Source organism: Streptomyces sp. NBC_00663 (assembly GCF_036226885.1).
GTDB lineage: Bacteria > Actinomycetota > Actinomycetes > Streptomycetales > Streptomycetaceae > Streptomyces.
Genome location: NZ_CP109027.1, coordinates 1 through 57,671 on the forward strand (window position 1 = coordinate 1; position 57,671 = coordinate 57,671).

47 protein-coding genes and 1 pseudogene (1 of these 48 running past the window's edge) are annotated in these 57,671 nt (G+C 68.5%); 34 read left to right on the top strand and 14 right to left on the bottom strand.

Annotated features, from left to right (window positions below):
• Window positions 1–424 precede the first annotated feature (424 nt).
• The 3 genes from OG866_RS00005 (at window position 425) to OG866_RS00015 (ending at window position 4,509) form a co-directional block, all read left to right on the top strand.
• Window positions 425–616: a hypothetical protein gene (locus OG866_RS00005; RefSeq protein ID WP_329331164.1), complete on the top strand. Its 192-nt coding sequence runs from the start codon at window positions 425–427 to the stop codon at window positions 614–616.
• A 120-nt stretch (window positions 617–736) separates the two neighbouring features.
• A complete protein-coding gene (locus tag OG866_RS00010; RefSeq protein WP_329331165.1) occupies window positions 737–3,232 on the top strand; it encodes a DEAD/DEAH box helicase in 2,496 nt (831 codons plus the stop codon).
• Window positions 3,233–3,396: 164 nt separating this feature from the next.
• Complete coding sequence (locus OG866_RS00015; RefSeq protein ID WP_329331166.1) at window positions 3,397–4,509, top strand: YaaC family protein; 1,113 nt, start codon at window positions 3,397–3,399, stop codon at window positions 4,507–4,509.
• Window positions 4,510–4,544: 35 nt separating this feature from the next.
• Here the strand turns inward: OG866_RS00015 and OG866_RS00020 are convergent, their stop codons facing one another.
• Together OG866_RS00020 and OG866_RS00025 are read right to left on the bottom strand one after the other, a co-directional pair.
• Window positions 4,545–5,363 (bottom strand): hypothetical protein, encoded by an 819-nt coding sequence (locus tag OG866_RS00020; protein WP_329331167.1) that lies wholly within the window; start codon window positions 5,361–5,363, stop codon window positions 4,545–4,547.
• A gap of 191 nt (window positions 5,364–5,554) precedes the next feature.
• A complete protein-coding gene (locus OG866_RS00025; protein WP_329331168.1) occupies window positions 5,555–5,866 on the bottom strand; it encodes a hypothetical protein in 312 nt (103 codons plus the stop codon).
• Between the two features lie 340 nt (window positions 5,867–6,206).
• Here OG866_RS00025 and OG866_RS00030 point away from each other — a divergent pair, with 340 nt between their 5' ends.
• From OG866_RS00030 to OG866_RS00065, 8 genes are all read left to right on the top strand, one after another.
• Window positions 6,207–7,241 carry a hypothetical protein gene (locus OG866_RS00030; RefSeq protein WP_329331169.1) on the top strand — a complete coding sequence of 345 codons (1,035 nt, stop codon included), beginning with the start codon at window positions 6,207–6,209 and terminating at the stop codon, window positions 7,239–7,241.
• Between the two features lie 421 nt (window positions 7,242–7,662).
• A complete protein-coding gene (locus tag OG866_RS00035) occupies window positions 7,663–8,400 on the top strand; it encodes a TnsA-like heteromeric transposase endonuclease subunit (protein ID WP_329343856.1) in 738 nt (245 codons plus the stop codon).
• Window positions 8,397–10,637: a transposase gene (locus tag OG866_RS00040; protein ID WP_329331170.1), complete on the top strand. Its 2,241-nt coding sequence runs from the start codon at window positions 8,397–8,399 to the stop codon at window positions 10,635–10,637. The genes OG866_RS00035 and OG866_RS00040 overlap by 4 nt, the downstream gene beginning before the upstream one ends.
• Window positions 10,631–11,665: a TniB family NTP-binding protein gene (locus OG866_RS00045; RefSeq protein ID WP_329331171.1), complete on the top strand. Its 1,035-nt coding sequence runs from the start codon at window positions 10,631–10,633 to the stop codon at window positions 11,663–11,665. The genes OG866_RS00040 and OG866_RS00045 overlap by 7 nt, the downstream gene beginning before the upstream one ends.
• 92 nt (window positions 11,666–11,757) lie before the next feature.
• The gene (locus tag OG866_RS00050) at window positions 11,758–14,991 is read left to right on the top strand and encodes a helicase associated domain-containing protein (RefSeq protein WP_329331172.1); all 3,234 of its coding nucleotides are present in this window, start codon (window positions 11,758–11,760) and stop codon (window positions 14,989–14,991) included.
• A gap of 52 nt (window positions 14,992–15,043) precedes the next feature.
• Window positions 15,044–17,251: a KAP family P-loop NTPase fold protein gene (locus OG866_RS00055; RefSeq protein WP_329331173.1), complete on the top strand. Its 2,208-nt coding sequence runs from the start codon at window positions 15,044–15,046 to the stop codon at window positions 17,249–17,251.
• A 636-nt stretch (window positions 17,252–17,887) separates the two neighbouring features.
• A complete protein-coding gene (locus OG866_RS00060; RefSeq protein ID WP_329331174.1) occupies window positions 17,888–18,556 on the top strand; it encodes an HNH endonuclease family protein in 669 nt (222 codons plus the stop codon).
• Window positions 18,557–18,873: 317 nt separating this feature from the next.
• Window positions 18,874–19,080, top strand: a complete 207-nt coding sequence (locus OG866_RS00065) for a DUF6207 family protein (protein ID WP_329331175.1) — start codon at window positions 18,874–18,876, stop codon at window positions 19,078–19,080.
• 268 nt (window positions 19,081–19,348) lie between these two features.
• Here the strand turns inward: OG866_RS00065 and OG866_RS00070 are convergent, their stop codons facing one another.
• The 5 genes from OG866_RS00070 to OG866_RS00090 form a co-directional block, all read right to left on the bottom strand.
• The gene (locus OG866_RS00070; protein WP_329331176.1) at window positions 19,349–20,428 is read right to left on the bottom strand and encodes a hypothetical protein; all 1,080 of its coding nucleotides are present in this window, start codon (window positions 20,426–20,428) and stop codon (window positions 19,349–19,351) included.
• A gap of 10 nt (window positions 20,429–20,438) precedes the next feature.
• A complete protein-coding gene (locus OG866_RS00075) occupies window positions 20,439–21,329 on the bottom strand; it encodes a sigma factor-like helix-turn-helix DNA-binding protein (protein WP_329331177.1) in 891 nt (296 codons plus the stop codon).
• Window positions 21,326–21,589, bottom strand: coding sequence for a hypothetical protein (locus tag OG866_RS00080; protein WP_329331179.1), 264 nt, complete (start codon window positions 21,587–21,589; stop codon window positions 21,326–21,328). Before OG866_RS00080 ends, OG866_RS00075 begins: the two co-directional genes overlap by 4 nt.
• Before the next feature lie 927 nt (window positions 21,590–22,516).
• Complete coding sequence (locus tag OG866_RS00085) at window positions 22,517–23,140, bottom strand: 2'-5' RNA ligase family protein (RefSeq protein WP_329331180.1); 624 nt, start codon at window positions 23,138–23,140, stop codon at window positions 22,517–22,519.
• 13 nt (window positions 23,141–23,153) lie between these two features.
• Window positions 23,154–24,332: an XRE family transcriptional regulator gene (locus tag OG866_RS00090; RefSeq protein ID WP_329331182.1), complete on the bottom strand. Its 1,179-nt coding sequence runs from the start codon at window positions 24,330–24,332 to the stop codon at window positions 23,154–23,156.
• Between the two features lie 621 nt (window positions 24,333–24,953).
• Here OG866_RS00090 and OG866_RS00095 point away from each other — a divergent pair.
• The 16 genes from OG866_RS00095 (at window position 24,954) to OG866_RS00170 (ending at window position 42,415) form a co-directional block, all read left to right on the top strand.
• Window positions 24,954–25,529, top strand: a complete 576-nt coding sequence (locus OG866_RS00095; protein WP_329331183.1) for a hypothetical protein — start codon at window positions 24,954–24,956, stop codon at window positions 25,527–25,529.
• A 245-nt stretch (window positions 25,530–25,774) separates the two neighbouring features.
• Window positions 25,775–26,092, top strand: coding sequence for a hypothetical protein (locus tag OG866_RS00100; RefSeq protein ID WP_329331184.1), 318 nt, complete (start codon window positions 25,775–25,777; stop codon window positions 26,090–26,092).
• 176 nt (window positions 26,093–26,268) lie between these two features.
• Window positions 26,269–27,669: an ATP-binding protein gene (locus tag OG866_RS00105; protein ID WP_329331185.1), complete on the top strand. Its 1,401-nt coding sequence runs from the start codon at window positions 26,269–26,271 to the stop codon at window positions 27,667–27,669.
• 63 nt (window positions 27,670–27,732) lie between these two features.
• Complete coding sequence (locus OG866_RS00110; protein WP_329331186.1) at window positions 27,733–28,218, top strand: roadblock/LC7 domain-containing protein; 486 nt, start codon at window positions 27,733–27,735, stop codon at window positions 28,216–28,218.
• Window positions 28,218–28,655 (top strand): DUF742 domain-containing protein, encoded by a 438-nt coding sequence (locus OG866_RS00115; RefSeq protein WP_329331187.1) that lies wholly within the window; start codon window positions 28,218–28,220, stop codon window positions 28,653–28,655. The genes OG866_RS00110 and OG866_RS00115 overlap by 1 nt, the downstream gene beginning before the upstream one ends.
• Window positions 28,633–29,274, top strand: coding sequence for a GTP-binding protein (locus tag OG866_RS00120; protein WP_329331188.1), 642 nt, complete (start codon window positions 28,633–28,635; stop codon window positions 29,272–29,274). The genes OG866_RS00115 and OG866_RS00120 overlap by 23 nt, the downstream gene beginning before the upstream one ends.
• Window positions 29,271–29,915: a GAF domain-containing protein gene (locus tag OG866_RS00125; RefSeq protein WP_329331189.1), complete on the top strand. Its 645-nt coding sequence runs from the start codon at window positions 29,271–29,273 to the stop codon at window positions 29,913–29,915. The genes OG866_RS00120 and OG866_RS00125 overlap by 4 nt, the downstream gene beginning before the upstream one ends.
• 87 nt (window positions 29,916–30,002) lie before the next feature.
• Window positions 30,003–31,250, top strand: coding sequence for an acyl-CoA dehydrogenase family protein (locus OG866_RS00130; RefSeq protein ID WP_329331190.1), 1,248 nt, complete (start codon window positions 30,003–30,005; stop codon window positions 31,248–31,250).
• 62 nt (window positions 31,251–31,312) lie between these two features.
• On the top strand, window positions 31,313–32,161 hold the full coding sequence (locus tag OG866_RS00135) for a hypothetical protein (RefSeq protein WP_329331191.1): 849 nt from the start codon (window positions 31,313–31,315) through the stop codon (window positions 32,159–32,161).
• Window positions 32,158–33,303 (top strand): hypothetical protein, encoded by a 1,146-nt coding sequence (locus OG866_RS00140; protein ID WP_329331192.1) that lies wholly within the window; start codon window positions 32,158–32,160, stop codon window positions 33,301–33,303. Before OG866_RS00135 ends, OG866_RS00140 begins: the two co-directional genes overlap by 4 nt.
• 356 nt (window positions 33,304–33,659) lie before the next feature.
• Window positions 33,660–33,833: an FxLD family lanthipeptide gene (locus OG866_RS00145; RefSeq protein ID WP_329331193.1), complete on the top strand. Its 174-nt coding sequence runs from the start codon at window positions 33,660–33,662 to the stop codon at window positions 33,831–33,833.
• Window positions 33,834–33,918: 85 nt separating this feature from the next.
• Window positions 33,919–36,990 carry a lantibiotic dehydratase gene (locus tag OG866_RS00150; protein WP_329331194.1) on the top strand — a complete coding sequence of 1,024 codons (3,072 nt, stop codon included), beginning with the start codon at window positions 33,919–33,921 and terminating at the stop codon, window positions 36,988–36,990.
• Between the two features lie 11 nt (window positions 36,991–37,001).
• Window positions 37,002–38,258 carry a lanthionine synthetase C family protein gene (locus OG866_RS00155; protein ID WP_443063628.1) on the top strand — a complete coding sequence of 419 codons (1,257 nt, stop codon included), beginning with the start codon at window positions 37,002–37,004 and terminating at the stop codon, window positions 38,256–38,258.
• Window positions 38,259–38,278: 20 nt separating this feature from the next.
• On the top strand, window positions 38,279–40,360 hold the full coding sequence (gene fxlM, locus OG866_RS00160; protein WP_329331196.1) for a methyltransferase, FxLD system: 2,082 nt from the start codon (window positions 38,279–38,281) through the stop codon (window positions 40,358–40,360).
• Between the two features lie 112 nt (window positions 40,361–40,472).
• A complete protein-coding gene (locus OG866_RS00165) occupies window positions 40,473–41,594 on the top strand; it encodes a hypothetical protein (RefSeq protein WP_329343857.1) in 1,122 nt (373 codons plus the stop codon).
• 485 nt (window positions 41,595–42,079) lie between these two features.
• On the top strand, window positions 42,080–42,415 hold the full coding sequence (locus OG866_RS00170; protein WP_329331197.1) for a hypothetical protein: 336 nt from the start codon (window positions 42,080–42,082) through the stop codon (window positions 42,413–42,415).
• A 652-nt stretch (window positions 42,416–43,067) separates the two neighbouring features.
• Here the strand turns inward: OG866_RS00170 and OG866_RS00175 are convergent.
• A complete protein-coding gene (locus OG866_RS00175; RefSeq protein WP_329331198.1) occupies window positions 43,068–43,349 on the bottom strand; it encodes a hypothetical protein in 282 nt (93 codons plus the stop codon).
• Between the two features lie 497 nt (window positions 43,350–43,846).
• On the opposite strand from OG866_RS00175, the pseudogene OG866_RS00180 reads away from it, so the two are divergent.
• Window positions 43,847–44,569 (top strand): annotated as a pseudogene (locus OG866_RS00180) (phosphatase PAP2 family protein); the annotation flags it as partial.
• Here the strand turns inward: OG866_RS00180 and OG866_RS00185 are convergent.
• The 3 genes from OG866_RS00185 to OG866_RS00195 all read right to left on the bottom strand — a co-directional run bounded on the left by OG866_RS00185 (window position 44,528) and on the right by OG866_RS00195 (window position 47,492).
• Window positions 44,528–45,208: a response regulator transcription factor gene (locus OG866_RS00185; protein WP_329331199.1), complete on the bottom strand. Its 681-nt coding sequence runs from the start codon at window positions 45,206–45,208 to the stop codon at window positions 44,528–44,530. The pseudogene OG866_RS00180 and the gene OG866_RS00185 sit on opposite strands and share 42 nt — an antisense overlap.
• A gap of 7 nt (window positions 45,209–45,215) precedes the next feature.
• Entirely contained in the window at window positions 45,216–46,652 is a 1,437-nt protein-coding gene (locus OG866_RS00190) for a sensor histidine kinase (RefSeq protein WP_443063629.1), read from the bottom strand.
• A gap of 378 nt (window positions 46,653–47,030) precedes the next feature.
• A complete protein-coding gene (locus tag OG866_RS00195; RefSeq protein WP_329331200.1) occupies window positions 47,031–47,492 on the bottom strand; it encodes a hypothetical protein in 462 nt (153 codons plus the stop codon).
• A gap of 101 nt (window positions 47,493–47,593) precedes the next feature.
• Here OG866_RS00195 and OG866_RS00200 point away from each other — a divergent pair, with 101 nt between their 5' ends.
• Window positions 47,594–47,716 carry a hypothetical protein gene (locus tag OG866_RS00200; protein ID WP_329331201.1) on the top strand — a complete coding sequence of 41 codons (123 nt, stop codon included), beginning with the start codon at window positions 47,594–47,596 and terminating at the stop codon, window positions 47,714–47,716.
• A gap of 192 nt (window positions 47,717–47,908) precedes the next feature.
• Here OG866_RS00200 and OG866_RS00205 read toward each other — a convergent pair whose 3' ends face one another.
• Entirely contained in the window at window positions 47,909–48,517 is a 609-nt protein-coding gene (locus tag OG866_RS00205; RefSeq protein ID WP_329331202.1) for a DUF6417 family protein, read from the bottom strand.
• 496 nt (window positions 48,518–49,013) lie between these two features.
• Here OG866_RS00205 and OG866_RS00210 point away from each other — a divergent pair, with 496 nt between their 5' ends.
• The 3 genes from OG866_RS00210 to OG866_RS00220 are packed head-to-tail and all read left to right on the top strand — an operon-like array spanning window position 49,014 to window position 52,677.
• Entirely contained in the window at window positions 49,014–49,874 is an 861-nt protein-coding gene (locus OG866_RS00210) for a hypothetical protein (protein WP_329331203.1), read from the top strand.
• A 50-nt stretch (window positions 49,875–49,924) separates the two neighbouring features.
• Window positions 49,925–51,412 carry an NUDIX domain-containing protein gene (locus OG866_RS00215; protein ID WP_329331204.1) on the top strand — a complete coding sequence of 496 codons (1,488 nt, stop codon included), beginning with the start codon at window positions 49,925–49,927 and terminating at the stop codon, window positions 51,410–51,412.
• Window positions 51,409–52,677 (top strand): M15 family metallopeptidase, encoded by a 1,269-nt coding sequence (locus OG866_RS00220; RefSeq protein ID WP_329331205.1) that lies wholly within the window; start codon window positions 51,409–51,411, stop codon window positions 52,675–52,677. The genes OG866_RS00215 and OG866_RS00220 overlap by 4 nt, the downstream gene beginning before the upstream one ends.
• Window positions 52,678–53,407: 730 nt before the next feature.
• On the opposite strand, the gene OG866_RS00225 is transcribed toward OG866_RS00220, so the two are convergent.
• Both OG866_RS00225 and OG866_RS00230 read right to left on the bottom strand, forming a co-directional pair.
• Entirely contained in the window at window positions 53,408–53,944 is a 537-nt protein-coding gene (locus OG866_RS00225; RefSeq protein ID WP_329331206.1) for a hypothetical protein, read from the bottom strand.
• A 155-nt stretch (window positions 53,945–54,099) separates the two neighbouring features.
• The gene (locus OG866_RS00230; RefSeq protein ID WP_329331207.1) at window positions 54,100–55,509 is read right to left on the bottom strand and encodes a hypothetical protein; all 1,410 of its coding nucleotides are present in this window, start codon (window positions 55,507–55,509) and stop codon (window positions 54,100–54,102) included.
• Between the two features lie 1,117 nt (window positions 55,510–56,626).
• Between OG866_RS00230 and OG866_RS00235 the strand changes: the two genes are divergently transcribed.
• Both OG866_RS00235 and OG866_RS00240 read left to right on the top strand, forming a co-directional pair.
• Complete coding sequence (locus tag OG866_RS00235; RefSeq protein ID WP_329331208.1) at window positions 56,627–57,520, top strand: conjugal transfer protein; 894 nt, start codon at window positions 56,627–56,629, stop codon at window positions 57,518–57,520.
• A 5-nt stretch (window positions 57,521–57,525) separates the two neighbouring features.
• On the top strand, window positions 57,526–57,671 hold the start of the coding sequence (locus OG866_RS00240; protein ID WP_443063630.1) for a hypothetical protein. The gene runs 187 nt beyond the window's last position; only the first 146 of its 333 coding nucleotides appear in the window; its start codon is at window positions 57,526–57,528; the stop codon falls past the right edge of the window.

Here is a 57,671-nt window from a genome sequence, read left to right on the forward strand (position 1 = left end):
GACGCGGCGTCGCTACGCGACGCTTCCCCGCGCTGCGCGCGGGAGGGGCGGAACTCCGTTCTGCCTACCGGATCACTCCGTGATCTGGGGTCCCGGCCTGCGGCCGGGACTGTTCCGTACCGGCCTGCTCCGCAGTCCCGTACGGAACCTGACATGCCCTCCGGGCCTGTCAGAAAAGCGGCATCTACAGGGGGCGGGGCCGCTTGTGGTGCAGCGTCAGCCACCCTTGCGGGACACCAGCCTGACGCACCTTCAAACCCTCATTCCTGAACCGGAATCGGCCACCCCGACCACTTTCGGTCCTTCCCCGAGAGATCTGGTGTGTCAGTCTTATGACCGGCTTGAGTCTGGGATGATGACAGAGTACCTCATCGCGCGGGCTGCGTGATGGCTTTGTTTGCCCTATAGGTAATCCACGGGAGACATGATGAACGCCGAGCTGGGCGAGCCGAAGCGCGAGTACGTCGGCCTTATTGAGATCGCTGGCCAGCCGGAAATTCAATTGCGGCTGATGGCTTCGTCGTTGAGTGAAGCCCGAGCAATCGTCATCGAGCAGTATGGTGAGGGGCACGTGATCTCGATATGGAACGAAGAAGACGCCAATCGTCCCAGGTAGAGCCGCATCGACTTATAACCGCTCACGCGAGTGAGGTGTCATTTTGGAACTCGGATGGGATCTGGGCTGAGACGGGATTCCCTCTGAATAGACCCGGGAATGTGAGGCATTGTGGCTCAAATGGAATTGCGTCCGCATCAGGCTGAGGCCGTCGATAGCGTCGTTCGCATTCTCGGGACTCCGGCCGGTGGCCATATGCCGCCCGAGGGTCTGCGCACGCAGGTAATCGCCGCTACCGGTTCCGGAAAGAGCCTGATCGGTGCGGAGTCTGCGCGTCGTCTTTCTGCTCGCCGGGTGCTGGTGGTGGTGCCGACGCTGGACCTGCTGACGCAGATGGCCGGCGCCTGGCGGCGGGCGGGCCGGACGGGCGCGATGATCGGCGTCTGTTCACTGCGGGCCGAGGAGAGCCAGGGCCTGCCCTGCACGACTGATCCTGACGAGCTGGTGGCGTGGGTGGAGGGGCTGGAGACCGTGACGGTCTTCGCGACCTACGCATCGGTGGGCCTGCGCATCCTGCAACGCGCGCACACGGCCGGGCTGGGGGTGTGGAGCCTGATGGTGGTGGATGAGGCGCACCGGACCAGTGGTGACGGCATGAAGCCGTGGGCGGCCGTGCACGATCAGGCGCAGCTCCCTGCCGAGCGGCGCCTGTACATGACGGCGACGCCGCGGGTGTGGGAGGCGGAGGGTGAGCGGCCTCGCCTGGTGGCGTCGATGGAGGACGGGTCGCCGGTGTTCGGACCGGTGGCGTACAAGCTCACCTTGTCGGAGGCGATCGGGCGGGGCATCGTCGCCCCGTACCAGGTGCTGTGCCTCGACATCCGCGACCCGGACCTGTACGCCGCGATGACCAGCGAGGAAACCGGATCAGACGCCGTACGCGGAGCGCGCCTGGCCGCCGTGCAGACCGGGCTGATGCGGGCCGCGGTCGAGGAACGCTTCCGGCGCGTGCTGTCCTTCCACAGCAGGGTGAACGAGGCGGAGGCGATGGCGGCCGCGGTACCGGTGACTGCGGGCCGGCTCACTGAGGACGACCCCGACACCTACCCGCCAGCAGATCAGGTCTGGGCAGACTGGCTGTACGGCGAGCACGCCCCCGGACACCGCCGTACGGTGCTGGATGAATTCGCCTCAGATTTCCTCGGAGGACCGGCCTTTGAGGGCCGGGATGTGCGGGCCGAATTGCGGGTGCTTTCATCCGTTCGCGTTTTGGGTGAAGGCGTCGATACAGCCGAGTGTGACGCAGTCCTATTTGCGGATGCGCGCGGCTCAATGGTCGACATCGTACAGATGGTTGGGCGTGCCCTGCGGCTGCATCCCGGGCGCGGAAAACTTGCCACGCTGATCGTTCCGGTATTCCTCGGACCGGACGAGGATGCGGATGAGCTGCTGACTTCGAATGCTTATGGCACCCTCAGTAAGCTCCTCGGAGCCCTGCGGGCGCACGATGCGGAGACGATCGAGGCACTTGCTGATCCCCGCCTGCGGAACGGGAGTTGGCGCTCCGAGGACGAGGACGTCGAGGGCGAGGGCTTGGCGCAGGACGCTGACGGGGAGGACGGCCAGGAGGCGGATCTCGTTCCGCCGGTGGGTGCCGCGGCGGCGGGAGTGCTGCGGTTCACCGAGGAACGAGACCCGGCCGCCCTCGCCCAGTTCGTGCGGCTGCGGGTCATCGACCCCGAAAAGGCGTACTGGCGACGCGGCATCCAGGCCGCCACCCGCTGGCTGCGCGAGACCGGCAACATCGAGCTGCGCGTGCCCTACACGTACGTCACCCCGGACGACTGGCCCGATGGTGTCGGCGGGCATCCGCTGGGGGTCTTTGTCGCTGATCAACGCCGGTACTACAGCGCGGGAACCCTGGAAGCGTCGCGCGTGACGGAGCTGGAGAACCTCGGCATGGTCTGGTCCGTGCACGCCTCCGCGTGGGAGGCCGGCCTCGCCGTCGCCCGCGACTACGCCAACGTGCACAGGCACTGCCTGCCCGGCAACTCCGTGGTGTGGGATGGCCATGCACTAGGCACCTGGCTCAAGAATCAGCGGGCCGGGGCCAAGAAGGCGCGTGAGAACGCCGCACGCCGCGCGAACGGGGAAACCGGCCTGTCGTACGCCGGGGAGCTGTCACAGGCCCGTATGGAGGCGCTGGAGGACATCGATCCCGGATGGTGCCCGGAGTGGGACATCAGCTGGGCACGCTGTCATCGGCTGCTCCTCCAACACTTCCAGGCCGGAGGCGCACTGCCCACCAAGGCGGGCGAACTGGTCGTCCAGGGCGAGGACCTGGCCGTGTGGATCGCCGGGCAGACCGCCGCGTGGGACAAGCTGACCCCTGCGCAGCAGTACCTCCTGGAAAGCCTCGGCATCGACCCCGACACCACAGAACAGGGCGTGCGGCCGGTACGGCGATCCCAGGATGAACTGTGGGAGCGCAACATGGCCGCAGCCCGCCAGTTCCACGCCCGGGAGGGGCACCTTCGGGTGCCTCGCCAGCACCGCGAAGACGTCGACGGCGAGCTGCTCGGCTTGGGGTCGTTCATCTCCAACACACGACGACGCGCCAACAAACTCAGCCCCGAACGACACGACGCCCTCACCGCCTTGGGCATGCGCTGGTAGGAGTGCGGGAGCATCTGGTGGGGGATCTCCCCCTACCTCGGAGCTCTCCTGCTTCTCTCGGAACGACTCCAGCTATCGCGCTGCTCTATAGGTGCGCTTGTGATCCTTTCCCAACGCCCCTTGCCGATGCGTCAGTCGGGCGTGTCCGGCGGGGTGCCAAGGAGGTGAAGACCTGGTCAGTCGTTGTCCGTGTGCTGATCTCGATGGTGAGCCACAATGAGCCGATGGTGCGTAGGCCTTATCCGACCTGGAATGATCTGACTTACCCGGATCTTGAGGACGTCTGGCAGGCGCTTCGAGAGACACGCTCGGACCCGCCCGGCTGGGCAGGCAGTGGCAACGCGGCTCGACGCAAGACGTACAACTCGGCGCTTGAGCAAGCAGAGCAGCTCTTGAAGGCGGCCGCGGATGTGGGGCCAGCTTCCCGGCCCCTCCTTCTGTTTTATGGCCTGAGTCAGGCTGGCCGTGCAATCGCAGCCGCGGGGCAGCAGCCGGACTACCGGCTGAACGGTCACGGCATCGCTATCAAGCAAGCCGACCAGCCCCACGTGGGACGTGTGCTGGTCGCGGACAAGGGGGCCGGAGCGTTCACGCAAGTGGCCTCGCTCCTAGGCTCACGTTCTCTGCCTCAGGAAGTCGAGCTCGCCGATTTGTGGAACATTATTGAGGAGAACGACGGCTGGCCGCTTACCTCCGCTCCATCCTCAGTACGGTGCCTTCGGGTCACACGGAAACCTGTGGGTCCGGACAGCTTCAGCCAGGTGGCTCTCGACCTGGATGGCCTCTCTGACGAAGTCGCGCCCCATAGAGATGATCAAGACCAGCTCGCGGCAGCAATCCGTCAGAAACTGAGCGCGTTCCCAACGGTCGCCGGCTACGAATTCCTGCACGGACCGGCGAGCTTCTCCGGGCGGGACGAGAAACGGGGGACAGTAACGGTGAGCCTAGCCTGGCCGTTGGGCAGACCGGAGCAGGCATCTGACCAGGACGTCGAGTCAGTAATGAACACGCTGACACCCTGGATCGGCCGCGACCCCTTGCAACGACGTGTGCACTCCGTCCTCGGAGGTGACGGGGCCCAGCTGCATCCCTTTCTTGCGTGGTGGTCGGTGCTGTACAGCCTCTCGATGCTTGCCCGCTACCAGCCTGGCCAGTGGACCACACAGATCGATGTGAACCACAGCGTCGACGCTGCGGCTGTCGAGCGGCTGTTGCGTAAAGCCCTCATCGCCGTACCTGAACTCACACTGGCAACCATCGACGAGGTCTCCCGCTGAGGTTGAACTGCCCGCCAGGCCGTGTCGCGCAGGCGTCACTCTTCTGCTTGCTGCAGCACAGCGTTACCGGACAGCGGGGTCCATCCCTCTCCAACGGGTGTCAGGGCATCGACGGGAGCAGGCGTACCAACGGGCGCGCTGTACACCCGTCCGGTGTGTTCCCAAGACGTCGACTGCAGCACCACTTCCTGGTCGAACACCTCCGGCTGGAGCTCAAGTGCTCCGTATTCCTGAAGGGCTCGAACGTAGTTGAGGAGTTCGATCGCTCTGACCATGACCCAGGCGACCAGGGGGGCTGCGGCACGAAATCGTTCGGACAGACCGAATGGGTCAGTTTCCTTTAGTCGTTCGGTGTCGTGGTGAACGACATCCCCGTAGATCCAGGCCATCGCCAGGCGTTGGTCATCCAGATCGGCAGCCTGTCCTGTGAGGGGGTTGCCGATCATGACTTGATATCCGGTCTCCCGCGTAGGTGCTGCGGATCCTGTTCTGTCTCGCCACTCAGTGCGTGCGCCCTTGACCCACGTCTTGTCGTCCGGCATCGCCCGGCAGAAGAACCCCACCCCAGCGAGCGCCTTCAGGTAGGAGCAGGCATCTGTTTCCAGGAGGAGTGGTCTGATTCTCGCGGCAGCAGATTCCACCACCTCTTCGGCGGGAAGCTCCTGGCGAAAATGCGCTTCACCTGTTTCAAGGACAGTCACTGTGTATGTGGCTCCGGCCAAAGCCACCAGCTCGTCCCAGTCGGCCGCCAGTGAGTGTGCTTCTACCCGGCGTGCTCGCAGCACGAACGCCTCAAGGTTGGCCCGGTGCCGCGCCACCACTTCTGCCTGCGACCGCGCCCCCGTCGTTGCCACGTGTCTCCCCCACATCTCGACCCCGGCAGTTCTTAGCCGCACGACGAAAGAAGCATGACGTGACAAGCAGATGGCATCAACGCGTTTCAGCCGCGGGTCCTGTATCTGTGACGCGGTGTCGAGCCGGCACAAGGCCGGGATTGTCCTCAGGCTGCGGCCCGCGCTGGCCCCAACTGTTGAGTCGCCGTGGGTCAGGGACGGGTGGTGTTCTTCGCCGTGCGGCACTCGGGGCAGCGGCAACGGCCGTGCCGGTAGGCCATCGCGGTGCCGTGGTCAAGGTCGGGATCGCGTCCTGCGGTCAGGGCCAGGTCCAGGGCGCGTCCCCAGGCCGGGGCATACGCGGCGTAGCTGCGGGCCCGGTGGACGGAGATTCCCAGGTCGGCGCAGACGTCGCTGATGTGCTCGCCGCTGGCAATACGTCCCAGCAGGGCGGCGCGTGCGGCGGGCGGGAAGAGAGCGTCAGCGATCTCGCGTCGGTAGGCCCGGTCCGGTGTACGCCGCAAGCTCCGGCAACTCGCACAACGGCTTGCCGTCCCGGCGACCGGGCGGTGGCAGTGGTGGCAGCGGTGCGAAGCAGAGGGGGCGGTATCAGGCATGCAGGGCACTCCTCACCGAGAGAACGGGAACCGTCCTCCCCCGGCGGGCGGCACTTCCCTCGCATGCGGGCAAGCCGTTGGCCGGGTGCTGTGGAGGAGCGGGTACCCCCGCGTCGGCGGGGAGCAGCACGGTTTCACCGTAGCGCAGCAGGGGCGGGCCGGGCCGGTTGAGCTCATCGATGTTGCGGGCGGGTGGAGTTGGGCCCAATTGCCCGTCCGGGCCAGCTGGAGAGGGCACGCTGAGGTCGTGGGTGTGCTGAGGGTGGCTCCGCTGGATGGGGAGACGACGTGGTCGTACCTGTGTCGGCTCGCCGCCGGATACTGGATGGGCAGCGGATCCCTGCTGGGCTGGTGGCAGCAGACCAATCCTCGTCCTCGGCTGTGCAAAGGCAGCCCCGGGACGGTGTTGGAGGTGCTCTTTGACCCCGCGGGGCAGGAGTTGCTGGCCCGTCTGAGCGGGATCCCTCAGAGCGTGCTGGCGCGGTCCCTGCCGTCGTGGTCGCAGGGGCCGGGCGCATTCGGCCCGGACATTCGTGTTCGGTGCGGGCCCGGCAGGCGAGGACCAGGCGGGCTCGGAGAGGGGCGGATGCGCTGGCAGCATGCCCGCGCGCTCGGGCCCGTAGCTATCGCGTGCCAGCTGTGTACAGCGCGCCGCAGCGGTCGTCCCGTGCTCGCGGTGCGCTACCTGCCAATGTGGCGACGGGTCTGCCTGCGGCATCAGCGCTGGCAGACCGACGCCGACGGTCCGGGTGGGCCCGAGTGGCTGGACGTGGCCTTCTGCCCCGAGATCGGCAGGGCCCAGCAGCGGTGGTCGGCGCTGGCCCGGCAGGCCTCCGCCCGCGGGCACGATCCGCGGCAGGCGTTCGCTCTTGCCCGTGCCGTCGTGCTGGGATGGTGGCGGCAGGCTGCCGCCTGGCAGGACGAGCAGATCTGGCCCCGGCGCCTGGACCGCCTCGCGCAAGCATCGGCGGCCCGTGGCCCGGAAGCCGTGCGGTCGGCGTCACTGCGTGATGCAGTCGTCCTGCCCGAAGTCATCGCCGTGACTGCGGCGTTGACCGACCCGGTCTGCATCCTGATGGCGCACGCCGACCGCAGCCGGACGCGGCCGGCTGGGTGGGGTGCAGGAGGACGCTTCGTTCACCACCTCGGCCATCGCCTGGATCGACCCTGGCTCGGCCCGATCCTCGAGGTCGACTACACCAGCCCGCTGCAGACCTGGATCGGTACAGCTGTTCCCTTGACGGAAGGCGCCGTGCCGATTGGACCAGCGCCGGTGGACTGACGCACATTCAACTGGCGCTCTTGTGCGGCGGAACGACGCCCACCCTCGCACTACGCGCACCGGCGGGGCATCAACGAGTCCGGCGTTTTCGGCTTGATCGCCGACATCCATGGCATGCCATCTGGTCATCACTCGAATGATCCATAAATAGACTGCCCGGCCCGCCTGTTTGGGCAGGCGATGCGGCGGTGCCAGGGAGCCGACCAGCGCCGGAGATTCTTCCTGCTGCTCGGCACTGCAGCTGATGTCACGGACGGAGTAACCCTGATGGTTTTCCTGCGCGGTCGGGCTCGTATGGCGTTGTGTGTCGTGAGTGATCGTCGACAGCAGCCAGCAGGCCGCGTCGTCCCCCTCTTCCGGGGCCGGGGGCAGCGTTTCTGAGCCGGGCGGCAGCGGTGGTGTTGTGGGGTGCGAAGGCGATATGGCCGTGGAGGCGGGCCGGATCGACGTGCGTTTTCGAGACCCCGTGGGGCGTGTGCGCCAGGTGCCGTGGCTTGAGGCTGCGCAGGACGTCGCCTTCGAGGCCGCTCCTGTCATACGCCCTTTCCCAGTCCGGCATGGGGGGCGTGTTGCTCCGGGTTGGTGGTGGTCGTCGACGACCCGGCGGCTGGTGGCGTACGGATCGGGTGTAATAAGGACCCAGCTCATGCTGCTGGACCGGGATCCGGCGGTGGTGGGGCTGGCCTGCCGGCCGGTGGAGCTGGTGTGGTGTGAGGACGGCCGATCCAGCGGGCATGCACCGCAGTTGATGGCCCGTTTGCAGGACGGCTCGGGGCTGTTGGTCGACTGCGTGGGGCGCGGCGGTGCGTCGGTCCGGTTGACGGAGCGGGCGCGGATTGTGGCGGCTGCTGCGCAGACCGCGGGCTGGGGTTACCGGATCGCCGGGCTTCCGGATCCGGTTGTGGTGGCCAATGTGCGGTGGCTGGCGGGCTACCGGCATCCCCGGTATGCGGCGGGAGTGCGGACGCCCGCTCTGCTGGAGGCCTTCGCTAGTCCGCGGCCGGCGGTGGAGGCGGTACCAGGGCTGGGGGATCCGATCGCCGTGTGGCCTGCAGTGTTTCACTCGCTGTGGAGCGGTGTGCTGTGGGTGCGGCTGGACGAACCGCTGCACGAGCGTGCGGTCGTCTGCCTCGCTCAGCAGGGGCTGGAGGCGGCGTGAGGCAGACGGTCGTCGAGGTCGGGGCACGCCTTCGCTATGACGGGCGCGTGTGGACGGTGGGGGTGCTGGAGGGCGCCCGGGCCACGCTGGTGAGCGACGAGGGTGCTTCGGCGGCGGTGCTGCTGCCGTTTTTGTGCTCTGATCCGTCCTTCGAGGTGGACAGCGGGCCGGCGCCGGGGAGGGTGCCGCCGTTCGCTCTGCTGGAGGCGCTGACGGAGCCGGTGCGGGAGCGAGCGCTGGCGTGGCAGCGGCATGTGCGGGAGGTGGAGACGGGTTTTCCTGAGGCGGTGGCCCAGGGATCCCCGCGTGAGCAGTTCGATCCGGCGACGCGGAGCCTGGCGCAGCGGGAGCAGGCCAAGGCCGAGGAGTTGAGGGCGGCGGGCTGGACGGTCAGCGTAGCGACGGTGCGCCGGATGCGGGCGCGCTATCGCAGTGAGGGCTTGTGGGGGCTGGTAGACGGACGGGCGGTGCGGCAGCGGTCGGCGGTGGGACGGGCCGATGAGCGGGTGGTAGCGGCGGTGAGGAAGGTGCTGGAGGGGCGGCGGGAGAGGTCGACGGGCACGCTAGTGGGGCTGCGCCGCCGGGTGGGGTGGCTGCTGGAGGAGGAGCACGGCGCCGGGGTGGTGGCTTTGCCGCCGGCGTCGACGTTCAACCGTCTGGTGCACGCCGTTGGCGATGGGCAGGGCCTTTTGGGCACGGCGGCGCAGCGGCGGTGGCACGCGTCGCGGCCGGCGCCGCCGTTCACGCCGACGGTGGCATTGCGGCCGGGTGAGCTGGTGATGCTGGACAGCACGCCGTTAGATGTCCTGGCGGTGCTGGATGACGGCGTGACCGGCCGTCTGGAGCTGAGCATCGCGCTGGATGTGGCCACCCGCAGTATCTGTGCCGCTCTGCTGCGCCCGGTGGGCACGCGGTCGGTGGACGCGGCGATGCTGCTCGCGCAGATGCTGGTGCCGACCGTGATGCGGCCGGGCTGGGACAAAGCACTGTCCATGCAGCGATCTGTCATCCCCTACGAGCAGTTGATCGCGTTGGATCCGCGGCTGGAGCAGGCTGCAGCCCGGCCGGTAATCATGCCGGAGACGGTGGTGATGGACCAGGGACGGGTGTATGTGTCGGCGTCGTTCGTCTCTGCGTGCGAGAGCCTAGGGATCTCGGTGCAGCCGGTGCCGCCGGCGAACGGCCCGGCGAAGGGGAACGTGGAGAGGACCTTCCGCGCGATTGCCGACGGGTTCAGCCAGTACCTGCCGGGCCACACCGGCTCGGACGTCTCCCAGCGCGGCGCGGCCGCACAGCAGGACGCCTGTTGGAGTTTGGCGCAGCTTCAGGAACTGCTGGAAGAGTGGGTCATCTGCGGGTGGCAGGAGCGCCGACATGAGGCGCTGCGGCATCCGATGATGCCGCAGGTCGCCGTCTGTCCGAACGAGATGTGGGCGGCTTTGGTGGCGTTCACCGGGCATGTGCCGGTGCCGTTGTCGGCAGACGACTACATCGAGCTGCTGCCTGTCCGGTGGCAGGCCATCAACGACTACGGCATCCGTTTCGGCTACCGCACCTATGACCATCCTGGTCTCACCCCCTACCGGCGGCGCCGCTCGCCGCGGGCGGAGAAGAACGGACGGTGGGAGGTCCACCACAACCCTCATGACCCCGGCCGGGTGTGGATCCGCCTGTCCGAGGGGTGGCTGGAAGTGCCGTGGATCCACGCGGAGGCCGTGAGGCGCCCGTTCACCGCGTTCACCTTCGACCACGTCCGGCGCACCGTGCAACGCCGCGCGGGCCGTGAGGAACACGAGGCGGAGATCGCCCGGGCGCTGGATCGGCTGCTGCGCCGGGCCAGCCAGGGACTGGGCAGCAGGCGGGAGCGGACGGTGGCTGCCCGGGCCCAGGCAGCCGCACGGATGACGGACCCTCCTCCCGCCACACGGCCGCAGCAGCCGTCGGTGCCTACTGCGCCGACGGCCTCATACGGGCTGCCCGGCATCTTCGCCGTTGTGCTGCAAGATGCCGACGACTGGGACCTCGACGACGTCGAGGACGACCCGGACGGCGAGGACTACCTTCTCGCCGCCCTCGCCGACGGACAGGACACCGCGGCAGGCCCCGCAGAGGAGGCGCAAGGAGCCAAGGCGAGGGCTGGAACGGCCCGGGAGAAGGCAACCGGGCAGACGGCGGGTGCCGCTGGGCCGGGCGGCTTGCGCATCTACGACCCGCACCAGGAGGCCCAGGCATGGTGACGACAGATCAGCCCGCCGCCACGCAGCACACCATCTTCAATCCGCTGACCACGTGGGACGGGTGGCAGCAGTTCGTCGACACACCCCACACAGCTGCACGCGACGCCGGCGACCAGGAATGGACGCTGGAGCAACGGGAGGACTACCACGCGCGGTTCGTGGTGCTGAAAACCCCCGCCATGGACACCATCGCCACCGCGGTCCGCCGCCTGTTGCTGCTCAACCGCGGCCAGCAAGGCGGCGCCCGGCGCGGCCTGATCATCTCCGGGCCGGCCACCACCGGGAAGACCACCGCCATGCAGCAGCTCGGGCGCACCGTCGAACTCGCCGACCGGCGCCGCCACCCGAATCAGAACGGGCGGGTGCCGGTCCTGTTCATCACCGTGCCACCCTCCTCCACCCCGAAGATGCTCATCAGCGAGTTCGCCCGCTTCCTCGGCCTGCCCACCCCGGAGAGGATGAACCAGATCCAGATCACCAACGCCGTGTGCGGGCTGCTGTGCGAGATGCGCACCCAGCTGGTCCTGGTCGACGACGTGCACCTGATGGACACCCGCAGCCGGGCCGGTGCCGAGACCTCCGATCAGCTGAAATACCTCGGCGAGCGGATCCCGGCGACCTTCGTCTACTCCGGCATCGACGTCGAATCCTCACCCCTGCTGACCGGCGTGCGCGGCTCCCAGCTCGCCGGCCGCTTCAAAATCGTGCGCAACCAGCCGCTGCGCTACGGCAGCGCCCCGGACCAACAGCTCTGGCACGACCTCGTGCACGGCATGGACAGTGCCCTGCGGCTGCGCCGGCACACGCCCGGCACCCTGGTGACGCACGCCGCCTACCTCCACGCCCGCACCGGCGGCCGTATGGGCAGTCTCTCCCACCTCATCCGCGAAGCCGCCCTCGTGTCACTGCTGGACGGCACGGAAAGGATCACCAAGAGGCTCCTCGAGCAGATCGAGCTCGACACCGCCGCCGAACAACGCACCCGTGCCCCACGCCGCCAGCAAGTGCGGTCGCAACGCCAGCCTTGACCGGCGGACTCTGCCGCAACCGTGCTGCCGGTCTGCCCGTTGTGTCCACTGCTCGGATGCCGGTGCATCCAAGCCCGTCCGGAACGCCCCCGATGCCCATCACGCTTCCACCACAGCCGCAGCCGCCGCGTACGGCTGCGGCCCGCCCGGGGCCAGTACGGCTTGCCCCGCTTCAGGGCGAGACGAACCTGTCCTACCTGGACCGCCTCGCCGACCGCTACCGCCTCGGCGTCAGAGACCTCGTCCCGGCACTCATCCAGGTCCGCGGAGGCCTGTTCAAGGGCTACCGCACGGACGGCGAGGTGTACCTCAACGCCGAAGCCAGAGCACGCATTGCTGTGTTCTGCCGCGTGCCAGAGGAAATCCTGAGCAGGGCGCTGCCTGCCTGGACCGCACAGGAGCCCCTCGCACCGGACGGGACAGGCGCGGCTGGGCGGTTCCGTTTCGGACGGGTCGTGCCCGCCGCGGGAGAAGGCTGCCGATCGTGGACGGCCGCATGCACCGGACGGGCCAAGCCCGTCCGGATCTATCTGCAGCCACACACCCGCATTTGCCCGCGCCACCGGCGCTGGATGCTCGGCACCCACTGGATCGACGGTGCATCGGCCGACACCGAGCAGGTCGACCTGACGGGCTTGCCGGAGATGGTCAAGGCGCACCGGCGGCATCTGGCTCTACTGCGCCATCGCCCGGACGCCGCGCGCGCGTTCGAGGTCTCGCATGCTGTGACCGTCTCCTGGTGGGCACAGCAGTGGCCCGAAGAGCAGCAGTGGCCGCGCCGGACACTGCTGCTGACCCCGCCGGGTACCGATCCCGGCTGGTGGCGGCTGCTGGTCAGAGACGCGGTCACCTACCCGGAGACCGTCGCCCTCACCTCCATCCTCACTGCCCCCCGCACCCGTCAGCGGCTGCTCGCCGACACCGGCGGACATCTGCCCCACGCGCTTGCCCACACCCCTGAACTAGTGGCCCAGTTGACGCGGGCCACGAACCAGCCGTCGCTTGCCGGGCGCATCGCCTCGATCTCGGCCGGCCCCTTGCTGCTCTGGGCCCAGCAATCTGTCCAGACCGGCGCAGATCCCGCCGCCGCAGAACGGCTGTGGGCGCTGCACATGGCGCACCAGCCCCGCCCCATCGCCCGCGAACTCGCCGCCCACCGCAACGCCGCACAGCAGCCGGCGAAAACGGCGGACAGCAGGCCGCTGGACCTGGGGCTGCGGCACATGTCGGATCAGGCATTCACGACGGGGCTGGCCCACGCCCGTGCCTACGCCGCCGTCCACGGGCACCTCGCCGTACCGATCCACAGCCGCTTCAATGACTTTGGCCTGGGCCGGTGGCTGTCGAATCAACGGAAGCACGCCGCGATACCACCGGAACACGTCGCAGCACTCGAGGCACTGGATCCGTGGTGGCGGCCGCCGTGGACAGTGATGTGGCAACGCACCTACTACCAAGCCCGCGACCACGCACGCAGCCGCGGGCCCCTGCGCCCGGAACACGGCTTCCCCACCACCAGCTTCGGCCTGGGCGAATGGCTGTACAACCAGTGCACCCGCTACGGTCAGTTGCACCCTGCACAACAGCGCCTCCTGGTAGGCATCGGTCTCACCCCCGAGACCGCACAGGCGGCCCGGCCCCGCCGTAAGCACATGGCCACCCACTTCCAGCGCGCTATCGCCTGCGCACGCGCCTTCACCGAGACCCACAGGACGCTGGTGAATGTCACCCAAGGCACCGTCCAGGACGGACTGAATCTGGGGCAGTGGCTGGGAAACCAGCGCAGCAAAGACCGCGCCTATCAACGACGCCACGGTGCCCCATCACCTCGCGCCCTGGCCCTGTCGGCGATCGATCCCTGGTGGAACCCACCCTGGGCACTGGACTGGCAACGCTCCTGGCACCAGGCACACACGCAGGTCCAAGGCGGCCAAGTCCTGGACGTCGCAGCCGGATTCCCAGGCACCAGCAGCGCGCTCACCACCTGGCTGACGACCCAGTACGCCCAATATGACGTCCTCCAACCCGGCCAGCAGAAGCTGCTCGTACAGCTCGGGCTGACTGAGGAGATTGCGCGCGGTACCGCCGCCCGGCCCTCCGAGCACGAGGTCGAATTCTTTGTCGGTCTCAGATACGCGCGTTCCTATCACGCGACGCACCACACCCTCGCTACCGCGACCGACGTCGTCCACGACGGATTCCAGCTCGGACGATGGCTGCGCCGGCAACGCCAGCAGGCGCGCGAGCACACCCGCCGCGGCACACCACCATCCACCCAGACAAAGGCTCTGGACGCAGTCGATCCCTGGTGGTGCCCGCCTTGGCCTCTGGCTTGGCAGGGCACCTGGCAGAACATCCGCCTGCAGGTCGAAGGCGGCCACCAACTCGATGCCGACCATCACTTCCGCAGCTTCGCCCCCATCCGGCGCGCCTGGCTGCGTCAGCAGCGCCTCCGCTACGACGACCTGCACCCGGGCCAGCAGCACCTCCTGGCCAGCGTCGGCCTCACCGGCGAGACGGCCCGCATCCGCCCCCTCACCCGCTACGCCGAAACCGCCCTCACCCACGCCCGTGCCTACGCCGCCACCCATCACACACTGGCCATGGCCTACTCCACCGTCCACGACGGCTTCCCCCTGGGCCGCTGGCTGAGCGGCCAACGCCGGAGAGCCCTCGACGACACCGCCCCCACCGCCCGCCACCAGGCCCTCTGCGCGATCGACCGGTGGTGGAACCCGCCCTGGGATCTGGCCTGGCAGCGCGCCTACACCCGTGCCCGCACCGCACACGCTCGGCCAGGGCGCCCTCCGACCGACGTACGGCTGTGGACCGCCGCACAACAGACTGCCTGGCCCCGCCTACGCCCCGAACAACACCAACTTCTGACCGATATCGGCATCACCCCCCGCACCGAAGACATCGCCGGCTCAGCGAAGAGCAGCCGCGTGTTCCTTCTTGGCCCCGGCTTAACCCACGCCCGCACCTACGCCGCGACTCACGGCCACCTCGCCTGCAGCCAAACCACCCTTCACGACGGCTTCCCCCTGGGCGCCTGGCTGGTACAAAAGCGCAGCGCCGCCCGACAAGGACGCCTCTCCCCCACCACCACCACCCACGCGCTCGACACCATTGACCCCTGGTGGAACCCACCCTGGTCCCGCACCTGGCAACACGCCTACCGACAAGCCCAGTTCCACCAGCGCACCGGCCAGTCCCCCTCCCCCGCCCTCCAACAATGGACCGGCAGACAACGCACCCTCTGGACCACCCTGCACCCCGCCCAGCAGCACCTCCTCACCACCATCGGCATCCACCCACACACCTGACCTCCTTCACCAACTCGCGGCGGTGCAGCGCGTGGTCAGGCACGATGTGCCGGTGAGTGACGCCCGCTTCTTCAACGACGAGCCCATCGATGGCAGCACGAACGCTCCCGACCTGCTGGGACGCCGACAGTACGCTGAGCACGCCGTCACTCTGCTGCACCGCGTACGCGAGCAGAGCGAAACCGGAGTCCTCGCGCTCATCGGCCCCTGGGGATCCGGCAAGTCCTCCGTCCTCCAGATGGTCATTAGGCAACTGCAGGGAGCAACATTAGGAGGCTCCGACGGCCAGGCGCAGCGCTTCCGGTGGAAGCCGAGACGCCGACCGGCCGCTCAGGACACGTCCAACACGCCGTGGTCAGTGGCTGAGCTCAACCCATGGATGTACTCGGACGTCGAGTCGTTGGCCCTTGCCCTGTTCAGCGAGATCCGCAACGCGCTGCCCAAAAGCGCTCATGGATCAGAGGTCCGCAGGAAGCTCGGCGAGTTCGCGCAGTCCATCAGCCCGCTCGGCAAGCTCACCGGTCTGATCGGGCTGGACTCCTCAGACCTGATCAAGCACGTCGGCGACCGCATCAGCGGAGACACCAGCGCTTCAGCCGCCAAACGCGCCGCAGAATCAGCCCTGCGCCAGGCAGGCCGACCCGTGCTAGTGGTCATGGACGACCTTGACCGGCTCACACCCGAAGAACTGCTGGTCATCTTCAAACTCGTCCGCTTGGTCGGACATCTGCCCAACATCTACTACATGATCAGCTTCGACGAGCAGACACTGCTGGACGTCCTGCAACGCAGCGACCTCGTCCGCGACAGCGACCACCGGGCCCGCGAGTTCCTGGAAAAAATCATCCAGGTCCGCTTGGACCTTCCGGCGTTCCGTGACCGCGACGCGGCCGCCATGAGCAACCGCTCTCTGAACGCCCTCCTGGACGGCCACGGCATGTCGATGACGCCAGGTGAGCAACGGCGCTTCTCCGAAGCCTACTTCCGACATCTGCAGGACAGGCTGCAGACGCCCCGGGCCATCAAGAGGTACTTCGGGCAAGCCGACGCGACTCTCGGTGCCCTCGCTGGCAACGTGGACCTGGTCGACTTCCTCGCCGTCACATTCCTGCGCACCAACGAACCAGGCGTCTACCGGCTCCTGAAACGGCACCACGCCGAACTGACTGGAACCAGCGCCTCTGCAGCTGTACGGCGCGGAACGCAGCCTGGCGAACGAGCCGAACTCTGGCATACCCGTCTACGCACGTCAGGTGTCGCCGAAGAACACATCGACGGCATGCTGAACCTGCTGGCCCTGCTGTTCCCAGCGCTCCAAAGGGACCTTGGCAACGGCGGAGACCAGCAATCCGCTGCCCAGCGCCGCGGGATCGGCAGCGCGGACTACTTCGACCGCTACATGGTCTTCGGCGTCCCCGACGACGACCTCTCCGAAGCGGCTTTCGACCAAGCCCTGGCGCAACTGGCCGCCGACGCCGCGGAAGAAGAAGCTGCCGAACTGCTGCTCCGTCTTCGTGACGACACCCACCGCATCGCACGCCGGATCCAACACCGCCGTGGCAGCGGAAGCCCCGTCCCTGCTGCTGTCCTTCTCCAAGCCATGGCCGACAACTACGGACAGCTCACCGCCGAGCCAGAGACGATGGGCCTCGTCAGCAGTGACATGAGCCTGCGCTTCCTGGCCCGCGACCTTCTCACCGACCTCCCACCGGAACAACGACCCGAGGTACTGGCGGCCATGGCCGCCACCCCCGAAGGGGCAGTCCTGGCTGCTCGGACGCTGCACCGCGCCACCAACCCTGACAACAACGACTCCGAGCAAGTGCAGACCACCGAAGCCTGGGCACTCCAGGCCCGCAACGCTGTCGCCGAGAAGATCACCCAGCAGCTCGCGCCCGTCATGGGCAGACCAGCCGAGGAACTCACCGAGTCCGACACCGACCTGATTTGGATGTGGCGCCACACCCACCCCGACAGCCTGCGCATCTGGCTACACCAACGCCTCGACAACGGATGGGTGCTCCTCCCCCTCCTAGGCAAGCTCATCCCGCCCGCTACACACCCGTTCCGCCTCATCGACGAAAACGCCCTCGCTGGCCTCGACGCGATGTTCGGCCTCGACGACATCTACACGCGCCTGGGCCCTCTCCTCGACGCTCCCAGCAGCAGCCCCGTCGACGAACACCAGAACAACATCCTGCAAGAACTCCGCAATCGCCGCCCCACAAGCCAGACCCCGGACCCCACCGCTACCCTCTGAGCCCCCCAGCCCAGCGCTGGCGTCCCAAGTAGCAACCCAACCGAACTGCATACCACTCAGCCAAGCTGCGTAATACCAGGTCAAGCACCTGCAGCCCCCGGCCCAGGCACCCCCAGCAGCCACACCGTAAACCACTAAAACTGAGAACTCGCCAGCTCAGAGCTAGCCCGCTGCGCACATAAATCGAGCCGCGACATCTGCTCCCCGCGCATGCGGGGATGCTCCCCGAGTCGAGGTACACGCCCGCGTACAGCGCTCGGCCGCCGGGCCACCGCGGCAGGTCGGCGGTCAGGGCAACACGGTCTTCGACTTCCTCGGTCTGCGACCCGTGAATGTCCAGCAGCAGGCCATTCAGCGGCCGCCGACCAGTTCGAAGTGTCGTTGTGGCATGCCACACTGCCGTGCACGGCTGGTTCAGGTCAGCGTGAGGATGCGGGTCCGCGAGAGCGTGAAGGACGCTCGGCCGTGCATGCTTCTCGGATCGCGAACACGCCCTCCGACGATCCTGATCCGCGGGCACCGACGTCAACCGTGTGGTGGGATAAAACGGTTCGGCGGTGAAAGCGTTCAGCCGACCGGTCCACAAAAGGGCCTGCCCACTCACCGGCCCGGTCGCGCACCGCTATTCCTGCTGTTGTGATCAAGAACATCCTGCGCGCCCTGCCCGCGCTCTTCATCGTCCTCGCCCCGCTCGCCGTCCCCACGCCGGCGAATGCTGTAGCGGCGCAGACTTTCCCACTCTCTTACGCGATCGGACAGATCCCGGTCGCCGACGAGTCCCGCACCGGCTACACACGCGACAAGTTCAAGCACTGGAACCGCGGCCTGGACCCGGCCGACGGCTGCAACACCCGCGCCGAAGTACTCCTGGCCGAAGCTTCCGAGGCGCCGACCGTATCCGCGGGCTGCAAGCTGAGCGGCGGCGAGTGGCTGTCCTACTATGACGAACAGGAAGTCACTGCCCCGGCCAAGCTCGACATCGACCACATGGTCCCCCTCGCCGAGGCCTGGGACTCCGGTGCCTCCACCTGGAGTGCCGCACGCCGTGAGGCCTATGCCAACGACCAGGACGCCGCCGCCAGTCTGGTCGCCGTCACCGCACGGACGAACCGCCAGAAGGCCGACCAGGACCCGAGCACTTGGATGCCGCCAGCCCCGAACGCCACGTGCCGCTACCTCGCCGAGTGGACCGCGACCAAGCTGCGCTGGGGCCTGAGCGCTGACCAAGCCGAAATCGACACCCTCAACGTCTACGCCGGCGGACCGTGCGAGCTGACCGTCGTCCACTACGCCCCGGCCCCCTAACGCCGACCCCGGCCTTCAGACGCGGTTCCGGCCGCGGCTGAAGGCCCGGAACAGCTGTGGTCTGCCGAGTGGACAAGCATGCACCCCCTGGCCCATCTCCACAGCCGCCACCGGCGCGGATACCCGCAGCAGCCACCCCGGCTGCGGCACCAGCGCCGTGAGGCTCCCCCGTCCGCGTGATCGCAGCTCTCAGCCAGCCCCGTCAGCTGAGCTCGCGATCAGCCTCCAGATCATGAGCCCTCACTGGGCGTGTCCTCGGACGGGTGAAGACGCCGCTGCGGGAGAACCTCGCCAGGCGTCTGCGCGTAGTGCTGTGTATGAGACCGATCAACGAAGCACACATGACTGAGCCCGGACTTGCCGTGGTGGACATCACGGCCCTGGACGAAAAGACCGCTTTCGCCGTCCAGAACCTGCTCGCCGCACAGTGCGCCCTCGCACCCGCCGCCCACACGACCCGAGAAGCGGGACAGCCCGGCGTACGACTGCGCTGCTTCCTCGACCTCCGCCAAGCCCCCGACTAGCCCCTTCGCCCCGCCTGCCATTGGAGATACTTGGGCCTCAAGGTTCTGTTCCTGCAATCAGCTCAAGTCCAGGTGGGGACACCGAGGGTGGTGCGAGTCCGCACCCAGCCCGGACCCTTGCGGGACATCAGCATCTCGGGGCGTGCAGTCCCACCGCCACGCCTCATCTCCACCGGCGGCGACAGGCCGACACACTCCGCTGCCCGGGCGGCAACGCTCACCCTCAATTCTGCAGACTCTGTAGCGGCCGCGCAGTGTCTGCCGGTGCTCATAGTCGGTGGAAGGGGGATGGTGCGCTGCCGGAGGGTGTGGCTGTTCTGAGCCGGTCGAAGCCGGACGGGGCCGGGGCCAGGCGTTGGGCGAAGCGGCGCAGGCGGTAGGCCATGGCGTTGCCGCGGGTGTCCTGTTCTGTGGCGGTGGCGGTCTTCCAGCAGACGGCTGCGGCGTTCTTGAAGAAGGTGTGCGCGGTGGTGGGTTCGTGGTCGGGGGCGGTGACTTGGACCAGGAGGTGTTCGGGGCCGCGGGGGGCGGCTTTGGTGGGGATGTGTTTGCGGTTCTCATCGGGGGCGAGCCGGTTTGGCAGGTCCTCGGCGGCGGACGCTTTCGAGGGGGGCGTGGCGGGCGCGGGGTGGGGTTTGAGGAGCTGGCGGGTGCTGGTGGTGGCGGCGACGACGATTTCGAGTTGTTCGGCGAAGTAGGTGCCGGGCAGGGGGATCTCGAGGTCGGGGTGGCGGGCGTAGCCGCCGGTGACGGCGGAGGCGACGAATTCGATGACGGCGCGTGCGGCGGGGGTGTGCCGGTGGGTGGGCAGGGTGCGGGTGAGCTGGGCGAGGACGCGTAGGACGGTGGCGAGGCTGCTGTCGGCGCTCATGGAGTGCAGGGCCGGGGCGTATTCGGCGCTGTGGGGGGTGTCGTCTTCGGTCTGGGGCAGGCCGGTCTGCGCATGCCAGAGGGCGGCGGCGTGGGTTTCGCCGTGGGCGAGGTGCTGGAGGTAGAGGCAGTAGGAGGCGGGGGCGTCTTCGGCGCCGGCGGCGTACTGCCACCAAAAGCGTGCGCCGAGGTCGACGCCGGCCAGGTGGAGGGCGCAGCCCAGGATGCGGGCGGTGGCCGGCTGGGGGATCTGGTCGGTGAGGAAGTCGGCTAGTTGTTCGGGAGTGCAGTGGCTGACGACGGTTTCGCACAGGGCGGTCAGGCTGTGGGCGGCGCTGGTGTCGGTGGTTTCGTCTGCCCGGTGCTGCCACAGCAGCAGGTCGTCGTCGAGCGGTTCGTCGTGGGGGACGATGTCGGCGGGGACGTGGGGCTCACGCAGCAGCAGCGACTGGGTGAGGAGGTCGTCGATGGTGCTCATGGTGGGCGGATCACTCCTGGGGGTCGATGTCGGGGAAGAGCTGCTTCAGTGCCCAGCGGGCGTGGTGGTCCAGGGTGTGGACCAGGGCCGGGGGCAGACCGACAACGGCGGCGATGGCGTCGGGGTCGAGACCGCACAGGTAGCGCAGGACGGTGACGTCCATCTGGTCATCGGGCAACTGGGCGATCGCGTCGAAGAAGCGGGCCAGGACGTCGATGCGGGCCAGACGCTCGATCAGATTCGGCGCCTGGGCCTGGTGGACGGTTAAGAAGGCGGCGGCGCGCAGGTCGTAGTGGCCGGCCGGCCTGCGGGCGGCGCGGGCCAGGACGGTGGCGCGCAGCTGCTGCCAGGCGTGGCGGGGCATGTCGGGGCTGGAGGTGGCCTCGTCCCAGGTCAGCCAGAGGATGTCGAAGACCTCGGCGATCGCCTGCCGGGCGCGGGGCAGGGACTGCAGGAAGGCCTGGGCGTAGGCGCTATAGGGCTCGGCCATGGCCTGGTAGAGGGCCATGTGTGCCACCGGCTGGACATCGGGGTCCGCCGACGGGACGGCCTGGAGACGGTCAGTGATCCAGGAGGGCTTCTTGTCCGCCTCGACCGCGGCGATGCGCCACAGCCGGCGCAGCGGCCCCACAGGTATGTCCAGGGCGCGGACCACACTGTAGGTGATCTCCCAGGTGGGGTAGAGGCCTTTGCCGCGCATGAGTTCGGACAGGCGGGTCTTGGAGAAGCCGGATCGGCCGACCAGCTCGTCCAGGGTCAGGCCGCTGGCGGCGAAGCGGGTTCGGACCGGCTCCAGCCACGTGCGGTGCGCGGTGCTGGCCTCCTTGCAGATGGGCTCCGGTGGGCGGCCGCGGCGGTGGGGCGGGTCAGCTGGCCACTGTGGAACGGGAGGTGTGGTCACCGGGGCGGCTCCTGACGCTCCTCCGGCTCGGCAGCCGGCCGGGGAGCCGCGGCGGCTTCCGGCCCGCCAGCCGCTGCAGCAGGCGCCGTAGCGGCCCGCGCGTCGGTGCCGCCCAGGGCGGAGACGATCTGCTGGACGAGGAGCCCCAGCGTGGGCAACAGCGCTATCAGCGCTGTGAGTTGGCCCAGCACGGTCATCACCGTGCTCCACGTGAGGACCGCCGCCAGGACGATGACGGTCATCACCTGCTTGCTTGTCATGGCACCTTCCCTGAAACGACATACAGGTGTCTGGATAGGCCCCTCCAAGGCGGTGCTCAAGCGCCCCGGAGGAGTTGCACGACAGCATGGTGCGTGAGGCAGCAACCACTCAACGTGATCATGGGATTGCGGAACAATGCCGCCCGGTGAACACATCGTCACCAGACGACCGCACAGCGCTGACAACACCCCACCAATCCCGTGTTCAAGGGCGCGTTACTGCAAAATCGCTTCCGCCACCGCCAAATCATGACGGAATGAACCCTTTTGATGGCGACCCCGTACTTCCCCTTGCGACACCAGCCCGGAGGCGCACCATGGAACAGGCGCCTCCCCCGGCGTCGCACCTTCCAAGTCTGGAAGGCCGCGCGGCCCCCTCGTGCTCAAGAACCACCGGAGGGGACAACCGCCCCGCTTCCGTCCAGCCGCCCACGCGCTGGGCGGAAGCGGAGAGCACCACACCACCAGACACCCCGGGCAGAGCAACAATGCGCCCGCCCCTCACGGCAATCCGCCGCCCTCAGTTCTCACGGCGACCTGAACAAATGAACATGGTCAGGGCTTGTACTCGGAGTGGGGGTGGAGGCATCCCACAGGCGATCCCGTAGCCGTACGCGCCTGATCTCTCCAGCCGCACGCCGTCCTTCGTGAGGTGCTGGAACAGGTCCCCTCCCCTGGACCGCGAATACCGCCGTGTCTGGTGCTCGTGCTTCGCGGGTACCAGACAGAGGGCGGTGACGGCGAGCGGGAACTTCACCCGCAGCAGATGCGCTCCGTGCTCTCGGGTGAACTCTGCAAAGGGCTGGAAGCCGCAGGCGTACGCGCATTGCGTGTTCGCGCTGCGCTGAGCAGTTCGTCGGGGGCCCTCTCCTCTCGCGCCCAGCCTCCGCTAGGCATGCGCTGACGGTCCGACTCCTTGTTCTCTTCTCAGGCGAGAGGCACTTTCGCAAAGGGTTGCCACTCGTACATCTGGTTGTCCCTGTGGATCACGATGAGTTCCACGGTGGAGATATGTGCCTGCGCAGGCGTGAGGCTGAGATTGTCGAGGGCCTGCGCGATCGGCTCTGCGGGGCCGTCTTTGGCGCTGTAAGCCACTGATACGTGCGGAGTGAAGCCCTCGGCCTTCTCCGGAATTTCTCCAAGAACGTCCCCAATGGCTTCCCGGATGGCGCTCCGCACGGCTCGGACAGGGTTGTCGGGGTGGACATGAAGCAACACTGCCTCGGGATCCAGCACCTCCGGGCCAATGCGCAGGTCAAAGGGTGGCACGGCGGCCAAGCGAGTGTGCGCTGCCTCCACGATCGCGTTGACATCCTGCTCTTCGGCTTCACCCACGAAGCCGATGCCCTGCATGGTCAAATGCAGCCACTGGTCGGGGATCGGGGTGAGGATGTCTTCGAGAGGCGCGAGCGCAGAGCGGTACTCGGCGGCGAGTCGGTGCACATCGTCCTGGCCCTCGAACGTCAGGTGCCAGGTGTAGAAGCGGCGGCCCACACTCCAGCCAGGCCGCCACCACCAGTGGTTCCGCATGGTCTCGGGTTGCGTCGTCATAGTCCGGATGTAATCAGGCGGGACCCTGCGCTGGCGAGAGGGCAATGTGACGTGGGACGGAGTCCAAGCAGAACTCTTCGATGGCTTGTCGCAGCCCAACGGCTGCGATGCCGCTGGTGGACGGTCGCCCGATGCCAGTACACAGTTCGCCCAGGCGGCGGGTGACGGGCGCCAAGCGGTGGTCCGGTGGGAGAGCGAGCACGGGGGCTAAGGCTTCAAGGGCTCCGTCTGCTTCACCGGTTGCCAGATGGGCGGAGGCCTGGCTGATGTGAATCTGCGCTTCGGTGCCGTAGGCCCTGACCGGTTGTATGTGCAGGAGTCCAAGCGCGCTGTCTGCCGACCGAAGGGCGTCGGCGGGGCGCCCGATACGTAGCTGGACGGCCGCTGCATAGTTTTCCTGGCGAGCGGGCTGGCAAGTGAAGATGCCACCGATCTCATCGCCACCGGTCATTGCCGCGCGCGCATCTTGAGCCCGGGTAAGCGCCATCAAAGCCTCGTCGTGCGCCCCGAGTTCGGACCATGCGTCAGCCTCTTGGCACGCCAGCAGCACTGCCACTGTGCCTGTCGTTTGGTACGAGGCGCCGCGTCGAGCGAAACTGATCGCCTCACGCAGACGGCCGTCCCAGAAAGCCACCTTGGACCTAGTCGACAGTACCCAGGCACGCAAGTCGTTGTGGCCCGCCAGTTCGGCGCATAGCCATGCTGTCCGGCCCTGGGTATCCGCGTCGTGCAGCTGGCCCAAGTCGGAGGACATCCAGGCCAGGAGCCCGCACAGATAGCCAGCCGCGACGTAGAGGTCGACCGACTGACGAGGGTACTGGTTGCCTTCGAGCAGAGCGAAGACGCGATCACGTAGGGCTCTGGTCCGGACGAAGAGTACGACCGGATCTGACGTGAGGTAGTCCGCCGCGAGCGTCCTTGTCTCGGCCATGAGTTGCTCAAGGGCGATATCGCCGACATTGGAAGCTTCGGCCCATTGCGCCCATGTGGCGGACTCATTGGCGGCGAGGTGCACCAGATCCGTTCCGGCCGGCTCCGTCGGAGCGACCGGGAATGACTGGGCGATCGGCTGTGCTGCTGACTCGGCAGCGGGCTGAGACTGGGTCAGCAGGTGCAGGTCGGCCTCGGGAAGTGCACGCCGGTCTTCCAAATCCAGCAAGTCCTGTACTCGGCAGGACATGGTGTTCGCCATGGCGAACAGGACAGCGAGGCTGGGGCGGCGCGAGGAGGGGCCCGGCCATTTCTCCCACTTGCCGACAAGGGATGCGTCCGCGGCAATGCACTCGCCGAGTCCGGTAGTGCTTGCTTGAGTGATTCGGTCGGCTGCCTCTTGAAGTGTCCAGCCGTGGGCGTGTCGCCAAGCCTCCCTCGGGCGCATCCGAAAGCGAGTACGCATCTCAATGGCTATGTCTGCCACCGAGAACCCGGCGGCGGCCATGTCGTTGCGGAGGGCGTCGCGGTCTGCCTTGCAGCCAGGCTTTGAAAGGGCATTCATAGGCGCGCTCCCCGTGCGGTGTCGTGGATTCAAAGTAACTGCGTTCTAGCTCTCCTGAGTGGGCATGACTTGGGATTGCGAGATGGCAGGGTCCAACGAGGCCTCGACGACGCTCAATCGCCCCTGGTCAACGCACTGCTGCCCGTCCACAAAAGTTGGTCACGGTCGCCCGTGACTCAGAGTGCCCCGCTTGGAACGGTAGTAACTCCGCAACTACCCCTCGAGGACAGAGATGTCAGCAGGCCAGAGATCACGCGGCCGGACCGACGCTGGGGCACAGGCAACGCCCGGTGGGCTGTCGAGCCAAGGAGTTTCCACATGACGCATCTGGTGAGCGCAGCCCTCGCCTTTTCCCTCGCAGCCGGGCTCACAACTGAGGATCAGGAAACCGGCACGCCACAAGAAGGAGAGCCGAAGTCTCCATCCGGCCACGGCCTTCCTCGACGTCCTCTGCTCTTCGAGCGCTGTTGGCCTGTTGGACCCACGGCAAGCAGGTTGGCTCAGATTCATGCTCGCACCTGGCTCACGACGTGGCGTTGGGCCGGGGACCATGACGAGGCCCAGCTCGCCGTAGCGCTGCTGATGGACAACGCTGTCCGGCACCCAACTACGTCTGCACAGAGCGAAGTCGGCCTCGCCCTCGAGATCACCAAGGAAGAAGAACTGATCATCGACGTATCTGATCCGGACCCGAAGTTCGAGGGGTTCGCTGAAGTCGTAGCGGCGGCGAGAACACGTGCCGAAACCGGGGGGCCACTGACAGGGATTGCTCTCTTGCTTGGGCTAGGCGGCGAAATCACCTGGGGGATCCCAGACATAGGAGCCGCAAGGAAGATCGTTCGGGTGCGGATGAGGCCAAGCGCCCCCGCGCCTTGCACGCGCCTGGTCCGGTGATCCGTCACCACTCGTTTGGCTCCGTTTCACCACAAGGAGAACCCCCTCTCATGTCCTCGTCTGCCCACTCAAGGCCTGAGAGCGTGAACCTGGCCGGCGCCGCTGAACGTGTCCTACGTCCACTGCGAACCAAGGCAGCGCCTGCGTTTCAGTGGAGCGTGGCCATCCTGGCTGGTGCGGGGGGCGGCTCCCTCGCGCGTGAGCGGGTGCGGTCAGCTCTCACGAAGGCAGGCTGGGAGGGCAATGTGGACATCGCTGCCCGCGTCGCCGACCACCTCGTGGACAACGCCACCGTCCACGGCCGCTCCTTCGACAACGGCACGATCACCCTGCGTCTGATCATCGACGTCACAACCCGTGAGCTGCTCATCGAAGTCGACGACGCTCTCCCCGCTTTCCCTGGCTTCGGCGAGGCCGCGGATCAGAGCCGCGCCGTCCGGGGCAGGCCCCACGGCCTGTGGTGGGTGGCCCACTACGGGGGCCGCCTGTCGTGGGACGTGACGAAAGACGAGCAGGGCGAGCACACCGGTAAGACCGTCCAGGCGGTCCTCCCCGTCGCCTGATCACGCATTCCCCGTCCAAGCACCTCCTTGCCACGACTGACTTTGAGGAACCCATGGCTTCCCCCCAGCCCCAAACTCGCCCATCCCTGCATGGGCGGCGCCGGAGAAAGCGCCGCACTGCGGTGGACCGCTTAGCACGCGAACTTCTTCGAGCGGCCCTCGTCGCGCCGTTGGTCATGGTTCTGTCCGTGCTGGGCGGTGTCGTCATCGTCTGGCGCACCGTTCCGGTCTCCGCGGGCCCGCTGCTGGCCGCGCTGGCCGCGGGGTGCCTGGCCGCCTTCGGTGTGGGGGCCGCACGGGTACGAATGGCAGCCATGGCAGTGGAGCGGGCGCAAGCAACTCAGATACGGCGGGTGGTTGAGGCAGCGGCTGCAACGGACAAGCTCATTGCCTGGTCGGCGGAGGAGTTGCTGCGGGGCGGGACAGTGTCGCTGCCGGAGAGTTCCCCGCTGTTCGACGAGGCCGGCTCCGCGGATGAGGCGGTGGCCGAGTTGGCTGAGCTGCAGGTGCAGGCGGTTACTGCCCTGATACGGGTGCACGATGAGTCGCAGTCGGCGGTGCTGCTGTCGATGCTGCACCAGTTCGCACGGCGAGAACACGCCCTGGTAGCACGGGCGTTGGAGAAGCTGGACTTCTTGCAGGCGGGGACTGAAGACCCGGCCCAGTTGGAGGTGCTGTTCGTCCTGGACCATCTCGTGACGCGGTTGCGGCGCTGGGTGGAGAGCAAGGCCGTGGTTGCCGGGGAGTCGCTGCGCAGCGCACGTGAACCGGTGAGCGTGATGCAGGTACTGCGGGGCGCGAACCAAGAGATCATGCACTACGCCCGGGTGACCGTCGCGGCCGGCACGGTCGGCACCACACTGGGCCTGCCCCGGCATGTGGGACCCGACCTGACGCATCTGCTGGCCGAGCTCATCGAGAACGCCACCCAGTTTTCCGATCCCGCCACGAAGGTGCAGGTGCGCGCCCAGCGGGTGGCCCGGGGCCTGGCTATCGAGGTCGAGGACCGCGTAGCCATCCCGATGCGCGCCGACGACCGGGTGCAGTGGAACCGTCTGCTGGCCGACCCCGCTCAGGTCGATGTGAGTGCCTTGGTCCGCGGAGGACGGATCGGCCTGCTCACGGCAGCAGGGATCGCGCAACTCCACGGTATACACGTCGAGTTGGCAGAGAACCCGACGGGCGGGACGACTGCCCTCGTGGTCGTCCCGGACCGGCTATTGGTGTCCTTCGGGTCTCCCGTCGCCTCGGCCGCCCACCCCGCGCCCCCTGTTGCCCCGCCCGCGCAGGCTGCACCGGCGAAAGGCGGGCACCTGGCACAGCGCATGCCCGCGGTGCACCGGCCGGCGCCGACTCCCGCTGCGGGGACTGCCGATACGGCCCCGCCTCTGCCGCAACGTGTGCCCGCTCAGGCCGAGGCGCCGGCCCCGGACGGCCTGGGACCCGCGGCGAGCCGGCCACGCTATGACCTGGCCGAAGCGTTCAGGGGCGCCATCGGTACTGACCGGGCCCAGGACGGCTCACCGTTGGCATGGCCGGAGGTTTCCGGCACCGTGCCGCCGACCGGACGGCCGTAACCCCCATCCCGGCCCGCCATCCCCCAGTGACGGCTGGCCTCAATCCCGAGGAGCGTCTTTTCAATGACCGACGACAACGGCGGTGCCATCATGATTGCCGCCGCGTCCGGAGACAGTGCCGCCCAGGAGCAGTTGGCCGGGCTGCTGGCGGAGTTCGTCGAGGCGGTGCCCAGGGTCACGCACGCGTTGCTGGTCTCCCGGGACGGGCTCAAGCTCGTGGACAGCGGGTTCTCCAGGACCTGGGCCGACAAGTGGGCGGCCACGCTCGGCACCCTGGCGTCGCTGTGCGAGAACATTCCGGGCCCGCACGGTGACAAGGGCCGCCTGCAACTGGCCATGGTCGAGCGCGAGGACGCTCTGATCTTCGTGTCGATCGCCGGAACCAGTGAGGTCTTCCCGAACCATCCGGGCAACACGGCGGGCAAGGTCGACACGGTGCTCGCGGTGCTCGCCGAACCGAGTGCCAACGTGGGCACGGTGGGCTACGAGATGGGTCAGCTCGTGGACCGGTTCGCCCCGTACATGGTCACGGCCCTGCGCAGCGCGTGATGAGCGGGCCACGCAGGAACCCACGGTTACCGGCCGAGAACGCAGGGGGCGCCTTCGTGCGGCCGTTCCTCCTGACCCGGGGACGGGTCCACGCCCGCCACTGGCTCAGCCCCGAGACCCTGGTCGAGGCCGGGCCGGGCAGAGCAGGACCAGAGCTGGCGGAGGGAGAGTACGGGCAGCTCGTGCAGTTATGCCGTGGCCAGCGCCGGTCGGTCGCCGAACTGGCCGGCACCACCCGCCTCCCCCTGACCACGGCCCGGGTGCTGCTCTCCGACCTCCTGGACGCCCGCGTTCTGGTGCTGTCCGTCACCGCCGCTTACACGCCTGCTGGCGACCCCGACTCCAAGGCCGGGGACCGTCCTACCGCTCAGCTCCTGGAGGCAGTCCGTGCTGGTCTCGCACGCAAGTGGTCCGATGTCCCCGCCAGGGCCTGCTGACGCGCCCGGCGAACCGTATCCGGTGCGCCCGCCCGGCAGCCCTGCAGTCCTCAAGGTCCTCGTCACCGGCGGGTTCGGGGTGGGCAAGACGACCGCCATCGGCGCGGTCAGCGAGATCGAACCGGTCTCCACCGAGGAGTACCTCACCCACCCCAGCGCCGCCACCGACAGCCTGGACGGGGTGGAGGCGAAGCACCGCACCACCGTGGCCTTCGACTTCGGCCGCATCAGCTTCGATGAGCCGGTGCCGATCGAGCTGATGCTGTTCGGCACACCGGGCCAGGACCGCTTCATGGATCTGTGGGACGACCTGGCGCGCGGTGCGGTGGGCATCGTCGTCCTTGCCGACACCCGCCGGCTGGAGTCCAGCTTCGATGCCGTCTCCTTCTGCGAACGCACCCGCCTGCCGTTCGTCGTTGCCGTCAACGAATTCGACCACGCCCACCGCTACCCCCTCGCCGCGATCCGGCAGGCCTTCGCCCTCGTCTCTCACGTGCCCGTGGTGACCTGCGACGCGCGTGATGGGACCTCGGTCGCCGCGGTCCTGATCCACCTCGTCGACCACGCGCTGTCCCTGTTTTCGGCCTCTTCCCCTTCCACCTGTCTGGACTCCCGATGACCCACCACACCACCCCCTACGCTCCCGCCCTCGGGACGGGCAGCGGGTTACGCCCTGCTCCCGGCCCACAGGAGGTGATCGTCCCGCAGCCGGGTGCGATCCGCCCGGGCCAGGACGTGCTCAGCGCGGCCCAGGCCAAGGAAGTGGCCGAACGGCAGGCCCGGGCGGAACTCCTGGCCCGCCTGGGCGTGCCCACCGGGCCGGATGACCGCATGGACCAGTTCGCGGACCATCTCGCCGAGGTCACCGGCATGGTCTACGGCTTCGTCAACATCTTCCTCACCGAGCAGACCTTCGTCGGCCTGCACAACCCCCCACCCGACACGGGCTACATGATCCTGGGGCGCACCATGAGCCTGGAGGACGGCTGGTGTCCCGCGGTGGTCAGACGAAAGAACGCGCTGCCGCTGTGGGACGTCCACGCCAGCTCGACCTTCTCGGGCAACCTCGTGGTCGACATGGTCGGCATCCGCTCCTACTTCGGCGCCCCGCTGATCGTGGAGGGGATCGTGCTGGGCACGGTGTGCGCCATAGACCCCGAGGCCCGCCCCCGCAGCGACGCTCAACACCTTCTGGACGCGGTCAAGGACGGCGCCACCCTGGTGCTGGATGCCCTCACCAGCGGCGCTCCCGTGCGCTGAACCCCGTCTTGCGCCCGTCCGGCACCGCATGCCGGGGACCCGGCCGCACCCCCCGCCTTGCGACTCCACAGGGAAAGGGATAAGCCCATGCCCGCCACCTGGCCCACCGAAGTCCTCCCCCATCTCACCCCGGACCACCAGCGGCTGTGGCACGAGGCCGACGCCTTCGCCGCCGAGCATCTCGCACCCCGCGTCCCGCGGATGGAAGCCGATCCGCACCGGGTGGAGCGGGAGGCCGCCCAACTCATGGCCGACCTCGGCTGGTTCGGGGTGACCATCCCCACCCAGTACGGGGGTTTGGCGGCCGGGCATGTCGCCAAGTCGGTGCTCATCCACCGGATCGGCACGGTTTCCGCCGCGGTGGCGGCCATCTTGCAGGCGAGCCTGATCCCGAGCGGTGCCGTGCACATGTGGGGCACGGCCGAGCAGAAGACCAAGTGGCTGCCGCTCGCGGCAGCCGGCCGGGTTCTCTTCTCGATCGCGGTCACCGAGCCGCGGGCCGGCGGACACATCGGCGGGATTGCCACCACCGCCGAACAAGACGGCGACGGGTGGGTCATCACCGGAGACAAGATCCACATCGGCAACTCGCACCTGGCCGGCCTGCATGTGGTCCTCGCCCGCACCGCACCGCCCGGCGTCTGCGCCTCCCAAGCCCTGACGGCGTTCCTGGTCGAGCACGACCGCAAGGGCCTGACCGTTAAACCCCACCGGCCCGGACTGGGCCTGCGGGGCTTCACCAAAGGCCAGTTGAGCCTCGACCGCGTCCGCATCCCCGCGACCAACGTACTCGGCGAGATCGGCCAGGGCCTGTTCGTCGCACAGAGCGCCAGCATCCTCTACGGCCGCCCCAACCTGACAGCCCTCAGCCTCGGCATCCACGAAGCCCTCGTCGAAACGACCGCCACCTGGCTGACCACACGGGCCCGCTACGACGGGCACCTGTCCGACCTGCCGGTCCTGCGCGACCGGCTCGGCGCCATGCAAAACCGCCTCCAGACCGCCCGAGGCACCACCTACCAGGCCGTGCACCTCCTCGACCTGGGCATGGCCTGCGACGCCCAACTCATCAGCGCGAAAGCAACCGGCCACGAACTCGCCGCCGACTCCGCCCGGGACGCCATGGAACTGCACGGCGCCCACGCCCTGGACGGCGACTATCCCCTCCAACGCCTCTTCCGCGACATCCCCTACACCTACGCGCCCGCCGGCACCGGCGAGTTCCAGCGCATCCACCTCGCCCGGACGGCTCTCCACGAGGCTGAGATCGAATGGTCCCAGCGCACGGCGGCCGACACAGCCTGGGCCGCCGCCCCGGACCCGACCCCTGCGTAAACAGGTCGCGCCTTCCCCGAATCCGACCCACCCCACATATCTCTCCCGAAAGCAGCACACGAATGTCTTCCGTTGTTCTCCGCAACGAAGCCGACGCCCGGTTCGACGGTCTCGCGGCGCGTCTCGAGCGCATAGCCCACGAGGTCGCCTCGGTGGTCGAGCTGTGCACGGGACTGCCGCTGCCCGACCAGGTGTGCATCCGCACCATGACGGTCCCTGCCTGGATGCGCACCCACCGCGACAGCGCGGAGCAGCAGTTCCACGCCGAGGCAGCCCAACTCAGCCCCTCCCGCACCGGCATGCGAGAGGCCCGAGAGCTCCGCCAGACGCGCTTAAGGGAGGTGCGGCTGCTCTGGCCGACAGTGGGCGGCCAGGCGGTGAAGTGGGAGCCCGGGCAGCCCGACGTGGTCGTCCTGCCCGCAGCGCTGACCCAGGCAGGCCGGCTCCATGACGACCCGTTCCTCTACAAGGTCCTGGCGCACGAGATGACCCGCATCGCGCAATACGCAGCCAGCAGCGGCACGCTGTGGGCAGCTCAGCGCACCTTCTTCCCGCACCTGCGCGGCGTGCGGGGCTGGGACTACCCCTTCCTGGCTGAGGGACATGCGCACGAGGCAGACCAGCGGATCACCACGAAACTCCTTGGCCATCCTGTGCCCGCCAACACGCCCAGCCCGTACGCCACCGTCCGCTACCGAAATCTCTGGGCCAACCCGCAGCGCCAGGCACTCGCCACGCACCATCTGAACGGCGCCGAGGCCGTGGCCAGGATCATCAACACACAAGGCCTCGACGCATTCAACAGAGTGTGGACCACCCCAGCCCTCGCCCCGCTCTGCGCAGAGACACACGGCGAACCGGCTGCCTGGCAGGCCCGCTTCGCCACCCTCACCACCAAGGGAGCGTCATGAAGACGCCCGCCGTACTTCGGGAGACGCTCCGCCGAAAAGCCGTGGCCCATCTCTTCGCCCCTGGCGGACTCCCTCGTGACAGGGCCACCGCTCCGTCGGCTGCCACACCGGCTCCCTGGATCTATGGGCAGGTGATCGTGTTACTGCTGATCACCTGTTTCCGCCCCCTGGTCCTCGCAATCTTGAACGTGGGCGAGATGCACGGCGTGCAGTGGGCAGCGCGCGATGTCCGCTGGGTTGCACCCGTCCAGTTCGCGGTCGGCGCGGTGGTGTTCTTCTGGCTGACGTGGCTGGTGATAGCCCGCACCCCACTGGACCAGGCTTCGCAGCGGCGTCGACTCGCGCACCGCGGCGCCGCCGTCGCCTGCGGGGCAGCAGCCATGTACGCGGCTGTCCCCGTCTCCCACGCCCTCCAGCGGCAGGTTGCTCTGACCGGGTTCAGCTGTACGGTCGCCTGGCTTGCCCTGGAGATCTGCCGGGCCCACGGCGTATCCCCGGCCACCAAAGTCCCCGCCACGGCGTCCGAACGACTGGGGGACTGGAAGATCGCGGATGCGACCTTCCTTGCGTGCATGGCCGGAGGAGGTCTCACCACGATCCTCTTGACGGTCCTGCGCTGGGGCGATATCCAGGGCCTGCCTGTGATGAAGGGCAGCCAGCTGAGCGCCGTCGGCGTCACCGACTTCAGCTTTGTCTCGCTCGGCCTTGGGGTCGTGGTGGCCGTGGTCATCGAGGACGTCGTGATCGTGGCGGCCACGACGGCTCTGCTGACGGCCATCCGCAGACCCGCGTGGGAGATCTACAGTCTGATCTGCCTGGTCGAAATCATGCTGCACGCCTACTTCGGGCTGCCCGCCCTCGGGATGGCTCTCTACGCCGTCGGCAGGGTCTGGCTGTATCGGCGCTATCAACGCCTCCTGCCTCTCGTGGCCGGCCACGCCGCATTCGATCTCCTCGGTGGCTGCATACAGCTCGCGCCCATCCTGTACCGCCCCGTTCTCATCATCCCCTTCGGGCTGACCGTGATCTGGACCGACCGTCGCCTGACCCGAGCAGCCCACCCCGCCGGGCAGAAGCCGGTACTCGCCGAGGCGGGGCTGCCCACAACCGGCATTCCACACACAAGATCCCCGGTCAACTGAAAGCTCCCGTGCACGGCACCCCGTGAGTCCACACCGCCGTGCACGGGTCCGGCCGGTCGGCCGCCGCGCTCCCGGACAGTCGGCGATTCGGGCACCGGCGGCCGACCTCCCCGGACACCCGGAGGACCACACAGACGGTCGCCCTTGAACAACCGCCTCTTCGCAGCCGGTTCCAGAGGGCGGCACAGGACACCAGCCCGGGGACAAGCGGCCCTGATCCACTCCACGATCGGGGCACGGCACCTCGGGCCGGTGGCCGGGAAGCACCGCTCGACACAGCGACCTCCGTGCGCTAGTCGAGCTCGCATCCGGCAGAACCACTATCCGCAACTCACCATCAAAGAACTGGAGTTGACATGAGTCCCCAGGTTCAGCCCCGAACGAGCGTGCTCCCGACGAGCGCCGTGACGGTGGACGGCTTCGACCTCGACGTCACCTTGGTCGAGATCGCTGACGTCGCCGGCCTGATCAACCTCACGGACGACGGCTGCGGCTCGACCTGCGGCGCCTGCGTCTCCAGCGTGGCCTGACCCCAGGCGCACGTCAGAACGGCCGGTGTCTTCGTGCCTCGCTGTGCGAGGGCACCGGCCGCCCATCCGGATCACGGAGGTTGTGATGGCTTCGAGCACCGGCTACCAAGCCGGGAAAACCGCTCTCGTCCGTGCTGTTGCCAGGCCGGAGCTTCCTCTTTCTCCGTGCCCTGACCTTGACGACCCATCGCCGGGCGGTGAGGCTGCCCGGCTCGCGTGGCTGCGGGAAGTGTGGTGTCACGAAGACGTCGTTGAGGCCTTGGAGCACGCCAGTCCTGTACTCGCCTCCCAGGTCCGCGCCCTGTGCTCGTCCGGTACTGCCTCCAGGCGGGATGTGCGCCGGGCGGTCGCTTCCGTGGCCCGCTATCTGCTGCGGGCCGAACATCGGGCCACTCCCTTCGGCTTGTTCGCGGGGGTCACCACGGCGAGCCTGGGACCACGAGCAGCCACGGTCTGGGGAGCTGAGCATGTGGCGATCAGCCGGGCGAGCGCAGCGTGGCTGACGGCCGTGATTGAGCAGCTGGAGTCATGTCCGGAACTGCTGGGGCGCCTGACCGTGGTGTGGAACAACACCGTGACGGAACGCGGCGATCGGCTCGTTGTGCCGTACCAGCCCGACGCCCAAGACGATCCGCAGCACGCGGTCGAGGCGTCCATCGGGGTGTCCGCGCCGGTGCGCATGATCTTGGATGCCGCCCGGTCACCGATCGGCGTCGGTGATCTGATCGGCAAGCTGGCCTCGGAGTTCGCCCCCGCAGGGGCGGAGAAGTCGCTGCGGCTCGTGCGAGATCTGATGCGGCACCGCGTGCTCATCTCCAACCTGCACGCGCCGAGCACCGAGACCGACGCACTCGGCCACCTGCTGAACAGCCTTGACGCCGTGGATGGCGCCGCGGCGGCCCCGGTCACCTCCCTCATTCGCGAACTCCACCTTGTGCACAGCGAGTTGCGCGGCTGCGACTCCCGTAGTGGCCGAGCACGCACGGCCGCACGGATGCAGGCCCTGATTCCAGGGCTTCGCCGTCATCCACTCGCTCTTGATCTGCGTCTGGATGCCCAGGTCGAGTTGCCGCAGTCGGTGGCCCGGGAGATCGAGCAGGCCGCCTGGGCGCTCACCCGGGTCAGCGCCCTCCCGTACGGGACGCAAGCGTGGAAGGCCTACCAGCAGCGGTTCTACGAGCGGTACGGCATCGGCACCATGGTGCCGCTCAAGGACGTGATCGCGGACAGCGGTACCAGGTTTCCTGACGGATACCCGGGCACGTCTGCAGAGGTACGCCGCCGGCGGACCTCCGTGCGGGACGACGTCTTGGTCGGGCTGGCACAGGCCGCCGCGCTCGACGGCCGCGACGAAGTAGTCCTCACCGATGCACTGATCGTCACGATGGACATCGGACCGGAAAACCCCAGGGTGCCGCCGCACCTGGAGATCGGATTCCGCGTCCGTGCCGCTGGCGCCGACGCCCTGCAGAGCGGTCGGTTCCAAGTGGAGATCGTGAGCGTGTCCCGAGGCGCCGGCGTCACCACGGGCAGGTTCCTCAGCGTGCTGGCCCCCCAGAACCGCGCCGCCTTGGACGCGGAGCTGGCCGAGCTGCCTGCGGCGGACACCGGTACCGTCCCGGCCCAGCTGTCCTTTCCGCCGCTCTTGCCGACGAGCGCCCACGTCACCCGCACCCCGCAGATCCTGCCCACCGTGATCAGCGTCGAGGAACACCGCGCTCCCGACGGTGCTGTCCTGACGCCGGACGACCTGGCCGTGGCATGCGACGGGCGCCGCATGTATCTGGCCGTGCCCGAGCGCGGGCACCGGATCGAGGCCGTGGGCATGCATGCGCTGAACCTCTCCACGCACACCCCGCCGCTCGTCCGGTTCCTCACTGAACTGTCCCGCGCCCAGTGCGCCCAGGCCACCCTGTTCGACTGGGGCGCGGCCACGGCCATGCCGTTCCTGCCCCGGCTGCGCTACGGGCGTACCGTACTCGCCCCTGCCCGCTGGCGGCTGGAACCCGCCGAACTCCCCAACGGCGACCGGCCCCGGCTCGAATGGGACACGGCACTCGACGACTGGCGGACCCGGCGTCGCATCCCGCAGCGCGTGTTCCTGGTCGAGGCCGACCGTCACCTGTTCCTCGACCTCGACCAGGCCGGACACCGCAGCCTGCTGCGCCAGCACCTCAACCGTGCCCGCCCGGCCGTGCTCGTGGAAGCCCCGCCCAACGGTGCCTATGACTGGTGCGGCGGACGTGCACACGAGGTGGTCCTACCGCTCAAGGCGGCTCGGCCAACGGCGTGGCCACTCTTGCCCGACCCCAGCCCAGCCCGCGCCCTGTCTGTGGCGCAGATCCAGACTCCGGGCGTCTCGCCCGTGCTGCTGGCCACTGTGTACGGAGACGTACGGCGCCAAGACCTCCTCCTGACCCGCCACATCCCCGACTTAATGAACCGACTCGGTTCACCTGCCTGGTGGTTCATCCGCTTCCGCGATCCTGAACAGCACCTGCGCCTGCGGGTCGCCCTGCCCGATCCCATCGCCTTTGCCGAGACCGTCCGCACGATCAGCACCTGGGCCGATGAACTACGCGCCCTGGGGCTGTTGTCGGATCTGCGCTATCCCACCTCGTACCGCGAGATGGGCCGTTGGGGCTCCGGCGCTGCCTGGGATGCCGCCGAGGAGGTGTTCCGCGCGGACTCGCGCGCCATTGTTACCCAGCTGAGCCAGCTGCAGCGTCCACACCAGCGCACTCTGGTGGCCGCGCACAACATCGCCATCGCCATCACCTTCCTCGGCAGCACCGAGGCCGGCATGCGCTGGCTGATCGACCGCCTCCACCGTTCTGCACCTACCCGGCTCCCGCGTTCTCAACTGGTCGAAGCGGTAAGGCTGTCCGACCCTTCTGGCAACTGGTCAGCCCTGCGCGGTGTGCCCGGGGGCGAGGCGATCGTGAACGCGTGGGCTGACCGGGAGACGGCACTGGCGGCCTACCGGCACCACATCGCGGGCCCGGACGCCCAGGGCATCGTGGAGGACGGCGTCCTCTCCTCGCTGTTACACGTCCACTTCGTACGCCACGTCGCGGTCGACTTCTCCGAGGAAGCGGCCTGCCTGTACCTCACTCGCGCCGCCGCCATGGCTTGGACGAACCGGAGGACCCGGTGAACGACTCGATCATGCTCAAGGTGACAGGCGCCATCGCCCATCTCCTGGCTCGCCCTGGTGTCGAACGGCCGGGCCCGAACGGTGCATCATTACGTCAGCACCTGGCCTACGGCCCGACCGGTATCGCGCTGCTGCACATCGAGCGGGCCGCGTCCGGCCTGGGACCGTGGCAGCGTGCCCATGATTGGCTCGCCGCAGCCACCCGGGCTCCGTTCACCGCCGGCCCCGACAGTCACCCCTTCTATGGGGCGCCCGCCCTCGCGCACGCCATGGCGTGCGCCGCCGACCACGCGTCCGGCGCGTACCAGCGCACTCTGACCCTGCTGGACCGCCAACTGGCCGTAGACGTACGTCGCAGACTGGACGCCGCGCACCGCCGCATCGACGCCGGGCAACTGCCGGACCTGGCCGAGTTCGACACGATCCGGGGCCTTGCCGGGTACGGGGCCTACTTCCTGCGCCGCGCCCCCAGCGGGGAGGAAACGCGCGCCATCCTCGACTACTGCGTACGTCTGACCGAGCCGATCACCCACAACGGCGAAGTCCTGCCCGGCTGGTGGACCCTAACCGGCCCATCCGGCCTACCTGACAGCGACTTCCCCGATGGACACGGCAACACCGGCATGGCGCACGGCATCGGCGGCGTCCTCGCACTCCTGGCGCTCGCCGCCCGAAGCGGCGCCCCCGTCGACCAGCATCATCAAGCCCTGCGGACGATCCTGGCCTGGCTGGACCGGTGGCAGGACGGAAACGCCCGCGGGCCCATCTGGCCCTACTGGGTGACGCGAGACGAACTACGGACAGGCCACCCGGCCCCTTCCCCACCACGGCGACCATCATGGTGCTACGGCGCTGCGGGACTGGCCCGCGCCCAGCAGCTCGCTGCCATCGCCCTCGGCGACACCGACCGCCAACTCAGCGCCGAGAACGCGCTCGTGGCCGCCCTCACTGACACCGTGCAGCTCCATGCCACCACCGGCAACGGCCTCTGCCACGGCTTCGCCGGCCTCGCCCACGTCGCCGCGCGGACCGCCGACGACGCACACCCCTCAACCGCCGGTCAGCTACGTGCAGCGATCCCCGCCCTGTTGACCCTCCCGTGTCCTCCCGGCGCTGATCCAGACGAGACGGCCATAGAGATTGCCGACGACAAGGACGCCGGTCCTGGCTTTCTTGACGGCGCCGCCGGAATTGCTCTGGCACTCATGGCCCCCGCGACTCAGGCCCCGCCCCGAACCTCCTGGGACGCCTGCCTGCTCATCGCCTGACCCATCCAAGGACTCCCGTCATGCCCCAGGCTCCCTGGCACCAGCACAACATCACCTTCGCCGACCGCGAGGCCGGAAAGCCGGCCATCACCGGACGCATCGGCCCCACCCTGCGCACAGCCGAGGAGGGCGGCCAGCTCGCCGACTGGTGGTTCATGAACAAGCAGCCCTGGAGACTGCGCTACCGCGCCCTCGCACCCTCCCCGCTCGTGGAAGAACTGCTGAACGACCTCGCCGCCGACGGCACAGCGACGGCATGGTCATCCGAGATCTACGAACAGGAGACGGATGCCTTCGGCGGTCCGCAGGCCATGGACACCGCCCACGACCTGTTCCATCAGGACAGCCGCCATCTTCTGGGCTACCAGCCCGCCCCGGGAAGGCTGGGCCGCCGGGAGACCGCCGTACTTCTGATCAGCACCCTGATGCGGGCCGCCCGCCTCGACTGGTTCGAGCAAGGCGACGTATGGGCCAAAGCCAGCACCTTCCGGCCGCCCGCCCAACCCGCGGCTCCCGAACTGGCCACCGCCCTCATCCCGGCCATGCACAAACTCATGACGGCCGACGCCCACAGCCTGTGCCGTCCGAGCGGGCCACTCGAAGCACACGCCGCCTGGATCGAGGCCTTCGAACGCGCCGGGACGACCCTCGCCCGTCTCGCTGCCGGCGGCCACCTCACCCGCGGTCTACGAGCCGTCATCGCACACCACGTCATCTTCCACACCAACCGCGCAGGCCTCCCTTCCGGAGACCAAAGCGCCCTGTTCAACATCGCACGAGAGGCCGTCATGGGATCGAGTGACAACACCGCGTCGCCCGCCGAGGGCACGTCCAACACCACTAGCGTCAAGGCGGTGAACACCGACACGATCACCCCCTCCGACGCCGCAGCAACCCGGCTCCGCAATGCCCTGGTTGACCAGATCCGCGCGAACGGATACGCCCGCACCGACTCCGTCGAGACCGCGCTGCGTACCGTCCCCCGGCACCTGTTCGTGCCCGACGCCCCGCTTGAAGCGGCCTACGCCAACGTGCCGGTCAACATCAAGTACGACAGCGATGGTGCGTCGATTTCCTGCGCCTCCCAGCCCGACGTCGTGGCGAGCATGCTCGACCAACTGGCCGCCCGGCCCGGCGAACGAATCCTCGAACTCGGCGCGGGCACCGGCTTCAACGCCGCGCTGATCGGCTACCTGGTGGGCGGCAGCGGTCACGTCGACACCCTCGACGTGGACGACGACCTCGTGGAAGGAGCCCGCGCACATCTCGCCGCTGCCGGGTTCACCAACGTGGACGTCCTGACCCGTGACGGCGCCCTCGGCCACGCCGAAGGCGCCCCGTACGACCGGATCATCGCCACCGTCGGCGCCCACGGCATCCCGCACGCCTGGATGCAACAACTCGCCCCCGACGGACGCCTCGTCGTACCCCAGCGGCTCAAGGGCAGCGTGTCCCGGTCGATCGCCTACGAACAGCGCGACGGCCGCTGGACGAGCGTCAGCAGCACGATGAACACGTTCATGCCACTGCGCCGGGGCATCGCCGACGACGACCGCCGCATCATCCCCCTCAGCGCAAACAGCACCGTGCGCCTCCAGGCCCCCGCTGGACAGCACTTCGACACTGACGCGCTGGCCGGAGTGCTGGAGCAGCCGCGCACCGAGGAGTGGACCGGAACGACGGTCCAGGCCATGGAGTCGGCCGAGTGGATGGAGCTGTTCGTCTCCTGCTCCCTGCCCAGCGGACTGATCCGGATGCTGTTCCCGCAGGAAGCCAAGGGGACCGTCCTCACCGAGGACCCTTACGCCTCGTCCACCGCGGCCGTCCACCAGGGCGCCATCGCCTACCTCGCCCGCCGCCTGCTGAACAGGAAGACCCCCGAGGGCGCCAAGCTCTGGGAGTTCGGCGTCATCGGCCACGGCCCCGGTAGCGACAAGCTGACCGCGAAGGTCGCCGATGCGATCCGCACGTGGGATCGCGAGTACCGCAGCCGCGAGGCCACCTTCGAGATCCAGCCCCTCGACGCCCCCGCGATCGAGCAGCGCCCCGGGCTCTTCGTCGTCGACACCCCGCTCAACCGCATCGTCATCGACTGGCGGTGATAACGCCCCCAGCAGACAACCGCCCATGAACCAGGGGCGGTACCCGTCACCCACCCCGACCGGTGCCGCCCCAATCGTTCACGCCATCTCGCCGACGTCGCCCGGGGAAACCATGCAACCAAACGGCCCGATAGCAAAACGCTTCCCGCTGATCGCCCGCTTCCGCCCCGCCTGCCTACCCCTGCCCGACCGCGTACGCTCCCTCACCGAGATCGCGGAGAAGGCCGCCGCAGGGAACGACCCGGGCTTGGCCTCCACCGTGTTCAACCAGGCGGCGCTCCTCGCCTCCGATCTCGGCCTCCCAGATCTCGCCCGATCCATGTGCCAGCGACACGCTGCCGCCTACATGCGCGCCTGCCCCCTCCCCGCCACGAGCGCCATCCGCGGGCTGGAGCCCCTGGTCAACCTCGCCCGCTTGCAGCTCCGCGCCGGCCGAACCGACGACGGACGCCAGCGGCTACTGGACCTGTACGAGGCCGTCGGCACAGCGACCGCTGTGTCCTTCGAAGGCATCACCGTGCCAGCCGATCTCACCGCGGCCGTGGATGACCGGCGAGAGGTGCGGGCCTGGCTCTGGCGCGTCCTCCTCGCCGACGGCACCCGGGCCCTCACCAGCACGGGGAGGTGGGCGGATGCCTTGGCTCACACCGAACAGCACCGGGGCGTAGGCACCAGGATGTTGGACGGCCGCCAGGTCGCCGTCATCACGGCCCTCACCACTGGCCAGACCAACTGCGCCCGCGAACTGCTCACCGCAACAGCACCCGGTGAGCCATGGGAACAGGCTGTCACCGCATGCCTGACAGAACTGTGCCGCCGCGACGCACGCCAGCCAGTCAGCGACTCGTTGGCCGCCTTGACGGACAGCTACCTGAAGTCCGAGGGACAGCCGGGTACGACTGTCTTCAACGTCCGACTCGGCCTCACCGTTCTCGACACCGTCGGATCACCTGAGCACCCCCAAGCCCAGCTCCTCGTTGACGACCTCGTTCGGCGAACGACACAGGCACGCGACGGATACGCAGCCCGCGAGGTCCTGGGCGATCCGCTGTTCGACGTGCTCGGGCAGGCTCCACAACGACAGCAGTGTGAGGACCTACTCCGGAGCTGCGCTCTCGACTCGGGGGTGCTGCCAGACGTTCTGCATCACGACCTCGCGACCGTACTGGACACCGGTGAGATGGTGCTCAGTCGCTCGTTGACGGCCGGTGAGCTCGGCAGTCCGACGTCCTGAGAACGACCAGCTTGCGGGAACTAGTGATCTTGATTGGGGCAGAGCCCGACCATAACCGCGAGCCGAGTGCCGCCGGGCAACCTCATACGTCACAGCTGATTCAGGCGTCGGCGATTCGGCCAAACTCCGCCACTCAGCAGGCGCCATCTGACGGGCCCCACGCGCACCGCACCGGACGTTCCAAGGGCTCCGGGACGTCCGGAATCGAGCGCGTTCGAATCCGAACCCACGTCGTTATGCCGTGCACTGCCGAGCCATCCAGGTGCGGCACCGCTCCCAAGGAGAGACCAGGTGACAGTGACTGACGCCTCGACCGCAACCCCCCGAGACGCCGCCTCCGGGTGGAACTGGCCGTCCTGGCCGTGCGCGCCGCCGACTCCCGGCAGGGCACGGCAGACCGCTACGCCCGCGCTGACCAGTAGGGCGTACCCGCGCGGTTCACTACCGCCGCGGGACACGACACCAATTTCGCTGTTCTGCCCGACGTGGTGGCGGCCGCTGAGCAGTTGGCCGCCGTGGACTCGGTCGTCGTGATGCGGCGCGACGGCCACGCCCTCTACCGCAATCAACCCACCGCCCCTGGGCGGCTGGCGCGTCCCGCTGCTGGCCGGGTCCTGATCGCGGAGCAGTTCCGCCCTTACACCGTCGAAGAAGCCGAGCGGTTCTGGGCCATCCAGCGTCGGCTGCACTCTGTGATGCCGCAGTACCGCGACGACCTCACCGCGATCGGCGCGCTGGCCTGCCCTCTGATGCCCTCGGCTCTGCATCCGCTTCGGCTCGTCGCACCCGGCCCTGCGGTTGCCCTGCCCCTGCCCGTCTAGGCAGCCCCTCTTCCTGACCGTCAGGCGTGACCGCTAAGGTCCGAAGGTGGCTGATGCGTGGACGGTGGCAAGCACTGTTGCGACAGCCGCCGCCGTAGTCGTCGCCCTCGGGGTCGCCCTCAACGAGGGCCGGGCCCGAGCAGCGGAGCGACGCGACCAAGCAGCCGCGCAAGCTCGACTCGTCACGGTCGTCCTGCGTGGCGATGAGGTCTTCGTCAACAACCACAGCCAGGCTCCGATTCTTGAACTTCGCCCAGGTCATGCTGTGGAGACGACCCCGGCTGGTACAAACCGCGCCCTCATCATGCAGTACAGCGCCCCCTATAACGATCTGCGGGCCATGCCTCCGGGGAGCTACATCGGGTTCCGATTGGCCTACCAGGACTCCGGGGCCCCGTGGAGTCATCTTGAGGGAGCAGGAGCTTGCGCCACAGTGTTCTTCCTGGACGCTGCGGGATTGTGGTGGGAGCGGTCCTCCGTTGGGCAACCAGTCCGTCTTTTGGGTGCTCCGGGGCAGTCGACGTAGGTCCCGGGCTGTCGGCCGGGCGCCTCCGGGGGTTGGAACTTCCCTGAAGCCGCAAGCAGTTGCGTCGTGCCGGTCTACGCTGAGCCGTGCCGTCCCGGTGGTTACCCCCGTGCTGCCGGGACGGCATCACCGTGCATTCTCCCCCTGTACGAGTTCTTCCAGCAGCTGCCGGTAGCGGGCGAGGTCCTCAGCCCGTCTCGGCATGAGCAGGGTGAGGGCGGTCTGGAAGGCGATCACGGTCCGGACGGTGCTGTCAGGGCCGAAGAAGGGCGGCATGTGTCGGCCCCACTGCTCCCACATCGGATCAGACATGGCGCGCTCGCAGTCCTGCACGGTCAACGGCTGGCCGGCCGGTGTGTGACCGCGGAAGACCACGGCATCGCGGGTGAAGGCCGTCGCCAGGTTCATTTCGACTGCCCGGCACAGCGTGTCCGGATCGGCATCCGCGATCGCACGACAAAACCTCGCCCAACCGCCGGCGAGTGGGGATGGTGGCCCACAGCGCGTCAGCAGGATCGTACTCGGCCAACTCCGAGGCGTGGTAGGCGCGTTGCGTGGCGTCCAGGACTTCGCCCGTCTGGGGCCAGCCGGCCCGCAGTCCTTCGATGAACTCGTCTGTGCCGATGTGCTCGGCGCCTCCTGCCATCAGGCGTGCGGCCACCTGGGCGACCTGTCGATGTCCGGCGCTCGACAGCCGCGGCGGCAGCGGCGGTGCTCCCGTGTCGCGCAGCGCGTCGGTCAGCAGCGCGTGCAGGTCTGGGCCGCGTCGCGTCCGGGTGGCAATCGGAGTGTGTCCGTGGCGCGCAACGAAGGTGCCCAGAGCCGTCAACCCTGACGATCGTCAGGGTCCGGTGTTGCCGTTCGGCTCGGGTTCCCGGTTGTTCCCGCTTCTACGTTCGGGCCTCATGGAACGAGAACCGCGAATGAAAGTCCGAGTCGGTCGGCTGCTCGGCGCGTTGGCTGTCCTGGGCGTGGGAGCAGGAGTCGTCACTTGGCTGTCCCCCGGTGGGCTGGGCGAGGCTGGTGCTGTCGAGGTCACGGATGGAGCTTCGGCGTCCGCGTACCGTTCGGTGGCCGAGGCGGTGGCGGATGCACCGTCGTGGCTGGGCCCGCTCCTGGAAGTGGCCACCGAGGGCACATTGGTGATCCTCGGAATGTTGCTGATCTGGATGTGGTGGACGGCAATTCGCCGCAAGGACACACGGGAGGTCGCCGGATCCGTACTGACCGGTCTCGGCACCGTCGCGGCCTATGCGGTGAGCGAAGCGGTGAAGCTCGTCGTGGACGAGGAGCGTCCTTGCCGTGCGTTACACACAGGCGCCGAATCTGTCGCGGAGTGCCCCGGAGCTGGGGACTGGTCGTTCCCGAGCAACCACGCCACCCTGGCCGCCGGCCTGGCCGTCGGTCTCGCCGCGCTGCGGCCGCGCCTCGCCGCGATCACGCTGCCGCTGGCCGGTGCTGCCGCGCTGCTGCGTGTACTGGTGGGGGTGCATTACCCGCACGATGTGCTCGCCGGCGCGACGCTCGGCGGCGCTGTCGTGGCGGCGGTGCTGCTCGCGTTCATGCCCCTTGCCCAGGGGGCGGCATCACGGTTGGGAAGGCTGAGGCGGAATGATCCCGGCCTCGTGGGCGACCACCGCGGCAGCGGCCCGGTTGTCGACGCCCAGCCTCGCCAGGATGGAACTCACGTGGGCTTTGACCGTTCCCTCCACCACATGGAGCCGCCGGGCGATCTGCCCGTTGGACAGGCCGCTGCCGAGAAAGGCCAGTACCTCTCTTTCCCGGGCGGTGAGGGCGTTGACCTGGTGACGGGCGGCGGAGCGCCGACCGGCCAGGGTGCCCGCGCCCGTCGCGGCGAGGTGCGCGATGACCCGGGCCGCGACCTTCGGTGACAGGTAGGCGGCGCCTTCGGCCACCGCACGCACTCTGGTGATCAGTTCCTCTGGCTCGCCCGACTTGATCAGGAAGCCTGCCGCACCACCGCCGAGCGCCTTAAGGATGTAGTCGTCCTCGCCGAAGGTCGTCAGCATGATGATGCTCGTGGCCGGCACCGTGTTACGGATTTCCGCTGCGGCGTCGATGCCATTGATTCCCGGCATGCGGATATCGAGTACAGCCACCGCGGGACGATGGCGTTGGACCAGTTCCACGGCGTCGTGCCCGTCGACGGCCTCGGCGACGACTTCGATGTCCGGATCCGTGGCAAGAACGGCGCGTACCCCTGCGCGGATCATCGGCTCGTCGTCGGCGATCAGGACCCGGATCATCGAGCGCTCACGGAGTGATCGTGTCCAGGGACACCAGGGTGTCCTTCCGGAAGCAGAGCTGGTAGGCGTCGCCGGACCGGTCGTCGAACCGGTCGGCCGTCATCGCGTAGTACTCGCACGTTGTGCCGTCTCCCGTCGGCTCAGCCGTCAGCGGTCGATAGTTCGTCTGCCGGTCCGGCAGGAATCGCTCCACCTCGGACCGATCTTGCCCCACATGCAGGCGGGCATAGTCGCGTGGGTCAAGGACCGACCGCGAAGCCGACAGCACCTCCCAGCCCATGAGAGCTCCGCTCAGCAAAGCTCCCGTCACGAGGGGCACCATGACTGCGACGACCAGGGCCCGGCCGACCCGGCGCCGAGCGCGGCGATGTTCCTGCGGCAGCTCATAACCGCGAGAGGCTGTGTGTGCGAGCGGCGGTGGTGGCGAGGGTGTGTGCGGGATACACGCGACGACCGCGTAGCCTCCGTCGCGCGGGCCGTGGTCGAACGTTCCGCCGGTCAACCGCATACGTTCTTCGAGACCGATAAGGCCACGCCCTCCGCTCCGAGGCCGGGGCCGCCGACTGGCCGCAGACGATGGCGGGCCGTTCTCCACGACGACCTTCGTCTCTGTTGCCGTATACGTCACGTGGACAGTCACGGTCGCGCCGGACGCGTGCTTGACAACGTTGGTCAGAGCTTCCTGCACGACCCGGTGAGCCGCCCGTTCGACCACGGGTGGAACGTCGTCCGCCTCGCCGCCGATACACAACTCCACGGTGAGGCCGGCCGCGGAAGCCTCGGAGGTCAGACTCGTGAGGCTGGAATTGCTGGGATCCACAGGCGTTGTGTCGGTCTCCTCCCGCAGGACACCGATCACCTCGCCGAGACGCTCCACCGCGGCCGCAGCTCTGGCTCGGATGTCCCCTGCGGCCCTTTGGTGGTGCTCTTCAAGGTCCGGCGCGAGTTTGAGTGCGCCGGCCGACAGACCGATCAGGCTGAGGTCATGGCCGAGTACGTCATGCATGTCCTGAGCGATACGTGCCCGCTCGCGCAGCCGGGCTTGATCAGCAATCAGCTGCTGCTCGCGTTGCAGCCGATCGGCGCGCTCCCACCCGGCCCGGACAAGCTGCTGATACTGGCACCAGAAACGGCCCATAAACCAGGGCAGCATCGTGGCTGCAACCACCACTGTCACAAAGCGGCTGGCCAGGGGGAGCCAGGCAGGAACGACGGACAGGGCCACCACACTGGCCGCGAGAATCGCGACCAGAGCAAGCACTGTCGGCGCCGTCCGTCCAGGCCGTCGTCCTGCCAGGTACGCGGCGATGGCAGTCGGGACAGACCACCACAGGTTCATCACGCTCAGACCGGCGGCCACCGCGATAACCACTGTGAGGATGGTCCCAGGATCAAGTGCCCGCCGTAAAACAATGGTTCCGCTCGCAGTCTCAGCGCTGATCATTGTGCCGTCCACAGAGTTGACGGTACGGACATCGGGCGCTGTCCGACCACTGCCGAAAGTCCAATCTGCGCCGGTGGAGTCCAAAACTCCACCGGCACGAGCGGACCGTAGCCAGCCCCAGGGCCCGCCCTGCGGGCCCTCTTTGAACTCCTGCGGAGCCCTCGGCCGGTGTGCTAGCCGGACCATGATCAATCTCAGCGGCACTTCCTGTACCGCAACTACTCACACCCGGTCTCCGGGGGCGTGTCAGCTCACCGCGCCAGCCACTTGATCACGTCGTTCGTGCCCGTCTTCGGCTTCACCCGCCAGCTTCCAGGCGCCCCAGCCGGTCGGCGTAGGCAGCAGCCATGCGCGCGATCTCCTCGGGCTCGGCGCCCCTCAGGCGGTGCTGGTCCTGAACGCACTCCTGGCGCTGATCCTTGAGTTCGTCCAGGCGTTGCTGGTCGCCAGAGCGCCTTGCGAGGAGCATCTGCTGGCTGTACCAGGCGATGACGGCGCCCACGCCCTGGCGTGGCTCTCACCGCCTTCGAGGCCGCCCGCACCGAGGCCGAAGAGCACGATGCCCCTGGCGAGCGGGCCATCGCCCAGACCCACATCGCGCTCGTCGCCGCATTCGCCGACCCGGCCCGTGCGAACGACGAACTCGCCCTCGCCCAGCAATTCCTGGCTCAGCTCGACCAGCGCGCCACCGCCCTCCTCGTCCAGGTCGTCGCCCTCGTCCGAGACGCCGACACCGACCAGGACGCCACCGGCCGCGCGGACGTACTGCGCACCGAGATCAGCGTCTCCGGGCTCACCTGGATCAACCCGCTTCTCGACGTCGCGCTCGCCTTCCACCACGCCGTCCGAGCCGATCAGGACGCTCTGGCCGCCGGCATCGGCCAGCTGCGCGAGGCACCGCCAACGGCGACTTCGCCTACTTCGTCAACATCACCGCCGCCATGGGAGACCTGCCCCAGCCCGACCGGCCCGCCATACAGTGGCTCGACGGCGAATCCGCCGTCCGCGCCCGCTGGCGCACCCTGGTCACCGCCCGCCGGCACCACCTGGGCGGCGGCCAGTAGCCGGGCAGAACCGCAGAACCAGTCCCTGAGCCGGGTCGGCTTGAGCGCTGAACGATCGCTGGCCCCAGACGACCCGGACCGGCCCGGTCGGCTCCGCCCGCGAGGTGGTCCTGCCCGAGCTGTTGGAGAAGCAGTCCAACTCCTCGTGCGGGACGACCCGTACGCCCTTATGGCGACACTGCGCCGCGGCGCTCACTGTCCTTCTGCGCGGACGATGCCCTGCCCTATGACGACCAGAATCGGCGTACCGTCCTGCTGGGCAGGCCGGTAAGCGACGCCGTAGTCGCGGGCAAAACGGTTGGCCTCGGCTTCGGAACCGCTAAGCCGGTGCAGGTAGAGCCCGTAGGCGACGGATGCGATCTGCTCGGCGGTCAGACACAGCTGCCAGCGGTTGTCCGCCCGGCTGAAGGACGCCCCGTGTACGCGCTCGGCGAGCCCGTCGGCCGGCGCGGTAGCCAGTGCGTGGGCGAGGCTGACAAAGACGCGCACCGCGCTCATCTGGACGGGGCGCAGCTCCACCAGCCGTTCGCCCAGTCCGGGTTGGGGAGCATCGGTCACTTCCAGCGGGCGAGCGTGAGCGTATGCGAGAACATCGCGGCCATGGGAGGTCAGGCGCGCTGCCCAACGCACCGGCCGGCAGGTGAGGACGGAGAGTTCAGCGCGGGTCTCCCTGTCCGCTAACTCAACCAGTCCGTCGCGCACGGCTACCTCTGCGCTCTGCTGAAGGGACACAGGCACTGCGTCATCCAGCACCCATGCCTCATGTGTGCCTCGTTCGTGGCCATACAGCACCTTCAGCACGGCGATCCTCTTCTCCGAGCCCCTCATCTCCGCCTCGCCTGCTCGATCGAGCCTAGCTACTTCACTCTGGGGGCCCATCGTCCTTGATCGCCGACCGGGGTGCCCCGCGTCCTCTTCGTCTTCACGCCTATGAGGGACAGGAGGCTTCGGCACCACTGCATTGGCCCCTGTGGGCTGGTGCGGCGTCGATGCCGCTCGGCGGCCTCCTCTGGCTCGCCGTCGAGCACGACGCGCACGATGAGGCACCGTCGCCGCAGGGGCCGCCGAGGCTAACCGGTTCATCAGCGGCCGCGGCTCAACGAGTCACCGTCCCGCAGGGCGTACCCGTGCGCCTTTCGAGATCCGCCGCAGGCGGCGCGCACCAACTGTGTGGCTGCCCGGAGGCACAGGCGGGCTAGCAGAACTGTGCCAGCACGACCGAATGACGTGTGTTCGATACCGCAGTTGTGTCGTTAGAGCTCACGACTCAGCCGCAGCGACCACCCTAGGGGGAACGATGACCTCGGCCATTACGCAGGACCAGCCGCCGCAACCACCCAAGGGGACCGCGCCGGACGACGAACCGCAGGAAGCTGGTGTTCGAGAGGAGGAGTACCTCTTCCGCGACAAATCGAGGCTCCAAGCCAGCTCCCTGCTGACCTCCCGCACCATGGCGCGGCGGCTGCCCTCGCTCGTGCGGCGCTCGGTGGACGGGCAGATCATGCTTGCCGCCTACCGTGCCCGGCTCGGGAACACCGCGACCGCTCACCTCGCCGACGGTCGGCACATCCTCGACGTCCCGGCGCTGGATCGCCATGATGTCCATGTCCGCTACCGGCCCTTGTGGGACAGCCCTCTTCACCGCGGTCCCGTGCCCGAACGGCTGCCCGTGCAGCAAGCCTGGGCGTGGTGCTTCGTCCCCGACGGCCGGGTCGTCGTCGTGGCCGACCCCGGCCCGCGGGGCGCTCTGCCGATGCTGCCCGGCGGCACCGTGGAGACGGCCGACGCGGCTCCTGAGGACACCTTGTACCGCGATGCTGCCGAGGAGGCCAAGCTCACCTTGGCTGATCCGGTGCGACTGGGCTGGGTGCTGGACGAGACGGGCGAGGTCTACGGCGGCGTGGGGCCCAACGCGAGGCTCCGCCTAGCCGCCCGAGTCACCTCCGTCGGCCCGGCGGCCGTCGGCCCCGCCACCGGCCACCCCTTCGCCCGCCTGCTCGTCACGCCCGCCCAGGCAGCCGCGCTGCTGGGATGGGGCCCGCCGGGAGCGCGGCAAGCCCAGCTCGCGGCGGAGAGGGCACGCAAGTGGTGGGGGCTGCCGATCGCTCGCACCGCCACCGTCGAGGAGATCCCGGCGGAGGGGATGCGGCTGAGCTGACCCGACCCGCCCTCGACTCCTCCCGCTCCACGCCCTCTGAGGTAGCCCCCATGCCGTTGTCGCACGATCACATCCGCACCACAGTCGATGCTTACCTCGCTCGCCACCCTCACGAGCGCGAGCAGCTCGGCGGACTACTGGATGCCCTCAACCGGACCAGCGACGAGATCGCAAGCCGCTCCACGTTCACCGGACACGTCACGTGCAGCGCAATCGTCATCGACCCACGGGGCCGCGTCCTGCACGTGCTGCACCTGGCGAGCGGGAAGGTCCTCGCCCCTGGCGGACACGCCGAGCCCACCGACCAGTCCCTCGCAGCAGCGGCGCTGCGGGAGCTGCACGAGGAGACCGGGATCCCAACCCAGGCCGTCACGCCATGGCCCGGCTACGAGACGGTGCCACTCGACATCGACATCCACGACATCGACGCCAACCCGGGCAAAGACGAACCGGGCCACCAGCACTTCGACCTCCGGTTCCTCTTCCGCCTGCACACTGCGAACGAGGTGGAGGTGATGCTACAGAAAGAGGAGGCCGGCAGCATCGAGTGGCGGCCCGTGGACAGGGCGGCCTCCCCTTCGCTGCGCGAGAAGCTCCTCAAGCTCCCACTCCAGGTCGAACCTTTGACGGCCAACGCCTCCGCACTGATCTACAACGACCGCGGCGAGTACCTGCTCCACCTGCGCGACTACTTTCCCGGCGAGATCTGGGAGCCAGGCATGTGGTCCCTGCTAGGCGGCGGCCGAGAGTCCCAGGACACCACCCTGGAACACACGGTGCGGCGCGAACTGGCCGAGGAAGCCGGCCTTGATATCGCCGATCTGACCCCATTCGGCACCGAGTACGCCTCCGACGACGCCGGCACGGTCGTGCCCATCGCCATCTACGCGGGCCGCTGGAACGGCGATCCCCGCGAACTCCGCCTCACGGAAGGGGTGATGCTGGCCTGGTTCGCCCCGGACGACCTCCACCGCCTCCGTATCGCCGACACCACGAGAGACCTCGTACGACGCCACGCCGCCAGCCGCCCGGCCGCCCCCGCGCCGCAGAGCGGGCTCCCCTCGCCCGAGGAGCGTCGCCCGACTTCGCCGAACGGCACGGTCCTTAACGTCATCGGCGTCCACCTCTACCTGGAGCGCCCCGACGGGACGGTGCTGCTCGGGCTGCGCCACCCCAACTCCAAGTTTGCGCCGTCCACCTGGCACGCCCTGGCCGGCCATTGCGAGCAGGAGAACGCCATCGCCTGCCTGATCCGGGAGGCACGGGAGGAAGCCGGCCTACGCATCGAGCGCCAGGACGTCGCACTAGTCCACGTCGTCCACCACATCGACAAGCCCGGAGACCGGCCCCGCATGGGCCTGTTCTTCCGCGCCCATGCCTGGAGCGGCGAGCCGGAGCTGCGCGAGCCGGACAAGTGCACCGAGTGGAAATTCTGGGACCCTGCCGCGCTCCCCGACGACCTCGTCTCCTACACCCGGGTGGCCATCGGAAAGATCCAGAACGGGGAGCTGTACAGCGAGACGGGCTGGCCCGCATGACCGACCTGACGAACCGCGCATACCGTCGCGTGTCGACTGCGACTGCGGCCGGACGTGAGGACACCCGCCTCGTGGTGATCCGCGGCAACTCGGCGTCAGGCAAGTCGAGTGTGGCCCAGGGACTGCGAGATCACTACGGCCGCGGTGTCGCGATCGTGGGCCAGGACGTGATCCGCCGGAACGTGCTCAGGGAACACGACACCGCGCGCGGCGCCAACATCGCCCTTCTGGGCAGGATCGCACGCGACGCACTGAACGCCGGCTTTCACGTGGTGCTCGAAGGGATCCTGTACGCCGACCGCTACAGCCACATGATCACATCTCTCGTCCGTGACCACCGCGGCGTCTCCCGCTGCTACTACCTGGACGTGCCGCTGGAGGCGACGTTGATCCGGCACGCGTCGAAGGCGGACGCCGCGTACCTGGCGCAGGTCACCGACAGCCACCTCACCTCCTGGTACCGCGAGATGGATCTCCTGCCCGGCGGTCTCGAGACCGTGATCCCGGCCGACAGCACGCTGCAGGACACCGTCGCGCGAATTGTGCGCGAAACCGATCTGGCTTCTGCCTCCCCCGCCCCGCCACCGCAGTGCAAGCTGTCGCAGGGAGACTCGATGAACCCTCTGGTGTTGATGTCCGATCCGCGGGTCGCCGCGATCCCGGTGCGCGAGTGCGAGGAGCCGCTCGTCGACGTCCGTGACCACGAGTTCCGTGTCGATCCCCGCAAGCAGGATCCGCTGGGCGCGTTCGCCCACGTCCGCGAGGGCGTCCTGTCCCGGCTGCAGCACGCCCGCTCGCTCCTGCCCGCCGGCACCGACCTGCTGTTCATCGAGGGCTACCGGCCACTTTCCCTCCAGCAGCGCTACTTCACCGAGTACCGGAACGAGCTGGCCGCTGCTCAGCCCGGCTGGACAGCTGAGCAGCTGCATCAGGCCGCCAGCCGGTACGTGTCGCCGCCGGAGATCGCGCCTCACTCCGCGGGCGCAGCCGTGGACGTGACCCTCGTCGACCAGGACGGCCACGAACTCGATCTCGGCACCCGTGTCAATGCCTCCCCGGAGGAGAGCGGCAACGTCTGCTTCACGCACGCTCCGAACCTCAGCGATCACGCGCGCCACCATCGCACGCTGCTACTCAACGCCATGGAGGGCGCGGGTTTTACGAACTATGGGACCGAGTTCTGGCACTTCTCGGTAGCGGACCGGTACGACGCGCTGATGCGGCAGGAGCCGCACGCGCGCTACGGACCGATCGAACTGCCATAGCGGCCGACGGACTCGTCCACTTCCTCGCCGCCCACTCCGATCCGGAAACACCGGAGCGCGGCCACCGCTCCATGGCCGGTCGCGACCCCACAACCGCGACAGTCGGAAAGCATCGAACGGAGGCATGTATGCCTGACGACACCCAGCAGGCGCTCCCAGCCGTCCCGAGCCCGTCGGCCGGAGACGAACGACACGAGCACCACATGCGCCTGCTCGGGCGGTACTACCGCCAAGTGGAAGCAGGGCGCAAGACGATCGAAGTAAGGGTGGCCGCCCCGCACAAGCGCGACATCAGCGTCGGCGACACGGTCGTCTTCCACGAGCGGGATACCGGGCGGGAGCTTGACGTCCTCGTGCAGCGGATCACCCCGTACCCCTCCTTCAAGGACCTGCTCCGCTCGGAGGACGCCGCGCGCATCGACCCGGACGGGCCGCCCAGCGAGCTGCTCGCCAGCCTCCGCGGCATCTACCCGCCGGCCAAGGAAGCCCTCGGCGTTCTCGCCCTCGCTTTCGACCACCGCCCTGCCCGGACAGCGTCGCTTCTGTGGTGGTGGGGACGCTGGTTGACGACTCCTTTGGGGACGTCAAGCGGGCGGTCCGCCCGAGCCGGGTCTGTCTCCGCGCGGACGGGGGAACCTGCTTGCCGCCAAATCGGCATGCCCGATGGAGCTGCGGGGTGCGATCATGGTGTTTGCCGATGGAGCGGGGAGGGCGTATGGCCGGGAACCGGTCAGGCATGGCCGAGCAGGCCTTCGCCAGGCCACAGGTCCCGTTCGGCCACCAGCCCGGCGAGGAACTTCTCAACGTCGGCCAACACGGCGGCCCGCTCCGTGGCCCCGTAGACCATGCTCTGGCCGGATGCGGCGTCGATGGCGCGCACATGGCTGTGCGGGCCGGCGCAGATGAGGGCGCGGGCGAGGTCGGGCAGGCCGAGGCTGAGGGCATCGCAGTCCCCGTGGCGGACGAGGTGAACCAGGTCGGTGGTGACGCGCTCCCAGTCGCCGACAGTCGGCCAGCCGGTGCCGCCGTCCAGTTCGTGCGTGAGGGTGGACAACGGGATGATCTCCCCGGGCCGGCGTCCGTGGGCGAGGAGGGCGTGGATGTGAGCCCCATCGGGCTGCAGCACCCGGGGGTGCAGGAGTGTGCCGGCCGCTACGACGGTTGTGTTGATCTCCGTGGTGCCTGGGCCGGGGTAGTAGGGCTCGTGTGCAAAGAGCAGATACACCGTGCGGGCGCGTGCCTGGTCATCGGACTGAGTGTGCGTCATGGGTGCTGTCCCTTCAGCGGTGTGGTGCCGGTCCGGGCGAAGCGTTGACCGTTCACGGAGGTGGCTGACCGTACGTAGCGGTTGCTGCGTGCTGACCTGGGTGGCGGGCAGGGGCTGCGCGGCCTTGGCCGTGAGCCAGGCACGTGGTGGTGCCGTCACCAGTTGGCTCCGTCGAGTTGAGGGGTGGTGGCGGAGGCGCAGGTGGTGCATCGGCCGTCGCTGTTCGGGTGGGCGCGGCGTGGGGTGGGGCCGGGGCAGGTGGCGCAGGGCGGCCAGCCCAGGCAGGTGGGACAGAGGTCTTCGCCGTCAGCGGTGCCCGGGCGTCCGCAGCCGGTGCACTCGGCCAGGGCCCGGTAGGTCAGGGCCTCGGTGACGGTGCGGGCGGCAGACGGTGTGCAGCCCCGCGTAGCCGTCGGCGACGTCGCCTTCTCCCCTGGGTGCTGGGCCGTGGAATGGCCGGTCACGGTGTGGGGCGATGGGTAGGCCTGGGCGGCCCGCAGGCGTGCCGCGACGATGGCTGCGACGGAGGTGCGTACCGGGTGCGGCAGCGGCCTGCTGGTGATGACGTGGCGCAGCAGTTCGGGACTCCAGCCGCTCTCCAGCATCGCGGTCACCACCCGGCCCTGGTCGGTCAGCGCCTTGCCGGTCAGCAGGAACTCGGGACGGCTGGTCGCGATGCCGAGCAGCAGGTGGATGCCGGGATGCATGTCGTCGGCAGGCGGTGCGGGCGGGTTCCTGTCCAGCGGCCGTGTCCCGCCAGTTGCGGGTTCGGCGGTGTGCGGGCACGGAGGGAGGGGGTTGGTGTTCTGCTTGTTGGTCTTCTTAACGATGGTGTTCTTAGTGGGCCGGTCAGCCGACGTCGGCTCATCCACTGGTGGAAAACCCGGCTCCGGCTGCGACCTGCGCAGTTGCTCGGCCGGTTGGTCGGTGATGACGTACACGACCCCGCCGAGGGTTCCGTCGCTGTGGCGGGTGCGTTCCCGCAGCAGAAAGCCGTGCTGTTCCAGCTCTTTGAGGCCGCTCTTGACGGCCGCCTCGCCGTCGCGGCTTCTGCGTGCCAGGTCGGCGACGGTGATGTGCCAGCCGTCACGGTGCGTACTGATCAGCCCGAACAGGCCCTTCGCCTTCCACGTCAGCCGGGGGTCGCGGAAGAGACGGTTGGCGATCTGGGTGAATTGATCGGCCGCCATCGCACCTCGCCGGATTCCTGCCCCGGCGACGAGGCCGGCCGCCCTGGCGGGGACAGATGCCACCGCAGCGCTGTGTGGAGGGCTGGTGTCACCGGCAGCGGGAACATCACTGAGGCTGTAGGCGATCTCACCGAGGGTGCCGTCTTCGCGCCGCAGCTGGATGCGTACGAGGTAGCCGCAGTCCTGCAGTTCGCTCAGGCCCGCCCGGGCGGCATCCCGCCCGTCCGGACCTACCTGCACCAGGTCGGCAAGGGTGATCTCCCAGCCTGCGCGGTGGGTGCTGAGGTAGCCGAAGATTCCCTTCGCCCTGAACGACAGGCGAGGATGGCGCAGCAGGCTGTTGGCGATCTGAGTGAATCGATCCGCCGCCGTCACGCCCCGGCGGAGTCCCGCCCGGTGGCTCACTGCGCTCCCCCACGCGTCGGGAATCCGGCCGCGGCGAGGGCGTGCTGCATCTCGCGGAGGGGGAGGCGGTCAGGGCTTTTCCGTGCGCACGCGCGGGCGGTATCCATGCCCGCCAGCACAGCCAGCAGCCCTGACCAGACCATCGACCAGGTCAGGCCGACCACGGTCACAATCCGAGCAATATCCGCGATGGTCAGCCGTGGTCAGGGCATGGTCAGGCCGACCATGCCCTGACCACACCGCATCCCGGGCCCGAATGCGCAAGCAGACTGCGCAGCCCCTGTTGCGCATCGCGCGTAGACCCGATGCGCAGCAAGGGCCGCGCAACCGTGACGGGTACGCAAGAGCCAGACCGCTTCGTTGCGCAACCCCAGCAGGGACCTCCGTCCAGGGCTGCTGCGCACGACCGCGCAGCCTGTTGCGCATATTCCTGTCGCGCACGCGCGCACCCCCGACTCCGCAAACCGACGCCGGCCGCCTCCCGCGCCTGCGCACGCTCCGCTGCACGGACACATGGCGGTGTCCGCTCACCCGCCTCGCAACTGCCCGTGGTCAGGGGGTGGTCAGGCCGACCATGGGCTGACCACGCCCCGCCCCGGGCCGGTTGCGCAGGCTGACTGCACAGCATCGCGCAGACTCGATGCGCAACGAGACCTGCGCAACCGTGGCGGGTGCGCAGTGGTCAGGCTGCTTCGTTGCGCAGCGCCGGGCGGGCCTCGATACCGCTATATGCGCATGACTGCGCAGCCTGTTGCGCACGTCTCCCCTGCGCACGTCCGAACCCGCGACTGCGCACACTGGCGCCCGCCCCCTCCCCCGCCTGCGCACACTCCACTGCGCAGACACACGCAGCGGTGTCCGCTTACCCACGGCACCACGGCCCGTGATCAGGGGATGGTCAGGGCGTGGTCAGGCTGACCACGCCCTGACCACGCCGTTTGTGTCCTCATCGTGACCGTGGTCGGCCTGACCTGGTCGATGGTCTGGTCAGGGCTGAGCGATGTGCTCTCAGCAACATCCGTTCAGACCCAGGAGGTTGACCATGCCTCACCGAAGGCATGCCGCACTCAGGGAGGGTGCTGCCGTCATGGCTGCAGGCGCCCGCCTGGAGGCGATGCGGCGCCGGGTGCGCTTGTCGCGGGCGGCCGTGTGGACAGTCATCGCTGCCGGACCTGTCGCACTGGCAGTCGCGATCACCTCCACCCCGACAGCTACGGAGGCCGCGCCGCAGGACCGGTCGAGCGTTGTGCAGCCTGTCGCGGCGGTGGCCGCCGACCCGGCCGGGTATGCGCAGGTGTTCATGAACGCGTGGCTGCGCAGCAGCGCGGACGACACGACAACTGCGCAGGCACGGCTTGCGCAGTCGATGGCGCCCGACGTCGACCTTCCCGACCCCCTACCCGATGCGCAGGCCGAACCGGCCTCGGTCACTGCGGTGCGCAGTGCGCACGCCGACGGCGGCACATGGCAGGTGACGGTGGCTGCGCAATTCGCCGACGGCACGCTCCGCTACTTCACGGTCCCGGTGACCACCAACACCACAGGCACCTCGTGCACGGTGACCGGCGCCCCCGCCATCGTCGCCGGTCCCGACCGGACCGCACCGGCCGAATCGCCCTACACGGTCACGGTCCCCAACGGTGAACTGAACCGCGCTGTGACCGAGTTCCTCGCCGCCTATCTCACCGGTGCCGGCGAAGTCGACCGCTACCTCGCCCCCGGCATCCATCTCACCGCGGTCTCCCCCGCCCCGTTCACCGCCGTCACGGTGCGGCAAATCTTGGCCGCCGAAGAAGCTGCGGGAGGCGAACAGGTTCCGGGCAACGGCACCCGGGTGCACGTCCAGGCGACTACCGAGGCGCACGACCGCACCGGACGGTGGCCGCTGGCCTACGAGCTCACCCTCACTGCCCGCTCCGGCCGCTGGGAAATCGCCGTACTCGGCTCCCTCACTCGTCGAGGCGGAGGTGGTGGGTCGTGAACACGATGGACACGGTGACGCTCGCGGGCAAGCTCGACGATGTCGGCGAAGCCTGGATCAACATGTTCCACCGCTGGGGTGACCTCGGCCTGCAGGCGGGCCTGACCTGCCTCGTCTTCATCACGATGGTGCAGAAGGTCAGCGTGCGCGC

What these genes read in the sequence shown, in the direction of transcription:
- OG866_RS00150 (WP_329331194.1), top strand. Translation starts at nt 33,919, where the DNA reads ATGGCTTCGAGCACCGGCTACCAAGCCGGGAAAACCGCTCTCGTCCGT.
- fxlM (WP_329331196.1), top strand. Translation starts at nt 38,279, where the DNA reads ATGCCCCAGGCTCCCTGGCACCAGCACAACATCACCTTCGCCGACCGC.
- OG866_RS00005 (WP_329331164.1), top strand. Translation starts at nt 425, where the DNA reads ATGATGAACGCCGAGCTGGGCGAGCCGAAGCGCGAGTACGTCGGCCTT.
- OG866_RS00220 (WP_329331205.1), top strand. Translation starts at nt 51,409, where the DNA reads ATGACCGACCTGACGAACCGCGCATACCGTCGCGTGTCGACTGCGACT.
- OG866_RS00085 (WP_329331180.1), bottom strand. Translation starts at nt 23,140, where the DNA reads ATGACGACGCAACCCGAGACCATGCGGAACCACTGGTGGTGGCGGCCT.
- OG866_RS00070 (WP_329331176.1), bottom strand. Translation starts at nt 20,428, where the DNA reads ATGAGCACCATCGACGACCTCCTCACCCAGTCGCTGCTGCTGCGTGAG.
- OG866_RS00185 (WP_329331199.1), bottom strand. Translation starts at nt 45,208, where the DNA reads ATGATCCGGGTCCTGATCGCCGACGACGAGCCGATGATCCGCGCAGGG.
- OG866_RS00225 (WP_329331206.1), bottom strand. Translation starts at nt 53,944, where the DNA reads ATGACGCACACTCAGTCCGATGACCAGGCACGCGCCCGCACGGTGTAT.
- OG866_RS00120 (WP_329331188.1), top strand. Translation starts at nt 28,633, where the DNA reads ATGTCCCCGCCAGGGCCTGCTGACGCGCCCGGCGAACCGTATCCGGTG.
- OG866_RS00045 (WP_329331171.1), top strand. Translation starts at nt 10,631, where the DNA reads ATGGTGACGACAGATCAGCCCGCCGCCACGCAGCACACCATCTTCAAT.
- OG866_RS00200 (WP_329331201.1), top strand. Translation starts at nt 47,594, where the DNA reads ATGGGAGACCTGCCCCAGCCCGACCGGCCCGCCATACAGTGGCTCGAC.
- OG866_RS00050 (WP_329331172.1), top strand. Translation starts at nt 11,758, where the DNA reads ATGCCCATCACGCTTCCACCACAGCCGCAGCCGCCGCGTACGGCTGCG.
- OG866_RS00175 (WP_329331198.1), bottom strand. Translation starts at nt 43,349, where the DNA reads ATGAACCTGGCGACGGCCTTCACCCGCGATGCCGTGGTCTTCCGCGGT.
- OG866_RS00190 (WP_443063629.1), bottom strand. Translation starts at nt 46,652, where the DNA reads ATGATCAGCGCTGAGACTGCGAGCGGAACCATTGTTTTACGGCGGGCA.
- OG866_RS00140 (WP_329331192.1), top strand. Translation starts at nt 32,158, where the DNA reads ATGAAGACGCCCGCCGTACTTCGGGAGACGCTCCGCCGAAAAGCCGTG.
- OG866_RS00080 (WP_329331179.1), bottom strand. Translation starts at nt 21,589, where the DNA reads ATGACAAGCAAGCAGGTGATGACCGTCATCGTCCTGGCGGCGGTCCTC.
- OG866_RS00110 (WP_329331186.1), top strand. Translation starts at nt 27,733, where the DNA reads ATGACCGACGACAACGGCGGTGCCATCATGATTGCCGCCGCGTCCGGA.
- OG866_RS00065 (WP_329331175.1), top strand. Translation starts at nt 18,874, where the DNA reads ATGAGACCGATCAACGAAGCACACATGACTGAGCCCGGACTTGCCGTG.
- OG866_RS00115 (WP_329331187.1), top strand. Translation starts at nt 28,218, where the DNA reads ATGAGCGGGCCACGCAGGAACCCACGGTTACCGGCCGAGAACGCAGGG.
- OG866_RS00095 (WP_329331183.1), top strand. Translation starts at nt 24,954, where the DNA reads ATGACGCATCTGGTGAGCGCAGCCCTCGCCTTTTCCCTCGCAGCCGGG.
- OG866_RS00035 (WP_329343856.1), top strand. Translation starts at nt 7,663, where the DNA reads ATGGCCGTGGAGGCGGGCCGGATCGACGTGCGTTTTCGAGACCCCGTG.
- OG866_RS00125 (WP_329331189.1), top strand. Translation starts at nt 29,271, where the DNA reads ATGACCCACCACACCACCCCCTACGCTCCCGCCCTCGGGACGGGCAGC.
- OG866_RS00165 (WP_329343857.1), top strand. Translation starts at nt 40,473, where the DNA reads ATGCAACCAAACGGCCCGATAGCAAAACGCTTCCCGCTGATCGCCCGC.
- OG866_RS00090 (WP_329331182.1), bottom strand. Translation starts at nt 24,332, where the DNA reads ATGGCGAACACCATGTCCTGCCGAGTACAGGACTTGCTGGATTTGGAA.
- OG866_RS00105 (WP_329331185.1), top strand. Translation starts at nt 26,269, where the DNA reads ATGGTTCTGTCCGTGCTGGGCGGTGTCGTCATCGTCTGGCGCACCGTT.
- OG866_RS00130 (WP_329331190.1), top strand. Translation starts at nt 30,003, where the DNA reads ATGCCCGCCACCTGGCCCACCGAAGTCCTCCCCCATCTCACCCCGGAC.
- OG866_RS00155 (WP_443063628.1), top strand. Translation starts at nt 37,002, where the DNA reads ATGCTCAAGGTGACAGGCGCCATCGCCCATCTCCTGGCTCGCCCTGGT.
- OG866_RS00135 (WP_329331191.1), top strand. Translation starts at nt 31,313, where the DNA reads ATGTCTTCCGTTGTTCTCCGCAACGAAGCCGACGCCCGGTTCGACGGT.
- OG866_RS00210 (WP_329331203.1), top strand. Translation starts at nt 49,014, where the DNA reads ATGACCTCGGCCATTACGCAGGACCAGCCGCCGCAACCACCCAAGGGG.
- OG866_RS00215 (WP_329331204.1), top strand. Translation starts at nt 49,925, where the DNA reads ATGCCGTTGTCGCACGATCACATCCGCACCACAGTCGATGCTTACCTC.
- OG866_RS00010 (WP_329331165.1), top strand. Translation starts at nt 737, where the DNA reads ATGGAATTGCGTCCGCATCAGGCTGAGGCCGTCGATAGCGTCGTTCGC.
- OG866_RS00145 (WP_329331193.1), top strand. Translation starts at nt 33,660, where the DNA reads ATGAGTCCCCAGGTTCAGCCCCGAACGAGCGTGCTCCCGACGAGCGCC.
- OG866_RS00235 (WP_329331208.1), top strand. Translation starts at nt 56,627, where the DNA reads ATGGCTGCAGGCGCCCGCCTGGAGGCGATGCGGCGCCGGGTGCGCTTG.